This window comes from Kiritimatiellia bacterium (assembly GCA_018001225.1).
Classification (GTDB): Bacteria; Verrucomicrobiota; Kiritimatiellia; order CAIQIC01; family JAGNIJ01; genus JAGNIJ01.
In genome coordinates, this window is the sequence record JAGNIJ010000038.1 from 1 (window position 1) to 45,276 (window position 45,276).

The window sequence follows — 45,276 nt, forward strand, 5'->3', positions numbered from 1 at the left end:
GGTCCGCCGGGGCTGGACCCGGACCACGGCCTGGCGTTTCAGCGGCTTCGAAAGCGGCAAGTCCAAGCAAACCTACGAGTGCACCCTCCGGGCCGCGGGGGACGATCCCTGGACGGCCCATTGCGCCACGGGCGTGCGGTGGAAGGAAATGGAATTCGAGAATTTCCTGGATACGGGCGGGACCTTGACGTGGCCGTTCAAGTCGAAGACCGTCTTCGCCTGCACGTTCGAGGGCCAGGGCCGGTCCTGGAAGCTGGCGATGGGCCAGGAGCTGAACGACCTCGTGCTGAACGGCCTGCTGACCGACGGCTCGACCGTGGTCGCGGTGGAGGGCATCCGCGAGCTGGCGGGCTCTTCGATTCCCCTGGGCGAGCCTTCCGGCTTCCTTTTCCGCGGGCCCGACGGCCTGCTCGGCGCCGTGGAGGTCATCAACAACGGGACAGTCTGGATCGCCGGAGAGGCGGCGCCCGAAGTGCGGAACGCGCTGGCGTGCGCCTCGAGTTCCCTGCTGTTGTACCGGGCCCTGAAGTAGGCCCCGGGTAAGTCAGAGCGCTTGCCGGATCTTCTTCGGCGGCTTGATGGTTTCCAGCGGGATCGCCGACCGGATGAACCATTCCCCGTCCCGCTTGACCCACTCGAGCCGGAAGTCCGTCACGTCGCGCCCCCAATCGTCGCCGTAGACGTAGACGCCTTCCACCGCGAGGTCGGTCGTGGCGGACCGGCGGTCGCCGGCGACCCGGATGAGCTTGTCCCGGATGGCGACGTCAATCTCGTCCAGGGTCGCGCGGGCATGGAGCACGGCGACGGCCAGGTCCTGCCGGTTCGAGAGATTCGGCAGGTACGGACCGAGCCGGATATCCGGCGCCGCGGTGAAGGCCGCGGCGATTTCCTGGGCGCGGCGCAGCGAGGCCAGCGGCGATTCCCCAGCCTCCTTGTTGAACGTTTTCCGAAGATGCTCCATCCGCCGGCTGATCCGGCTCACGTCGCGGTTCCGCCAGGCCAGGACCCCGTACGCGACCGCCGCGGCGGCCAGCAGGCCGGTCCAGAACCGCCAACCGCGCGGAACGGTCTTCATCGCCAGACCCCGCCGGTGATCTTCTTGCGTTTCACGATCCCGAGGACATGGGCTTCGAGCTGGACGGAGCGATTGTCGCCCGCCACGAAAAACTCGTCGTCTTCCAGCGTGACTTGCGGCAGCGTCCAGTTCCCGCGCTCCGCCAGGTACGGCTCCGGCACCTCGCGGCCGTCCACGATCAGCCGCCCGTTGAAGAAATGGAGAGTCTCGCCGGGCAGGCCGAGCACCCGCTTGAGATAGAGGGCGCGCCGGCCGCCGGCGATGGAGATGACCACCACTTCGCCGCGCCTCGGAGCCCGGGCGGCGAAGGACAACAGGGTGGCCACATGCCAGGAGCCGTCGCGGAAGGTGGGCTCCATGCTGTTGCCCTGCACGCGGACGGGCAGCAGGACGTAGTTGAACAGCAGGATGCAGAAAAGGCCCAGCAGGATGGCGCGGCGCAGGGTGGTCTTCACGTTCTCCCCCACGGCCATGCGTTTCAACAGGCTGCCCGGTTGTTTCGGTTCCGTCATGGTTTGCGCTCCTTCCCCGCCCACTGGCGCCACGTGCGGCCCGTCTGCCGGAACGCGCGGGCCAGGTCCTGCAGCCCGGCTGGCCGGGAGGTCCGCTTCCAGCCTTTCGCATACCGGCGGAAAAACCGCTGCAACTCGTGAATCCATACAAGAATCCGCTGCCGCATCAAAGCCGGATTTTTTCCCGCGACGCGCAGGCCGACGCGCCGCGCCGTCAGACGCAGCGCTTCGCCGGCGAGCGCGAGTTCGTCCACATCCGCCGCGCGGAGACCGGCTGCGGGCCGAAGACCCGCCAGGCGCCGCGCCAGCCGGCGGCAAGCTGGCTCCCGCCGGGCGGCGCGGCGCGCGGTCCCGATGGGGACAGGCGGCTCCTCCGGTCCCTCCAAAAGGGCCGGCCAGCGGGCGCAGCCCGTGGCGCCGGCCTCCACGAAGAGGCGGCCGGCGCGGCCGGAAGGATCGCCCAGGACGTGCCGGGAGAAGGACCGGTCGAAGGACCGGCCCTCGTCGCCGGCCGGGTTCCATCCCATCGCGGCACCGAGCGCCATCCCGTGCAGGGAGCAGGCCGGCAGGTTGAAATGCCCCACGTCGCCCCAGTCCGTCACCAGCAGGCCGCGTGCGCCGAGGCGCCGGCCTGCCCGGGCATATCCCGCGATGTTCGCCCGTGCTTCCTCGACTTCGTTGAACACCACCTTGTAGCCCCGCGTCGAGGGGCAGACCCAGGTCTCGAGGCCTGCCTGGATGAACCGGTTGGCCTTCTCGAAATCCGTGTCGCGCTCGTAGCCCCAGTCCAGCGCGACGGCATCGCGCGGAAGGCGGCGGATCGCCTCCGGGTGCCGGTGCATCACGTCGCCCCAGAACATCAGCTGCTTGCCGTGCTCCCGGGCCACCGACCGGATGAACTTCAGGTGCAGCAGGTAGAGGGCGGCCAGGCCGTGGCGGCGCACGTAGGCCGCGTTGGCGCCCCGGCCGAGATCGTACGTTTCGTCCCCGCACATGTTGAAGCGCGGCGAGGAGAAGAGGGGCAGGAATTCGTCCAGCATGTTCCGGATCAGGCGGCGGCTTTCCGGGAGCCGGGGGTTCAGCGTCGCGCCGCGCAGCCGCTGGCGCCACGTCGCGCTGTCCCAGTCGCGGGCGGGCCATTCGATCTCGGCCAGCGCGCGGTACCGCGGCAGGCTTAACACTTTTCCCATGTGGCCGAAGCAGGCCAGGCAGGGGATCAGTTCGATGTGCCGTTCGCGGCCGTACCGGTCCAGTTCGCGGATTTCCCGCGCGGTCAGCGGATCGCCTCCCGCGCCGATGTCGGGGTCGAACGCGAAATCGAACGCGTGCTCGATGTACAGCTGCAGCACGTTCATTTTCAGCGCCGCCATGCGGTCGACCAGCGCCTCCAGGGTGCCCATGGTGGGGACCCGGCCGCGGCTGATGTCCAGCGAGTAACCCCGGTTTGGAAAAGCCGGCGCATCCTCGATCCGGAGCCGGGGCAGCCTTGCCCCGTACTGGTTCCGGAGTTGCCGCAGCGTGCGCTGCCCGTGGAGCAGGCCGGCCGCGTCGGGGGCCGCGATCCGGATGTCGCGGTCGATGGTCAGCGTATAGCTTTCGGGCGGTCCGGCGGCCGGCTCCAGCCGAAGGGTGGGGCGCCCGGTCCGCCATCCGCCGGAGAGGCGGAGGCGGCGCGGCGAGGGAAGTAATTGCGGTGTCATCGCGTGCGTCCTACTATACGAAGACGGGTCGAGGTATGAAAGAGCAAGTCCAGGGCGGCAGTCCGGCGCCGCGGCGGGTCCGCGTCCGCTACGAGGGGCGGGTGCAGGGCGTGGGATTCCGTTTCACCGCGGTGGACCTCGGCGCCCGGTTCAACATCACCGGCTTCGTGCGCAACGAGGTTGACGGGTCCGTCGAACTGGTGGCCGAGGGCGAGGAACCGGTGCTCCGGGCGTTCCTTGGCGCCATCCGCCTTTCACCCCTCCGGCGATACATCACCGGCGAGGAGGCGTCCTGGTCCGACGGGTCGGGCGAGTTCGGCGGGTTCGGGGTCAAGTTCTGACGAACGCCTCTTTACTTTGGGAACGAAGCCGCTATGCTATACAAAACCCGTGGCGGGAGCCCGGGCCGGTCCATGAAATACGCCCTATTAGGAGACATACACGCCAACCTAGAGGCGCTGACCGCCGTCCTGGCCGACGCCAAGGAGCAGGGCGTCACGCACTACGCCTGCGTCGGCGACGTGGTCGGCTACAATGCCAACCCGGTGGAGTGCGTCAACCTGGTGCGCGAACTCGCCCCCACCGTGGTCCGCGGCAACCACGACCACTACTGCTCCCACGACGATAACTTGAGCGGATTCCACCCCCTGGCGGCGGACGCGGTGGACTGGACGCGCAAGCTCCTGCCGGAGGAGATGCGGCTGTACCTGCGCAAGCTCAAGCTCGTGGCCATGATCGAGTCCTTCACGCTGGTCCACAGCACCCTGGACATGCCCGAGATGTGGGGCTACGTGTTTGACAAGCTGGAGGCCGAGGCGCATTTCCACTACCAGACCACGGCCGTCTGCTTCTTCGGACACACGCACGTCCCGCTGGCCTTCGAGAAGGCGGACGGGGTGCGGTGCGGCCTCTACACGCGCATCCAGGTCGCGCGCGGCAAGAAGTACTTCATCAACGTCGGGAGCGTGGGGCAACCGCGCGACGGCGATCCCCGGGCCGCCTACGCCATCTACGACCTGGTTCGGAACCAGATCGAGCTGCGCCGCGTGGCGTACGATTTCCGGATCACCCAGAAGAAGATCCTAGACGCCGGGCTGCCCGGCCGGGTGGCCGCCCGACTGGCGGTCGGGCGATGAAATCCATGAAACGGCGTCTCGGAGCGGCGCTCCTGTTCGGCGCGATCCTGGCCCGGTCCGCGGCGGGCCAGGTCGAGGTCGCGTGCCGCCTGGCGGCGTCCCGCACCCTGTTGTTCGAGCCCGTGCGGGCGGCGGTCCGGGTCACGAACAACACGGGCCATCCGCTCCGGTTCGGCGGGGAGAACCCGGACGTGCGCCTCGGCTTCAGCGTGGAACAGGCGCCGGGCGAGCCCGTGCTGCCGACGGGCCAGCCGATCCCCGAAGCGCCCCTGGTCCTCGCGCCGGGCGAAACCCGGGAAATGGAATTCAACCTGCTGGCCTCCTACCGCATCCACGCCACCGGGCCCTATACCATCCAGGCCCGCGTGAGCCAGGGCGACGTGGCCTTTGTCTCCCCGAAGGCTTTCCTGGACGTGCTGCCGGGCTTCGACGTGGGGCGGGTGGCCGTGGGGTTGGCCGGCGCGGCGAAGGACACGCGCCTTTACACGATCAAGACGATGACCCGCGACCGGACGGAACTGCTTTTCCTGCGCGTGGACGACGAGAAAAGCGGGCGCTGCCTGGGGGTGTTCGACCTCGGCCGGATCGTGCGCCAGTTCCAGCCCCGGATGGAAAGCGATTACAAGGGGCACATCCACGTGCTGCACCAGTCCAGTCCCTGGAAGTTCACCCATCCCGCGGTCCATCCCGACGCCATCCCGGGCGCCCCGCGGGTTTTCAACGCCTACGACCCCGGGGTGCGCTTTGAGAGGTCCCCGGGGGGCGTGGTGACGCTGCGCGGCATCCGGCCGCCCCAGGATCCATCACTGTTCCAGCCTCCGGCCACCCTCACCCCCGATCCCGCCGGCGGAAAAAAAAGGCGATGACGCGCCGCCCCTCGCGTGGTATATTTCCAACGTAGCCAAACGCCCGGTGCACCCGTGGTGAAATTGGCATACACGCAAGATTCAGGTTCTTGTGCCAGCGATGGCGTGGAGGTTCGACTCCTCTCGGGTGCACCAATCTCTATCTCCTGAACCCTGCGCGCGCACGGGCCCGCCGCCGTCAGTAGTCCACGATCTCCCAGTAGTTGCCCGAGTCGCTCATGTTCTCGATGATGTTCAGCGAGGTGACGTGCTGCTGAAGGCTGACGTCGGAGAGGATTTCGAACATGCGCTGGCGCGCCTCGGCGTCGGCGATGGCGTCCAACCCGGCGCCCGCGCCCGAGGGCGCGGCGGGGTAGACGGGTTGGGGCGGGGGCATCGCGGCCGCCATGCGATACTGTTGCCGGAACTGTTCCTGCTGGCCGGGGGTCAGGCGTTTCCAGTGGGCGTCCAGGATCGTCCAGAGCACGCTGCCCGCGCAGACCACCTGCTTTTGCGGCGGGGCCAGCCCCGGGAAGCTCCGCGCCAGGTCCTGTTCGAAGCCGCGTTGCAGTTCCGGGGTCAGGACGACCGGCTGGCCGTTGAGGCCGGACATGAAGGCCAGGAAGTTCAGCAGGCCGTCCGCGTCGCGGTCGGTCAGCAGGAGGCCCTGGTACGGATCCACCGCCAGGACCCGGATGTAGCGGTTGATCACCTGGACCATGAGAGGCTTGTCCGCCTCGGGCATCGGGAGCGTGGCCTGGTACAGCGCGCCGAAGAGCTGCTGGCGGGCGAGGCTGATCTGGCCGGGGTCCGTGAGGGCGTGCAACTGGCGAAGGGAGCCCTGGATGTCCGTCAGTTGCCGGATCACCTCGCCGGGCATCTGCCCGAATTCCTCGACCAGTTTAGCCTCCAGCTCCTTGAGCTCCGAGGCCTTGACCGGCTGCCCGATGATGAACTGGATCAGGTCCACGCCGGCGTCGAAGTGCTCCGAGGTCAGCGTCAAGCCTCCCTCGCTGGCCAGGACGCGCGGCTCCGCGGCGGCCCCGTTCCACGAGATCAACACCAGCGTGGCGGCCAGCGCGACGCTACGAAACCGAAAAACAGGCTTGTTCATTCTGCCCCCCTTGTTGCTGCCATAGGATACCCGCCTCCTTGGCGCAAGGAAAGCGCGATGGATAACCGTTCCGTCACGCCGGGGGTTGTAGGGGCGTCGCTTGCGACGCCCGAGGGCGCCGACAAGCGACGCCCCTACTTCGGCATTACCGCGATGGAGGCCAGTCCCTTGAGGAAATCCGGAGTCATCGTATATTCCGAGCCATCCAGTTCAGACGGGAGCGAGCGCATGAAAAGAGCGTGGCTGTTACTCGCGGCCGGGGGGTTGGACCTGACGGCCCGGGCGCAGTTCCTCTATGCCGCGTCGCCGCGCATGGTGCGCTGGGACACCTCCGTACCGGGTGTCTGGCAATACTACTACACGTCGCCGCCCGGGGTCTCGAACCTCGCGCAGAGTTCGACCAGTCTCTCCAACGTGTGGACGGGCAGCCCGTGGCTCACGGCCACCGGCCACGTCAACGCCCTGCCGCCCATTCCGATCTCGCCGCTTTCGCGCGCGTTCTTTCGCATGAGCCGCTTGCGGAAATAGGGGCGCGCCTTCACGGATTCCGGGATCGGCCGGCCAGGGCACAGGCCGCCAGGAACAGCGCCGCGTTGACCAGCACGATCATCGCCCCGGCGGGCGTATCGAGCAGCAGCGACAACGAGAGGCCGAGCACGACGGACAGCGTCCCGAGCGCGGCGGACAGCGCCAGGGTCCCTTTGAACCCACGCCGGAACTGGAGCGCGGTGACGGCCGGGAAGATCAGCAGGCTGGAAACCAGCATGGTGCCCACCACCCGGATGCCGAGCACCACCATCAGCGCCGTCAGCAGGGCCAGCAGGCGATTGATCCGCGAGGTCCGGATCCCCGCGACGCGCGCGGCGGTCTCGTCGAAGGTGACGGCGAACAGTTCCTGGTAGAACAGCGCGATCATGCCGATCACGCCGAAGGCCAGGCCGACGGCCAGGCGGGCCTCCGCGCGGCTGACGGAGAGAATGTCGCCGAACAGGAAGCTGAACAGGTCCACGTTGAACCCGCCGCCGAGGCTGGAGAGCAGCACGCCCGCCGCGATGCCGACGGCGGAGATCATGCCGATGGCCGAGTCGCCGTACAGCGCCGCGCGGTCGGGCAGGTACAGGATGACCAGCGAGGCCAGCGCGACGAGGGGCAGGGCGACGTAGAGCGGCGTCCAGCCGAGGAGCAGGGCCAGGCCGACGGCGCCGAACGCGAAATGCGAAAGCCCGTCGCCGATCATCGCGTACCGGCGCAGGACCAGGAAGACCCCGAGCAGCCCGCACCCGAGCGCGACAAAGACGCCCGCCACGAGCGCGCGCTGCACGAAGCCGAACTGCAGCAGTTCGATCACCGGGTTCACGGCGCGCCCCCCGCCCCGTCGTGCTGGTGGCAGATGGTGTGCTGCGCGAAGGAACCGAACCGGGCCGTCATCTCCGGCGAATCGCAGAACTCGGAGAAGCTGCCCGCGAACACCACCGTGCGGTCCAGGTACAGCAGGCGGGCGGCGTACCGGCCCGCCGTGGCGCTGTCGTGGGTGACGAGCACGACCGTCACGCCGTCCCGCCGGTTGAGTGCGGACAGCAGTTCGTAAAAGGCGTTCCGGCTGTCCGGGTCGAGCGCCAGGGTCGGTTCGTCGAGCAGGAGCAGGCGCGGCCGGTTGACCAGCGCCCGGGCCAGCAGCGCGCGCTGTCGCTGGCCGCCGGACAGTTCCCCGATGCGCCGGGACGCCAGCGCGGCGATGTCCAGCCGGTCGAGGGTCTCCGCGACCGCCTCGCGGTCCTGCGCGTCGAGCCAGCGCGGAAAGCGGTGGCCCGCGAGGCGCCCCATGCCGACCACCTCGCGCACGGTGGCCGGGAACCGGGGAAAGGCGATGCCGGCGAACTGGGAGAGGTATCCGAGTTTCGACCAGGCCCGCAACCGGCCGGCGGGCTCACCGAAAACGGTCGCGCGGCCCGCGGAGGGCGGCAGGAGCCCGAGCAGCGTCTTGAGCAGGGTCGTCTTACCCGCGCCGTTCGGGCCGACGACGGCCCAGAATTCGCCCTCCCGCGCCTGCCAGGTCGCCTTCTCCAGCGCCAGGCCGACCCCGTACCCCACGGACAGGTCCTGGACGTCGATCGCGTTCACGGGCACTCCAGGGCCGCGCGCAGCTTCGCCAGGTTCTCCCGCATGATGGAGAGATACGTCATGCCGCCGCGTTCATGCTGCTCCCGCGTCAGGTTGTGCGCCGTGTGCAGGACCTCCAGCCGGGCGCCCGTTTCCCCCGCGATCACCCGGCCGACGCGGGGATCGAGCAATTCCTCGTGGAACAGGATCTTCTGGCCGGACTCGCGCAGGAGGACGATCAGGGCGGCGATCTGCGAGGGCGTCGGCATGGCGTTGGGCGAGAATCCGGCGTACGGCGAAACATGCTCCAACCCGTACCGCCGGGCGAAATAGCCGAACGCGAAATGGCCGGCGTAGAGAATCCGGCGGTGCCGACAGGTCTGTAGCCCTGCCTGGATCTCCTCGTGGAGCTGTTGCAACTCCACCCGGTAGGCGGCGGCGCGGGCGAGGTAGGTCTCGCGCCCTTCGGGATCGGCCTGCGCAAGGCCTTCCGCGATGGCGGCCACGATGTCCTGCGCCAGGACCGGGTCGAGCCAGAGATGCGGATCGGTCGCATGGCCGTGTCCATCATGCGCTTCGTGCTCCTCGTGCCCGCACAGGCGGGGAATGCCGCGGCCCGCCTCGATCACCATGGGACGCGGTTCCGGCAGCCCGTCCAGCAGGTCTTCGGCCCAAGGCTCCAGGTCGTCGCCGAGATAGATGAACACGCCGGCGCGGTGCAGGGCGAGGACCTCGGACGGCTTGGGCGAATAGGTGTGGATCTCGACGCCCGGGGGAAGGAGTGGCTTTACCTCGACCCGGTCGCCGCCGACAGCGCGGGCCCAGTCGGCCAAAGGAAAGATGGTGGTGACGACGCGGACCGGTTCGGCCCCGGCGGCGCCCAGACCGAGCTGTGCCGCCGCCACGCCGATCAGGATCTGACAGCGCATGCGCATGAGGAACCGCAGGTGTTGTAGCCGCGACGCGCGATCACGGCAAGGCAAATGCCGGCCAAGGAGTGCGCCGGCAAGCCCCGATCTCGCAACGAATCGGGGCGCGACGGCGCTCAACACGGCGCCGCCTCGCCGTGCTCCAAGCCTGTGCGTCTACATGAACGGACGCAGGCTTTGCGGAATATCCTTCCGCCCCGGACCCCGATAGTCCTTCAGGAGGTTGGCTGCCACGGGGTCCGGGGGCAGGGCGCGGACGCGGGTCAGGAACTCGAACAGCGCGTCCGTCAATTCGGTTAACGGCAGCCCGAAGTCGCGGCCGAACCGCGAGAAGAGCCACCGGCTGAAACCGGCGAAGGCTTCAAACGGGCTGGCCGCGCCGGTCCAAAGGAGCGGCGCCGTCCGGGGAAAATGGCCGCGGTTGACCACGAGTTCCCAGGTGCGGGCGAAGCGCTTGATTCCGGTCAGCGTCGGCTCGTCCGTCGCGGACGTGGAAAGCACTTCGTAGGGCGGGCGCGGGTTGTAGCGCATGGACCCGGCTTCGTCATGCCGGGCGAGGGACGCGCCGTGCAGTTTCTTCAGGATGCCGAGTTGGATCTTGTGCGGCTCGAGGCGGACCAGCCGGTCGAACCCGGAGGCGAAACTCTGTAGCGTCTCGCCCGGCAAGCCCGCGATCAGGTCCGTGTGAAGGATGGCTCGGGTGTTTTGCCGCAGCCATCGGAGGTTGTTCTCCACAGCCCCCGGATCGAGCGGGCGGCGGATGCGAGCCGCCACTTCCGGATTGAAGGTCTGGATGCCGATTTCAAGCTGCAGCGAGCCCGCGGGAAACCGCGCCAGCAGGCCGCGCAACTCGTCCGGGAACCGGTCGGGCACCATCTCGAAATGGACGAACAGGTCCGGCCGCAGGCGGTCGAGGAAGAACGTCAGCACCTCGCGGCAGCGGTTAAAGTCCAGGTTGAAAGTGCGGTCCACGAACTTGATCGTGTGCGCGCCGCGCCCGAGCAGCCCGTCCAAGGCCTCCAGCAGCGGGGGCAGCGGAAAGTACCGGACGGGTGCATCGCCGGCGGAGAGGCAGTAATCGCAGTGATAGGGGCAGCCCCGGGACGACTCGACGTAGGTGATCCGGTGCGCGAGGTCCGCGTCCGAGTACAGGTCGTAGGGCAGGGCGAGCGTCGACGGGTCGGCCGGCCCGGTGCGGATGAACCGGCCGGCGGGCCGCCGGCTTTCCAGCAGGTCGGCGCACAGGCGGCGGAAGGGCTCCTCGCCCTCGCCCGCAATGACGTAGTCCGCGAGGCGCGTCAAACCGGTTTCATTCTCCGTGATCTCCGGCCCGCCGAGGACCAGCACGAGGTCGGGCTGGCGGCTCTTCAACTCGCGGGCCAGGCCTTCGAGCGCTTCCGCGTTCCAGATATGCGCACCGAGCCCGACGATCCGGGGATGCTCCGCGAGGAGGGCGTCCGCCGCGCGTCCCGGCACGGTCTTGAGGTCGAATTCCAGGATCCGGGAGCGGGATCGGAGCGGACCCAGGTTGGCTTGCAGGCATCGCAACCCGAACGCCGGGTGGATGTACCTGGCGTTCAGGGTGCTCAAGACGATATCGGTCATGCCCTCATTTTTCCCGCAGCCGGCGCGACAGCAGGACGATGTCGCGGAGCTGCTCGGCGTGGGGGGCGGCCATCCAGCGCTCCATGAAGTCCGGGGCCTGCACGACGTGGGCAATGGCCATCAGGGCCCGGAGATGGAAATTGCGCTCGTCCGTCGATCCGGCCAGCACGAACATGACGTGCACGGGCTCCTGCAGGTCGGAAAACACGGCGCCCTCCCGGCAGCGCACCAGGGCCATCTGGAACACCCCGGAGCCTTCGACGATGATGTGGGGGATCGCGACACCCGTGTGCACCACCGTGCTGGCCTCCCGCTCGCGGTTCAGCAGCAGTTCTTCCATTCTTTCCGGCGTCAGCCCGAGGGCGGGGCCCATGAGTTCGCCGAGCCGGTGGAACAGCTCGCGGGCCGTGATGCGGTCAGGAAGGTCCAGGATGCGGGCCGTGCGCACGAGGACGTCGAAGCGGTCCGTGACGACCTCGTCGCGCTCCAGGCTGATCTGGACGAGTTCGTCCTCCAGCCCGGAGCGCTGGATCTCCTTCGACATGGCGGATTTGACGAGATAGGCCGCGGCCGACTCGCGGTCGATACGGTGCTGGACGTAGAGCATGTACCAGACGCTCGCCGCGGCGATGAAGCCGAACGTCGTCGCCAGGGCCACGACGCCCATCTCCGCGATGATGAACCCGTAGACCACCAGCGTGGCCAGCGGCAGCCACGGCACCAGCGGCATGCGGTACGTCGGGCGGTATCCCTCGATGCGGCTGTGGCGCATGACGATGACGGAGACGTTGATGAAACCCAGGGAGAGGATCAGCATGGCCGAGGCCGTCTTGACCAGGTTCTCGATGGACAGGAAAGCGATCACCAGGGTGACCGTGAGGCCGGTCAGCAGGATGGCCACGTGCGGGGTCTTGAAACGGGGATGCGTGCGGGTGAGGAAGGCCGGCAGCAGGCCGTCGCGGCTCATGGCCATCGGGGAGCGCGACGCGGACAGGATGCCCGCGTTGCCCGTGGTGGCATAGGCGAGGAACGCGCCGAGGCCCACGACGATCGCGCCGGCCGCGCCGAGCGCGGCCGTGGCGCCGTCCTGCACGGGATGCAGCGACGCCGCCAGGCGTTCCCCCGACAGCAGGCCGACCGTGACGAACGCCACGCCCACGTACAGCACGTTCACGACGGCATAAGAAAGGAACATGCCCAGCGGCAGCGAGCGCTGCGGGGCCTTGACCTCCTCGGCCACGTCCACGACCTTGGTCAGCCCCCCGTAGGATACGAAGACCATGCCCGTGACGGCCATGAACTCCTTGAGGCCGCCGCCGAAGAACGGTCGGTACGCGGCGGGACGGAGCAGGGGCGTGGCGGCGCCGATGTACAGGGCCAGGACGGCGAGCAGGCCGATCACCATCAGGCCCTGCAGCCGGCCGGTGCCCTCCACGCTCACGAGATTGAGGCCCGTGAAGAAGACAGCGGCCGCGATGGCGGTGGCCTTCAGCACCCACGGGCCGGCGCCGGGCGCCAGGATTTCGGCCAGCGTCCCGATGCCGATCAGCGCGAAGGCCGCCTTCAGGCCGATGGCGCACCAGTTGATCAGGCCGGCCACGGTGCCGATGTACGCCCCGAGACTCCGCTCGACGACGAAGTAGCTGCCCGCGGACTTCGGCATGGCCGTCACCAGTTCCGCCTGGGCCAGCATGGTGGGGATGTTCAGCAGCCCGGCCACGGCGTAGGCGAGGATCATCGAGGGCCCGCTGTGGCGGAAGGCCAGGCCCGGCAGCACGAAGATGCCGGAGCTGATCATGGCCCCCGTGGCGATGGAGAAAACGGCCCAGAGCCCCAGCTTCTTTTCCAGCCGGGGCGTGGCCTTCGGACTCGCTGTGCGGGCATCCGTCATGGATCAAGGGGAAAGCCCTTCGCCGACGAACGCTGTTTGCCATGGATGGGCCTCTTCGTGAATCGCCAAGAGGATCGGCCGGCGGGTTTGGCTTGCGGCCGTCCCCGCGCCGTGCACAATACCGCTCCGTCATGAGCGCCTATCGGCGAGTGGCCCTGGTCAACGTGCGGCTCGAATCGCGCCAGCGGATTCCCGTGAACCTGCTGGTGCTGGCCGCCTGCGTCAAGGACCGGACCCGGGCCGTGGTGTTCGACCCCGATCCGGACCAGCGCGACCTGCGCGACATCGTGGAGTTCCAGCCCGACCTGGTCGGCATCAGCTTCATGACCCAGACGGCCGGCCGCGCGAAGGAGCTCTTCGATAGCCTTCGCGCCGCCCTGCCGGACGCGAAGATCATCCTCGGCGGCGTCGGCCCGACGGTGGAAAAAGAGGCGATGACCGGGCGTTTCCGGCCGGACGCGGTGGTCGTCGGCGAGGGGGAAAAGACCCTGCGCCGGATCGTGGACGGCGAGCCGTTTGACTCGATCCCCGGAGTGTACCTGCCGGGCCGGCCTTTCGCGCCGGGAGAGGTGATCTGGAACCTGGACGACATCCCGCTGCCCGCCTACGAGTGCATGCCGGATTTCGAGAAGTACCTCTGCCCGCCGGGCGGCATCCGGGGCCAGTGGTTCGATGCGGGCACGCCGATGATCATGACCGGCCGCGGGTGCCCGTACCAGTGCACCTTCTGCTCCTCGCACCTGATGTTCACGCGCAAGGTGCGCCGCCGGTCGGTGGAGAACGTCCTGCAGGAAATCCGCCGCCTGCGAAACGAGTACGGCATCGAGGCCGTGCACTTCCTGGACGACACCTTCAATGCGCCCCCGTCCTGGGCCCGGAATTTCAGCGAGGCCCTGCTTCGCGAGCCGTACCGCCTGACCTGGGGCTGCCAGGTGCGCGTGAACATGTTCGACCTCGACCTGGCCCGTCTGATGAAAAAGGCCGGGTGTGTCCAAGTGGACATCGGGGTGGAGTCCGGCTCGCCGAAGGTGCTCAAGGCCCTCAAGAAAGGCGAGACGCCCGAGCAGACCGCCGCCGCCTTCAAGGCCGCCCACGAGGCCGGCATCGCCCCGATGGCCACGTTTCTCGTCGGCTGCCCGGAGGAGACGATGGAGGACGTCGAACTCACCCGGCAACTCGTGAAGCGGATCAAGCCGTCGTTTTCCGAGTTCTACTTTCTCATCCCGTTTCCCGGCTCGGAGCTGTTCGAGCAGGCGACGGCAAACGGCTGGCTGAAGGACCGCTCCTACGAGGGGCGCGGCATGGTGGACCGCCCGGTGATGGAGATCCACTTCACCATGGAAGAGCAGGTCGCCATCCGGCGGGCCTACTTCAAGTTGGTCGGGTGGCGCAACCTGGCGGGTTTCGTGTCGCTCAACGTGCTGTGGGCCATGCTGAAGTCCCTGCGTCCCTCGATGGTCGCGGCGGCCTTGAAGGAATTCTGGAAGACGCGCAACCTGCGCGACGCCATGCAGGCCTACGTGCACGCCCTCCGCGCGCACTTCGCGCGAAAGGCCGCCCGCCGGTTTAATGAGTTGAAGAGGCCGCAGCCGTCCTTTAGAACTACGTCCGAATGAACGAGCCGCACAAGATCGCCGGCCGCGCGTTGTTCAAGCGTCTCCTGCTTTCCCTGGTCATGACCGCGCTGGTCCTGGCCGTGCTCGAAGGGGTCCTGCGCCTGGCCGGGTTCCGCCATGAACCCCGGCAAAAACTGCTCTGGAAGCCCACCGTGGCCGGTTTCATCGGCACGGAGGAGTTCTACATCCAGACCGATTTTGCGCCGCCCGGCTATCTCTGGGTGTCGCAGCCGAACACCCCGTTCACGGACCGCTACGGCTTCCGCCGCCCCGAGGTTCCCATCGAGAAGAAGCCCGGCCAGTTCCGCGTGGCGTTCCTTGGAGGATCGACCACGCAGGGCGGATACCGGCCGTACCCCGAGCGCGTGATCCGGCTGCTGAACGCCGCCACCGGCGGAGCCCGCTATGAAATGCTCAACGTCGGCTGCTCGTCGTATTCGACCCACCAGAGCCTGATCGCGCTGGAGCGCTGGGTGCTGCCGCGCCACCCGGACCTGGTGATCGTGTATCATGGGTGGAACGACCAGCTCGTCCAATCGGACGGGTTCAGCGATCACGAAAAAGACCGGCTGCTGCCGGCCGCGCCGTCCGGTGGATCCCCGTGGGCCCAGCGGCTCCAGGTCCTTCGGCTGGCGCAGGGCGTCGGGCGGCTGATCGAGGCCGTCGACCGGTCCTGGCCGCGCCCGCGGGTGCCGCTGGAGCGGTTCCGGCGCAATCTCGATGGGTTCGCCGGACAATGCAGGGCGCGTGACACGCGGCTGATGATCTTTGTCCGGCCGGAATCCCGCCGCTACCCGCTCCCGGCGTACGAGGCCGGCGCGCTTGACCATTTCGGTCGTGTTTACCAGACCACCAACACGCTGGACTTGTACAAGGCCATCCACGCGGACTACTCCGCCGCGCAGCGCCAACCGCGGGAGGGCGCCGAGGTTTTCGACGCCTGGGCCGTGGTTAACCGGCTGTACGAACGGCAGCAGGCCGGCGAGTTCGGACCCGGCGTGGAGGTATGGCAGAACGACAGCATTCATCTCCGCCCCTTGGGCGAGGAGCTGCTGGCCCAGGAACTCGCGCCGGCGATCGCGCCGGAGGCGGCAGAGGCCGTGAAAGCTTTTATACAAAGCGGCCGCTACTGGTCCTTCCTGGCCGGGGAGTTCCTCAACGAACGGCTGCCCCACGAGGCCGTTTACTGCGCGCGCCGGGCCCAAGAGGCCGATCCCGCGCTGGCCGCGGCGATGAACGAGCTGACCGGCCGCGCGACCAACGATTTCGAGTTCGTGGAATTGTTCGAGCAGGGGCGATGGGGCGGCACGGACACGGTCATCGAATCGAAGCTCGCGAAACTGGCAAAATGCCTCGAGATGCGGCCCGGGGACCATGGCGTGGTCGTTCAGATTTTCCGGACCTGTCTCTATTCCGGCCGCGCGGAGCTGGCGGCGGACGCGATGGCCGGCTATCAGCCGTCCACGGCGCCTCAACGTTACGAATGGCTGGGCATCCGGCTCCAGTCGCTGATGGCGGGGAACCGGCTCGAGGAGGCGGAAGCGGCGGCCGTCGAGATGCTGAAGATCAATCCGCGCGAGGCGCAAGTGCGCGGCGCGCTGCAACAGATACGCGCACGGAGGAATCCATGAACGGCCCGCCCGGCAACCGGCAGACCGATCGTTTCGATCGCTTCCTGTTCGTCGCGATTCTCCTCTTGGTCGCCGCGGCCATTTTCCGCTCGATCCTTGTGCCGGGGCGGTTCCTGTTCACCACCGACGACAACATCGGCGACCTCGCGCTTCGCAAAGCCCTTCTGCCCGGCGGGTATTCGGGCGGCTGGTACGACGGCATGCTGCTGGGCTTCAACATGGTGATCCCGCCCGGCTGGACCCACCTGCTGCTCTGGCTTTCGCCGTTGATGGTTTTCGTAAACTGGATTCACGGGCTGGACCTTGTGCTGGCGTCGTTGGCGCTGGCGGCGTTTCTCCGGCGCAGGGACATGAGCTGGCCCGCGTGCGCGGTCGCGGCGCTCGCGGCCTTCTGGGTCGGCAGCAATTTCACGCTGACCTACGCGGGGCATATCATGAAATTCGGGGTCCTGATGTGGGCGGCCCTCTATCTCTGGTGGGTGGACCGCGCCGTGGAAACCGGCCGGCCGGCCCTGGCCATCCTGGCCGGCGGAGCGCTGGGGGCCATGTTCCTGGAACAGGCGGACGTGGCGCTGTTCTTCGCCCTTGCGTTGGGCCCGTACGCCCTCTTCCGGCTCTGGCAGGCCGCGGGGACGCAGTGGAGAAAATGGGCGGTGGTGCTGGGTCCGCTGCTGCTTTCCGCCGGCTTGATCGCCTTTCATCCGCTGTGGGAAGGATACCGGGCCAACGTGCAGGGCGTGACTTCGATGAAGCAGGAAAACCCCGAGGAGAAATGGGCGTTTGTCACCCAGTGGAGTTGGCCGCCGGAGGAGAGCATCGATTTCTTTGCGCCCGGTTACATGGGCTGGCGCAGCGGCGAGCCGGCGGGCCCCTACTGGGGCCGCATGGGGCGGTCCGAGGGCTGGGAGCAGACCCGGCGCGGCTTCCAGAACTTCAAGCTGGAGAATCAGTACCTGGGCGCCATCCCGCTCGTCCTCGCCCTCGCGGCCCTACTCGGGACGCGGCAAAAGCCGGAGATCCTCTTCTGGGGAGCCGCCGCGCTGGTGACGCTGCTGCTTTCGTTCGGGAAGTACTTCCCCCTCTACGCCGTGTTCTACAAGCTGCCGATTATTAACAACATTCGAAATCCGAACAAATTCCTGCAGGTGTTCCAACTGGTCCTGGCCATCCTGGCGGCCTATGGATTCGAACGCATCGTGAAACCCGGCGAGGACCTGCGTCCGAAGTAGCCGCGCGCGTTAGCGCGTGGCCGGCCACCTACTCACGCAGGCGGCTACCTTTCCGGAGAGAAAGCCAGGGCGCGGACGGTCTCCACGTCGATCTCGTGTACGAAGAAACTCTCGTCGCCGCACAACACGCGCCGGTCGGGCGGAAAAGGCCCGATGGCCCGAATACCGGGGGCCTGTAAAGGCATGAGGGTGATCAGCAGCACCCGGTCGTAGGTTCCGGAATCCGCTTTCCGGATCAGCCTTCGGATGGCCTCCACGGGCGGAACTTTTTTGTCGTTCTCGTACCACTTCGCGTCGCAGATCAGGCCCTGGTAGAAACGCTCCTGCTCGATGCAGTAGAAGGGCGGGAGTTCGGGACGCATGTAGGGCTGTATGGACTGCGTGGCGTACGAGAGCACGGTGCCCACCAGCACGTTGGTCCCCTTCAGATAAGCATTCAGGAACTGCGCCGTTTCTCGCCCGCCGGAAAACGGATAGCGGTAATCCATCCCGAATGCCGTGGGTGTCCCGACGGCTTGCAGGACCAGGAACGCCGAGAAGATCACGGCCCGGAGGCGCGGATACAGCTTCATCCACCGGGAGTCCGTCCAGCGAGCCGGCACCGGGTAGTAGCGGCCGATCCACAGCGTGAAGACCAGGAGCAGCCACAGCATGCCGATGAAGCGCGTGTTGCTGCCGCGGAACACCAGCAGGTAGGAGATGGCCCCGCCGGTGACCAGGAAATAGGCGAGGGGCACGGGCTTGGCGTGGACGAGGTAGAGAAGGCCGGCCAGGTAAACAAGCGCCAGCAGGGTGGAGTGCTGGTCGCTCACCGTGTTGGCAGGCCAGAAGTAGAACTGGGACTGGACCACGGGCGAGATCAAACGGAGCAGGACGCCCCGGGCCGTCTGGAAGTAATCGATGTCGCCGCCGCCCGACAACACGTTGCGCACTTCGGCGAAGGGGATCAACTGGTACAACGTCGCAAGAAAAACAAGCCCGAGGACAAACAGCGGGGCGATGAAAGGCGCGTACTCGCGCCACCGGGTGCGATGGGCGAACGCCAGTTCCGTCACGTACAGCAGGACCAGCGTCCCGGCGAACAGGCCGCCGTACATGTGGGTCTGGGCCATGAGGGCGAGCGGAAGCAGGTAGAGCCAGGGCCGGCGGAAGCGCTGTCCGTAGAGCGTGGCGGCGAGGCAGAGAAAAAGCAGGATGGGCACATAATTGCGCGCCACGATGTTGTACTCGTAGAACACGAAGAACCCGAAGGGATACAGGATCTTTTCCGTGCGCGAGAACGGCCCGAACCGGATGAACAGGAACGCCCCCGCGATCGCCATCAGGGAATGGAAAACCTGCATGGTGTAGGGATGGGGCACCAGCTTGAGAAGAATGTACAAAGTCGTGTGCCATCCGCCGGGATCCGTCTGGTACCCGAGATCGTGCAGGACGGCGCCCAGGCTCGGGCCCCAGCGGGCGTACAGCCAATCCGCCGCTTCATCGCGCCAGAGTTCGTGACGCGGGATGAGGATGAATGTCATCGCCGCGTACACGGCCAGCGCGACGTAGGGCAGGGCGTCGAGCAGGCGCCGGGAGGAACTGGAAACGGGCTCGTTCACGGGAAATAGCTGGGTTTATGGATTCGGGAAGTCATCGCGCAACGGGCATGCGGCCCGCCGTTCAGCATTTCAGTGTGTGCCCTGCCACGCACGGGGCCAGACTCTACCAGCGCCCCCGCCGGCCTGCAAGCGGGGGGCGCGGCGATCTTGCGGTGTGGCCGCGCTGTCATTCCTAGCGTGAACGACGCATCTCCCAGGCATCCCGCGATCCTTCTTTGAAAGCACACCGTCGTTACCCTTAGGAGATCCTTCGCTGCGCTCAAGATGACATGAAGACAAGCCGGGATCCGTCATTCCGAGCGCCAGCGAGGAATCTCCTCCTTACCCAACACCCGCGGGCCCACGTGGGCGGCCTGCGTGCCACATCGTGCAAGGCTTGTGCACGATAGACAAGGGGATGACGCCAAGGTAGTCTCTGTTCAAACAGGCATGACGGGATGACGACATGGGGGGGGAAACACAGTCGTGATGAAAAACGGTCCAAGGGCGCCGCGCCGGTTCGGGTTCATCCTGGGCCTGGCTGCCCTGCTGGCCTTGTCGGCCGGCCTCCGTTTCTACAAGCTGGGCGTCACCGATACGCGCTCGGACGAGGTGGAGCTGATCCAGCAACTCCAGGGTGGGATCAAGCCGGTCGAGTATTTCAAGTGGTTCATCGAGGTGTTCCAGGCTGGTCGCCAGATGCCGCTCTCGCGCGTGGCGACCTGCATCTACATCCGGACCTTCGACCTGCCGGTGACCCTTTTCCACGTGCGCGCGCCGTTCGCCGCCTTGAGCGTGCTGACCCCGCTTTTTCTCGTTTTTCTAGGCCGGTGGTGGGTCGGCCCGCGCCTCGGCTGGATTCTCGGCGTTCTGGGCCTGGTCAATCCCTTCGCGCTGTTCTGGGGCCGGATCGGGCTGGCGTACGGGTTCGTCCTGCCCTTCGTCACGCTGACCGCGGCTTTTTTCGTGCCGCTGCTGAAGGCCGCCTCCGAGGGGCGGCCGCCGGCCCGCGCCCTGCTGGCCGGCGTCACGGCGGCCGCCGTCCTCGGTTCCTATTCCCACCTGTCGGCGTGGCCCTTCACCGGGCTGCTCTGGCTGACGCTGTTCTTCCTGACGCTCAAGAGGGCGTCCTGGAATTTCCGCGCCATCCCCCCGCGATGCTGGGTGGGATTCGCGGTGTGGGCGCTCTCGATCGCGCCATGGGCCCTGGCCTTCTTCACGGCCGTGAACACCAAGTGGGATATTCTCGACAAGATCTCCAACGATCCCGTGTACACCTTCGCCGCCATGCGCCGCCTGCCCTTCGTCCTGGGGTGGGGGAAGGGCGCCGTCGGGGCTTCTCTGACGCTGGGCCTCCCTGTGCTCGGCGTCATCCTGGCCTGGCGGAATCGCGAACTACGGCCGGGCTTGGCGTGGACGCTGCTGATCGGCGTGGTGCTGTTCGCCATGCTGGCTCTCATGATGACCTTGAGCGGCGGCATCTACACGCTTCGCTACTTCATTCCGCTGTGGCTGTTCCCCATCCTGCTCGCCGGGCTCGCCATCCACGAAGCGGCGGCCTGGGCGGGGCGGCGCTGGCGGCACCCCTCGGCGGTGCCCGCGGCCACGGCGGTGCTCCTCGCGGGCATGGCCGCGCACGCCGCCGCGCCGCTCTGGTGGACCGTCAACCTGACGGGCCATCCCACCCCCTACAGCCACGTCAGCCGGTGGCTCGACGCGAATCTTCCTCAAGGCGCCCCCGCGATCGTGGACCGCTGGTTTGAACCGAGCCACGAGATGCGGTTCCACGCGCCCACGAACACCTACGTGACCTTCACGGTTCCCAACGAGCCGCTCAAGAATTTCCTGGAACTCAAGTGGCGCGACACGGTGAAGCAGTTCGTGATGCGCTACCCGGATGCCGCGTACGTCGAGCTGATCAAGTGCTATTTCTACGTGCCCACGGTGGGCGGCTGGGACTGGCCGCGCGAATACTTTGCCCGGCATGCCATCATCACCAACGAGCCGGCCCTCAAGCTCCGGCAGCGCTGGCTGGGCATGACCGAGGATTACTACGCCGACAACACGAACCGCGTGGTGGTCGAGATCTTCTACAACACCACCGAGGACATGCTCGCCAAGGCCCGCGCCGCGGGCCGGCCGCTCTTTTTCGACTACGGGGAAGGCTGGCGCTATGTCAAAACGCAGGACTACCGGGACTGGCGGATGCTGGAAGGCTCGGCGGAACTCGGGATCTACAACCTGACCGATGCCGCGTCAGCGGCCCGGTTGACGGTCCGGGGCGTGGCCGTGCAGGGAACCAAACGCGTGCAGAGTTCCACGGGTTCCCAGGAGACTTTCCCGGCCAACCAGATGCACGAATGGACGCTGGAGTTCCCGTCGCTTCCCCCCGGCCGCACCGCCGTCCGGTTGTCCGACAGCCTCGGCCCCGCGGCCCGCGTCGTGTTGTTGGTGGAAGACGTGCGGCTGACCGCGCCTTGAGGCATCTGCGCGCGCCAGCACGCGGCCCTACCTGGTCAAGGCCCCTCGATCACACGGTAGTGCTTGTGCCCGGTGTCCCGGATGACGTCCATCACGTACAGGTAGGCCCCCGTGCCGGGCACAGGGCTCCCTACGTTCTCCCATACCGGGTTGACTAGGCTCATGGTGCCCTGTACCTGGTAGGTTTCCCCGAGGTACCCGAACCACACGATGTCCACGGCGGACACCCGGATCGAGATGTCGCGGTCCACGCCGTACTCGAAGGCCCCCATGTCCACCAGGCCGTTCACGATGCGGGGGTTGCCGATCAGATCCGTCGCCGTGGACATCCAGCCGAGGTTCTCGCCCAGGTCGATGCAGGGCGAGGCTTCCTGGAGGGCATAGGTTCCCGCCGGCACGAACAGCGGGTTCGTGTCCACGTTCCCTGTCAGCCAGTTCACGGGTCCCTTGCCGTACGTGACAATGCCGGCCTGCCCGCCCTCGATGTCGGAGTATGAGATCGTAATATCCATGCTGTACCAATCGGGATTGAACGTGATCTGCTCCTCCGTATTGTTCCACAAAATACAGTTCCGCAGAACGGGATGGCTGCTGTACGAAACGGATATGCCGCCGCCGTAACCGGCGGGGGCGACGTTTGCCGCGATCGTCAGGTTGTCCAGTTGAGGGCTGGAGCCGTCCAGGTAGAGGCCGCCTCCCTCGCCGGCCGTGTTGTTCGCCACCAGGAGATTTCGGACCTCGGAATTCGCGTGGTAAAAGAGGACGCCTCCCCCGCCATTGGCGCCGCCGTCATTGTGTTGAATCGCTAAGTTGGCAAGGAAAGGTCCTCCGCCCTCCAGTATAATGCCGCCGCCGCCGCCACCGGCATCGTTGCCGGATATGATACAGTCGATGAGCTCGGCGTAAGAGTTTTCGGTGCAGACCCCGCCGCCGTTGCCGTCAGAGGAGGCCCTGTTGCCGCTGATGACGCAGTCGTAGGCGCCGGCATTGGTGGCGCTGGCGATATACAGCCCACCTCCGCATACATCCTTTGGCCAGCTTCCCGTCGCCCGGCTCCGGGCCCCGCCGTTGGTCAGTGTGAAGCCGATCAGGGAGGCCTGACCCGACATGTACACGCAGCGGACCGGGTCCGTGGGCGAGATCTTGTCGCCCGCGATCACGGTGTTGGAGGCGCCGTTGAGGCTTTGCAGGGTGATGTTGTTGGTGATCACTACCCGGTTCAGCAGGACGCCGCCGGGTGTTGCACGCGAACCCGTGGAGTAGATCCCGTCGCCCACGATCACGCTGTCGCCGTTCTGCGAGGCATCCACGGCCACCTGGATGCTCGTGGCCGCGTCGGACCAGTTGGTGAAGGGGGGCACCGAGCCGCCCCCGGGGGAAACATATCGCGTGACCGCCAGTGAAAAAGTTCCTCCGAACGCAGACCAACAGAACGCCACAAGGATAGCATTCAAGGCCTTCGGCTTCATGAAGTACCTCCCCTTAAAGTGTCCTCCCGACAGGGCGGCGAGTAAAGAGCATTGGAGACGGGCCGCGGCCGGCGGGAAAGCCCGTTATTCCGCAGCTTTCCCCATCGCCTGCAGCCATTTGAGCAACGCGGGCATGTCGGGCTGGAATCCCTCTTCGATCCGGCAATCGCGGTGCTTCTCCGCCGCAAGGAAGACCTGCGTGCCCCAGCGCGGGATGCGCTTGGCCAGCCAAATTCCGAGCCGCGAGTTCTCGAACGGGAAGAGGTAGCTCCCCTCGCGGCGCCGCACGGCAAACCCGTGCTTTTCGAGGATGAGTTTCATCAGCCGCGCGGTGAAATCGCGGTAGTGCGGGCAGCGGTACCGCGCCGCGAACATCGGGGTGAGGTCGAGAATGAATTGCATGACGAAGGAAATCGGCTGGTTCACGTTCGGGATGCCCGCGACGAAGACCCCGCCGGACCGCAGCACCCGGTTGACTTCGTTGAGCAGGTGGTCCGTATGCACCACGTGTTCGATCACGTCCGTCGCGATGACCAGGTCGAAGGCCCCGTCGTCGAAGGGCAGGGGGGCCTCGTCCACATTGACGCAGTGGGTCTCGATCCCCTTGGCCTTCGCCTGTTCCAGCAGCACGGTGGATACGTCAATGCCGGCCTTGCGAATCCCGGCCGGGAGTTGCTCCAGGATCGAGCCGTTCGCGCAGCCGATGTCCAGCGCCGCGCCGGGCGCCTTCAATTCCTTCCACGCCGCCTGCACGAACTCCCGGATGCGCAGGATGCGGCGGTCCTTCTTCTCCGTAAGGTACGGATCGGACTGATCGAAGAACCGCGCCTGGTCATTTTGCATGGCGGTTTTTATAACCACGGATGGAAACGGATGCGCACGGATATCAAAGAGATCTTACTATCCGTGTCAATCCGTGCTTATCCTTGGTTCCCTTCCTTTCTCAAACGTGCCTCGATGTGACGATACATCCGGCGGAGGCCCTCTTCCAGCGACACCTTCGACGTCCAACCGCCGAGCAACTCGCGGGCCAGGGCGCAATCCGCCGCCTGGCCCCACAGCGCGGTCGGCACGGAGGGGTCGTACGTCGGCTCGATGTCCTTGCCCGACACCTTTACCACGAGCTCCGCGATCTCGGCGATCGTGGCCCGGCCCTCGTTCGCCAGGTTGAACGGCCCGACCACCTGGAGCCGCTCCTGTGCGTCCACGCTCAAGAGCAGCGCGTCGAGCACGTCGTCCACGAAGATGTAGGACCGCGTCTCCCGGCCCGTGCCGCGGATGCGGAACGGCTTTTCCTTCGGCCACAGCGCCGCGCGACGGCAGAAGACGGGGATCACCGAGCCCGTCGCGGGATCGGTGTCCTGGTGGTAGCCGTACGCCCCCATGATGCGCGCCAGCGAGACATTGAAGCCCGAGTGCTCGGCCGCGAGGCCCGCCAGCGCGACTTCGCCCACCAGCTTGCCCCAGCCGTACGTCAGCGCCGGCTGCGCGGGCAGGGCGTCGGATTCCTTCAACGGCTCGGAATCCGGCGTCTGCTGCCGGGCTTCCGGATAGACGTGGGCGCTGCCGGCATAGACGAAGGAGGGCACCCGCGCCTCGACGGCGGCGTGAAAGACGTTGCGGTCGATGGCCAGGTTGTTCAGCAGCACGGAACCGGGATGGTCCAGGTAGACCTGGATTCCGCCGACGCGGGCGGCGAAGTGGAAGAGGTACTGCATGCCCTCGGCCGCGCGGCGCGCGGCGGCGGGGTCGCGCAGGTCCATCTCGATGAACTCGATCCGGTCCCGTAGCCCCTCGAGATGCTCCAGCCGGCCGCGCTCGAGGTTGTCCACGGCCCGCACCCGCGCGCCTTCCTCCACGAGCCGCCGGGCGAGGTTCGCGCCCAGGAAGCCCGCGCCGCCCGTGATCAGCACCGGTTTGTCCCGCCAGTCCGTCTTCATGCCGCCTCCTTCTCGCCCGCGAAGTGGAGCAGGGCGCGGACCCAGAGGTCCGTGATGTGCCGGGGATCGAGCCGCTCGCGGCCCACCCGCGCCGCGCCCTCGCGGAGTCTTCCGCGCAGCGCGGAATCCTCGATCAGCCGCTCCACCTGCCGGCTGAATTCCTCGCCGGAGTCCGGCGCGAACAACAGGCCGCTGACGCCTTCCTGCGCGTGCTCGGCGATGCCGTCCAGGCGCACGGCGAGGATCGCGCAGCCGCAGGCCAGGCTGTGCAGCAGGTTGGCCGTGATCTGGAAGTGGTCCGAGAACCCGCCGTGCCGCATGACCAGCGAAATGTCCGCCGCGTTGAGCAGCGTGTTGAGCGCCTTCACGTCCGGCAGCCAGCCGAGGAAGCGTACCCGGTCCGCGATGCCGAGTTCCGCGGCGCGCTGCTCGAGGTACTTGCGCAGCGGACCGTCCCCGGCGATCCAGAGCCGCAGGCGCGGATGCTTGGGGAACACGGGCTTCAGGTACTCGAACGCGTGGTCGAGGTTCTTGTTGGGATGCAGGACGCCGTGATGGACGATCACCAGGTCGCCGTCCTCGAGGCCCCATTCCCGGCGGGCCGCGGCGCGGTCCATGGGGTGGAAGAATTCCGGTTCGCAGGCCTCGGGCACGACGAGCACGCGCTCCGGGGCGACGCCCTGTTGGGCCATGAAGCGCTTCATCGCCTCCGTCCGCGTGATCACGCCGTGCAGCCGGCGCCACGTGAACCGGTCGAGGGCCAGCAGGGCCTTCCGCGCCAGCCGCGAGAAGAAACCGTGGCCGAGATAGACGTCCCAGAAAATGTCCGCCCCGCTGATGACGATCGGCCGGCCCGATACGGCGCGCACGATCAGCGGTAAAAACGTGATGGATTCCTCGATGTACACGCACGCCGCGCGGTTCCGGCGCGCCCACCAGGCCACGCGGACGGCGAGCGGGAACCACAGCAGGGTCTTGATCCACTTGTCCAGGTTGTGGCCGCGCCGTACGCCGATGGGAAACTCGTGGAAATGGATGCCGGGCTCTCCGTGCAAGGGGTGAGGGGTCTCGGAGCGATAGGAAAAATGATGCACGTCCACCGTGCGCGCCAGCTCGCGCAGGGTCGCGGGGAAGATGTTGTTCATCGCCTCGTGATCGGCGATCGGGTACCGGAACATCGACACGACCTTCTTGCGCGCCGGCTCGTTCACGGGCATGCGCTGGTCCAGGTCTGGACCCCCTCGGGGCAGAATCCGAACGTAGCGAACCGGCCGCCCATCCCGTCCAACTTCTCGCGGATCGCCTGCTTGTTGTCGATGGGCGCGAAGAGCATGAGGTAGCCTCCGCCGCCCGCGCCCAGGATTTTACCGCCAAAGGCGCCGAGCCGGCGCGCCTCCTCGTAGAGCGCGTCGATGAACTCGTCGGTCACCAGCGGGTTCATCTTCTTCTTGGCCAGGTGGGCCTCGTGGAGGAGGTGGCCGAACTCGGTGATCTTGCCGCGCAGGAGGAGGTTCTTGGCCTCGTACGCCAGCGCCTTCAACCTTTCCACGCCGGCCCGGCTTTCGTTGCCGGGCTCGTTGAAGGCGGCGACCTGCTTGTCGATCAGGTTGGCGGAGAGCCGCGTGCGGCCGGTGAAGCACAGCATGCAGTGGCTCTCGACGTCGTTCAGGATGTCGGGGCGCAGGCGCAGCGGGGTGACCTCGACGTTGTCGGGATGGAACTCGATCAGGTTGAAGCCGCCGAAGCTGCACGCGTACTGGTCCTGCTTGCCGCCGCTGATCCGCATCTTCACGCGTTCGACGTCGTAGGCCTTCTCCGCCAGTTCGTAGGGGTCCATGTGCCCGCCGGTCAGCGCATGCAGCCCGGCAAGCAGGGCGGTGATCATCGAGGACGAGCTCCCCAGCCCGCTGCCGGGCGGGGCCTCGGTCTGGAGCGAGATGTCCAGGCCGCGCCCGACGTTCATTTCCGCGACGCAGGCCTTGGCCAGGTCCAGCACCCCGTCGTAGGGCGTCTCGCCCCCGGCGTCGTAGGCGACCTCGACGTTGAAGTCCAGAGAGCGGATGCGGACCTTGTCGTCGTCGCGCAGGCGGATGGAGACGTAGCTGTACTTGTTGATCGTGGCCACGAGCACCGCGCCGCCGATCGCCCGGTAGACCGCCTCGATGTCGCTGCCGCCGCCGGCGAAGCTCAATCGAAGCGGGGACTTGGCGCGCAGGTACGCGTTCATTTCCGCGCCTCGTCCTGGTGGCGCCGGTACCAGTCCACGGTCAGCTCCAGGCCGCGGCGCAGTCCGGTCTCCGCGCGCCAACCGAGCCGTTCGAGCGCCCGGCTCGAATCCATGAGGCGGCGCGCCTGGCCTTCCGGCTTGGACCGGTCCAACTCCACGCGCCCCTTGAAGCCGGTGATTTCCGTCAGCAGGTCCACGACCTCGCTGACCGCCGTGTCGCGCCCGGCCCCGAGGTTGATGACGTCGAAGCCCTCGATCTTCTCCGCCGCGCGCAGCAGGCCCTGCGCGACGTCGCCGGCATAGACGAAGTCGCGGGTCGCCCGGCCGCTGCCCCAGACGACGAGCGACTCGGCCTTGCGGTCTGCGGCCTCGACGAACTTGCGGACCAGCGCGGGGATGACGTGCGCGTCCTCGAGGTTGAAGTTGTCGTGCGGGCCGTAGATGTTGCCCGGGATACAGACGACAGCGTTGAAGCCGTATTGCCGGTGATACGCCTCGCCCTGGATGGTCAGCATGCGCTTCGCCAGGGAGTAGGGCGCGCTCTCGGGCTGCGGGATGCCGGTCCACAGGTCGTCTTCCTTCAGCGGCATCGGGGCGTTCAGCGGATAGCCGCACCCCGCGCCGGCGGCGACGAACCGCTTGGCCCCGCTCTTCCAGCTGTAATGCATGACGAAGGTGCCCATCGTCAGGTTCCGGTACAGGTACTCCGCCGGGCGCCGCTTGTTGGGCAGGATGCCCCCGACCAGGCCGGCGAGGTGGATGACCACGTCCGCCGGGTGCTCGCCGAACAGCCGCTCCACGTCGGCCTCGCGGGTCAGGTCGTAGTCGGCGTGGCGGACCGCGAACACGTCGCGCGCCCCCGCGCCCGCCAGTTGCTCCATCACGTGCGACCCGAGGAACCCCGTGCCGCCCGTCACCAGGACCCGCTTGTTGCTCCAGAAGGTGGTCGTCATGTGAACCTGCCCGCGCAAAGTTGAAACTGCTCGCGAATCTCCGGAATATCCGGGACGCGCGCCCTTTCGATCCATCCCCGGATATCCTCCCGGGAAAGGCCCGCGCGTTCCGCGATGAATCGCGCGTCGTCCAAGTCCTGGGGATCATACCGCATCAGCTTGGAGAGGAAAAGATCGCCGTCTCCCAGGCGATACAGGGAAAGCCGGCGCCAGGAACCCGGGATCGCCACGCGGTGTTGCCGCCATTCCGGGGTCAAGATGATCTGCGCTTCCTCGAAAAAATGACTGATGTAAAGTCCGCGCGGGGCCAGTTCCCGGTTCACCCGGGTCACGGCCTGCCAGAAATCCGTGCCGCGCGCCAATTCCTCCGCCTGCCCGGCCCACAGCACGCCGTCCACGTCAAGGCTGGAGGCAAACTCGGGGCGGGGCGACGAAAAGCCGAGCTGGAGGGCGGCGCGGTCGTAGAGCGTCAGTTCGACGGACGAATCGAGATAACCGTCCAGCAGGGCGAGGATGCGCGAGGCGTTGTTCATGCGATCAACCGCCAGGCCCGCGCGTTGCAACCCCGTTCGTCCGGCACGGGTACCGCCATTCGCGTCCAGTGAAGAATCGGTTCGCGAAGCGGGCGCGCCGGCGAAAGACGCTCATGTAAAGCCTTCCAAACCGGATGCCCGGCGTCCACGCGAATCGCCTGCCGGGCCATTTCTGACAGGACGGGTTCCACCCGTTCCCGGCGGGCGGAGAGACACAGGCGATCCGCATCCACGGCCTTCCGGGATATCAACTGCGCGGCGGCGCGGAGCATCTGGGGGCGATCCTCGTTTTGTAGATGGCAGATGGCCGCGACCAGGTCCTCATTGGACAGTTCGTCGACCCCGGGTGCTTCGAACCCGGGGTCGCGGGGAGGAACCCGCAGCACAAAGTCGGCCCCGCGCACATTGGCCACGTCCAACAGCCAGTCCTCCATGGTCGCGGCGCCCGACGAAGGGAACTGAAGCATCAGGTCCCGCAATCGAAAGTGCAGGGGGGAGATGGCGCAGGTCATCCCCAGCCGACGCGCGAGTGTGGGCTTAGACGTTGGCATAGCTGTTCCGCCGGATCACCTGGTAGCCCTTGATCAGCTCCGCGATGCCCTGCTGGAGGGAAACGCGGGGCCGGTACCCCGTGCGCTCGATCTTCTCGTTGCTCACGATGTAGTTGCGCTTGTCCGGGTCCTCGCCGACCGCCGACTCCACGATCGTGAAGGCGGGCACCTGCTTCTTGATCTCCAGGCACAACTCCATCTTCGACAGGTTGGCCTCGCTCAACCCCACGTTGTAGGCCTGGCCCTTCATGGCCTCGAAATGGTCCAGGGCGTGCAGGAACGCGCGGGCCACGTCGCGCACGTGGATGTAGTTGCGCTTGAAGTGCGCCTCGAAGAGCACCACGAAACGGTCGGTCACCGCGCGGTACGTGAAGTCGTTCACCAGCAGGTCCAGCCGCATCCGCGGGCTGATGCCGAACACCGTGGCCAGCCGCAGGGATACCGCCCGCCCGGAGGCGAGCAGCGCCTCCTCCAACTCGACTTTCAGTTTCCCGTAGAGCGAGACCGGCCGCAGCGGCGTTTCCTCGGTGCAGAACACGCCCTCCTGGCCGATCCCGTAGCCGCTGTTCGTCGTGGGCGATAGGATCATCTGGCCCGGCCCCGTGTGCTTCAGGAGCATCAGGATGGCGTCGAGGTTGATGGAGCGCGCCTCGATCGGTTTCTGGGCGCAGAGCGGGGCGCCGACGAGGCAGGCAAGGGGGATGATGACGTCGGCCTTCGCGGCCAGCGGCTGGATCACACGCTCATCCCTCACGTCGCCGCGGATAATGGTCAGCTTTTCGTTGAAGCAGCAATCCAGCAGGCTGGTTTGTCCGTAAAGGAAGTTGTCGACGACGGTTACGGAGCCGCCGCGGGCCAGCAGCTCGGGCACCAGGATGGATCCGAGGTACCCGGCGCCGCCGGTGACCAGCACGTGAGGAGGAGCTTTTGTCATGCGATTTACCCTACCGTTGCCCCCGGGGGGTGTCAACTTCCGCGCGGGGAGTGAACCCGATGGCCGTTGCTTGAAGAGACGGAATCGATGCTTGCGATGCAAGACCGCTTGCCCGGAACCGGGCCGCTTTCTATACTGCGACAACTCCATCAGGTGGGTAAGCTGGGGAGCACAGTATGTCGGACACATTCCGAAAGAACGCCGAGGGCCTGGACGTGCGCTACGTCGCGCACCTCGCCCGTCTTCACCTGGCCGACGAGGAAGTCGCCGTCTTCCAGCCGCAGCTCGAGCAGGTGCTGGGTTACGTCCGCGAGATGGAATCCCTCGACGTCGAGGGCGTGGAGCCGACCGCCCACGCCTTTCCGGTGCAGAACGTGTTCCGGAACGATGAGGTCCAGCCGGGTCTCGATCAGGAGACCGCCCTGAAGAACGCGCCCCAGGAACGGCAGGGGCAGTTCATCGTGCCGAAGATCATCGAATGAGGCTGCCGACATGGCCGGGCTTTCCAATCTGACCCTGCACGAGGCCGCGGACCGGCTGGCCCGCGGGGAGTGCTCCTCCGAGGAACTGGTCCGTGACCTGGTCTCCGCCATCGAGCGGCGCGACGGGAAGGTCGGCGCGTACGTCTGGGTCAACGTCGAGGACGCCCTGGCCCGAGCCCGCGAGGCGGACGCGGCCCGGCGCGGCGGCGACCCGCGTCCGCTGCTGGGCATCCCGCTGGCCGTCAAGGACGTGCTCAACGTCAAGGACCAGCCCTGCACCTGCGGCTCGCGCATCCTGAAGGGCTACGTTTCGCCGTACGATGCCACGGCCATCGCCCGGCTGCGCGGGCAGGGTATCGTCTTCATGGGCCGGACCAACATGGACGAGTTCGCCATGGGCTCCACCACGGAGAATTCCGCGCTGGGCGTCACGCACAATCCCTGGGATCTCCAACGAGTGCCCGGCGGTTCCAGCGGCGGCTCGGCCGCTGCCGTGGCGGCCGGCGAAGCTGTGGCCGCGCTGGGGACGGACACCGGCGGCTCGATCCGCCAACCGGCGTCGTTCTGCGGCTGTGTCGGGCTCAAGCCCTCCTACGGCCGCGTCTCGCGCTTCGGGCTGACGGCCTACGCCTCGTCCCTCGACCAGATCGGGCCGATGACGAAGGACGTTCGTGACGCGGCGCTCCTGCTCCAGGCCATGGCCGGGCGCGATCCACGGGATTCCAGCAGCGTTGATGTACCGGTCCCGGATTATGCCACCGCCTTGGTTTCCGATCTGAAGGGCATGAAGCTGGGCCTGCCCCGCGAGTACTTCGTCGCCGGGACGGATCCGGAGATCGAGCGCGCCGTGCGGGCCGCCGTGGAGCAGTGCCGCGCGCTGGGCGCGGAGATCGTCGAGATCAGCCTGCCGCATACATCCTACGCGATTGCGACATACTACGTGATCGCGACGGCCGAGGCGTCGGCCAACCTGGCGCGCTTCGACGGCGTCCGGTACGGTGCCCGGGTCGAGGGCGAGGACCCGATCGACATGTACGGCAAGACCCGCGCCGCGGGTTTCGGTCGCGAGGTGAAGCGGCGGATCATCCTCGGCACCTACGTGTTGAGCAGCGGCTACTACGACGCCTATTACCTGCGCGCGCAGAAGGTGCGAACGCTGATTCGCGGGGATTTCGAGAAGGCCTTCGCGGGCTGCGACGCCATCCTGACGCCCGTGGCGCCGACGCCGGCCTACCCGATCGGGGAGAAGGCGGACGATCCGCTCCAGATGTACCTGGGCGACATCTTCACCGTCACGGCCAACCTGGCCGGCATCTGCGGGCTGTCCGTGCCGTGCGGATTCACCGCGGCCGGCCTGCCCGTCGGCCTGCAAATCCTCGGCCCGGCGTTCAAGGAGGAGAACATCCTCCGCGTCGGGCACGCGTATGAGCAGGCCACCGACTGGCATCTGAAACGACCTCCATCCCTGAACCCTGAACCCTGAACCCATGCGTTACCTGCCCACCATCGGCCTCGAAATTCACGTCCAGCTCAAGACGCGGACGAAGATTTTCTGCGGCTGCCCGAACGAGCCCGGCAGCGAGCCGAACACGCACGTGTGCCCGGTCTGCCTCGGGTATCCCGGGACGCTGCCGAACGTCAACGGGGAGGCTATCCGGCTGACCGTGCTGACCGGCCTGATGATCGGCTGCCGGATCAACCCGTACAGCAAGTTCGACCGGAAGAATTATTTTTACCCGGACATGCCGAAGAACTACCAGATCTCGCAGTACGACAAGCCCTTGTGCCTCGGCGGCGGGGTGGAGATCGAGCTCGAGGGCCGGAAGAAGACCGTCGGCATCACGCGTATCCATTTGGAGGAGGACGTCGGCAAGAGCATGCACTTCGGCGCGTCCAGCGGCGTGGACTTCAACCGCGCCGGCGCGCCGCTGATGGAGATCGTGACGGAGCCCGACATCGAATCTCCCGAAGAGGCCCAGGCCTTTCTCCTCGCCCTGCGCCGGATCCTGCTCTACGGCGGCGTGAGCGACTGCAACCTGGAGCAGGGGAACCTGCGGTGCGACGTCAACTGCAGCGTGCGGCCCGAGGGCCAGGCCGAACTGGGCACCAAGATCGAGATCAAGAACATGAACACGTTCAAGGGCGTGTTCCATGCGCTGAAGTACGAGCTGCCCCGGCAGGAAGAGGTGCTGCGGTCCGGCGGCGCGATCCGGCAGGAGACCCGCCGGTGGGACGACGAGAAGGGCGTCACCGAGGCCATGCGGTCCAAGGAATACGCGCACGACTACAGGTATTTTCCCGAGCCCGACCTCATGCCCGTGGTCCTGCCCGCGGAGACGATCGAGCAATGGCGCGCCACGCTGCCCGAACTGCCCGCGAAGCGTCGCGAGCGGCTGGCGCAGGAGTACGGACTGCCGGACTACGACGCCGGCGTACTGGTGGCCGACAAGGCCGTCGCGGATTTCTTCGAAGAGACCGCGCGCGCGTCCGGGAATCCCAAGGCGGCTTCGAACTGGATCATGACGGACGTGCTGCGCTGCCTCGGGGAAAAGCAGACCGAGTTGAAGGATACGAAATTGACGCCGGGGTCGCTGGCCGGCCTGATCCGGCTGGTGGACCAGAAGGTGCTCAACGTGCCGACGGCCCGCGAGCTGTTCAACGAGCTGTTCGAGAAGGGCGGCGATCCCGCGGAGTTGGTCAAGGCGAAGGGCCTGGCCCAGGTCAGCGATACGGGCGCGCTGGAATCCTTCGCGGACGAGGCCATCGCCGAGAATCCCGGGCCGGTGGCGGACTACAGGGCCGGCAAGAAGCCCGCGCTGCAGTTCCTCGTCGGCCAGATCATGAAGAAGAGCCGCGGCAAGGCCAACCCCCGGATGGTGCAGGAACTGCTTCAGCGCAAGCTGGGCGGCTCGTGACGTCGGTTACGCCCGATGATCCCGTTGCCGCGCGAGCCAGGCGCCCCAGCGCAGGCGATTCCGGGCGAATACGCGGTAGAGGCGGTCGAAGACGGGGCGTATCAACGGCGCGCCGGTCCACGCCATGCGCCAGCCTACGCCGGCGGCGCGGTAGGCCGCCCGGACCGCGTCCATGGCGCGATGCACGCGGCCTTTCCCGTCGATGAAATGCAACTGCGCGTCCACGTCCGCGCGGGTCAGCCCGTAGGCGGCCGGATCGAACGACGGCTGGCTGATATCCACGAACCGCACGTGGCCGGCGGCGTCGGCCCGTTTCAGCAGGGCCGCCTCGTGCGAGCAGAAGGGGCAGGCGCCGTCGTAGAGCAGGGCGCCGCGCGGCGGGGTGGCGGTGGTGTCCGCGGGGCTCATGGGCATAGCATGCTCCATCGGGACGCGTCCTGCAAGGCGGCGGCCGTACTCCAAGGATCATTTTTGACACGACGCGCCGGACCGTGATAGTCTCCGCTCTGAACAAAGTCGTTGCGGTGCGCTATACTTCGGGCCGGGGACGATCCGCTTGACGGCGAACGACGAATATATCCTGGAGATCCTCGAGAGCGTCGGCCTGATCAACCGCGAGCAGGGCCGCACCGCCCGGGAGGCCGCCCAGGCCGAGGACAAGAGCGTCATCGAGACCCTCGCCGCCTCGGGCGCCGTCTCGAAGATGGACATCCTGAAGGCGCTGGCCAACCAGTTCGGGATGGAGACCATCACCCTCACCGGCCTGGAGATCCCGCAGGACGTGCTGGACATGGTGCCCGGCGAGGTCGCCCGGCGCTACAAGATCGTCCCGGTCTTCAAGAACGACAGCCTGCTGACGGTGGCCTTGAGCGACCCGCTGGACGTCGAGACGCTGGACAGCCTGCGCTACGTGCTGAAGTCCAACGTGGAGGGCGTGGTCGCGCCCGCCGAGGAAATCGAGACCGCTCTCAACCACTACTACGCCCACAGCGGCACGACGGTCGAGTCCATGCTGGAGGAGATCACCGAGGGCACCGTGGCCATGCCCACGGGCGGGCAGATCCTGGCGGGCGAGGGCGAGGTGACCGAGGCCGACGCGCCGATCATCAAGCTGGTCAGCCTGATCATCATGGAGGCGTTCCGCAACCGCGCGTCCGACATCCACCTGGAGCCGCTGGCCAAGAAATTCCGCGTCCGGTACCGCATCGACGGCGTGCTGCACGAGGTGGACAGCCCGCCCAAGCGCCTGCAGTCCGCGGTGATCAGCCGCCTGAAGATCATGGGGAACATGAGCATCGCGGAAAAGCGGCTGCCGCAGGACGGCCGCATCCAGATCAACGTGATGGGGCGGGACCTGGACCTGCGCGTATCGTCGATCCCGGCGAGCCACGGCGAGAGCATCGTCATGCGTATCCTGGACAAGCAGAGCCTGGCGCTCGGCCTGCCGCAGCTCGGGTTCTTCTCGGACGACCAGCAGACCTTCGAGCGCCTGATCGGCCTCTCCGACGGCATCCTGCTGGTCACGGGGCCGACGGGGTCGGGCAAGACGACGACGCTGTACGCCTGCCTGAACTACATCAACCGGCCCGACCGCAAGATCATCACGGTGGAAGACCCGGTGGAATACCAGATGTCCGGCATCAACCAGGTGCACGTCCGCACGGACATCGGGCTGACCTTCGCGGCGGCCTTGCGGTCGATCCTGCGCCAGGCGCCGAACATCATCATGATCGGCGAAATCCGCGACATGGAGACGGCGGAGATCGCCGTCAACGCGTCGCTGACGGGCCACCTGGTGTTCAGCACGCTGCACACCAACGACGCCCCGAGCGCGATCATCCGCATGATCGACATCGGCGTGAAGCCCTTTCTTGTCGCCTCCTCCACGCGCGCGATCATGGCCCAGCGGCTGGTCCGCAAGACGTGCGAGAAGTGCAAGGAGCCGTACCGGGCCGCGGACGCGGAACTCCGCCTGCTGGGGCCGGCGGCCGCGCAGCTGGCCCAGGCGCAGCTCTACCGCGGCAAGGGCTGCCCGGACTGCAATTTCACCGGCTACCGGGGGCGGCTGGGCATCTTCGAGATTTTCGTCATCAACGACGAGGTGCGCCACATGATCTTCGAGCGGGTCTCGGCGACCGAACTGCGCTCGAAGGCGCGCGGGCTCGGGATGCGCACGCTGCGGGAGGACGGACTGCGCAAGGTCGTGGCGGGCGTCACCACGCTGCCGGAGGTCCTGCGCGTGACGATGGGGGATGAAGGCTGATGGGCGCCAATTCCTCCCAGATCAGCATGAGCGACCTGTTGAGCCTCGTGGTCAGCGAGAACGCCTCCGACCTGCACCTGGCCGTCGGCGTGCCGCCGGTCCTGCGCCTGCACGGCGCGCTGCACCCCCTCGACGCGGACGTGCTCAAGCCGGAGGATACCGAGCGGCTGATGAAGAGCATTACGTCCGACGAGCACCAGCAGAAGGTGCGCGAGCAGGGCGGCACGGATTTCGGCTTCGGGTTCGGCGAACTCGCCCGGTTCCGCGTCAGCGTGTTCAAGCAGAAGGGCCACATCGGCCTGGTGCTGCGCCTGATCCCGTCCAGGCTGATGTCGCTGGAGGAGATCGGCCTGCCGGCCCAGGTCAAGGACCTGCTTTTCCGCCCCCGCGGGCTGATCCTGGTCACCGGGCCGACCGGCTCGGGCAAGACGACCACGCTGGCGAGCATGATCAACATCATCAACGAGGAGCGCGACTGCCACATCATCACGATCGAGGACCCGGTCGAGTACTACCACTCGCACAAGAAGAGCGTGATCACGCAGCGCGAGATCGGCGTGGACGTCCCGGCGTTCAAGGAAGCCCTGCGGCGCGGCCTGCGCCAGGACCCGGACGTGATCCTCGTGGGGGAAATGCGCGACCTCGAGACGATGGAGGCGGCGATCACCGCGGCGGAGACCGGGCACCTGGTCTTCGCCACGCTGCACACGACGGGCTCCGCGCGCACGGTGGACCGCATCGTGGACGCCTTCCCGACGAACCAGCAGGAGCAGATCCGCACCCAGCTTTCCTCCAGCATCGTGGCCGTGATCTCCCAGTTGCTGCTCGTGCGCAAGGACAAGCCCGGCCGGATCGCCGCGTTCGAGATCATGATCGCCACGCCGTCCATCCGCTCGCTGATCCGGGACAACAAGACCTTCCGGATCACGTCGGACATCCAGACCGGCGCGCGGTGGGGCATGATGACGCTGGACGCGCACCTGATGGCCCTGTACGAGCGGGGGCTGATCGGCTACGAGGACCTGATCACGAAATCGCAGGATCCCGAGGCGGTATACCAGAAGCTGGAGGCGTCGGGCCTCCGCCCCAAGAAGTAGGCATCCATGGCGAAGACGGACTATAGCGATGCGCTGCTGCAGGCCTTGAGCGAGGAGAAGATCATCACGCCGCAGCAGGCGGAAGAGGTCCTGGACGAGCACGAACGGACGGGCAAGCCGGTCCGCGAGGTGCTGATGGACATGGACATGGTCTCGGAGGATCGGCTGCTCGACGTGATCGCGGCGCAGTTGGGGACCGGGATCATCAACCTGCACGAGATGGAGATCACGCAGGATGTGGTCCGCACCGTCCCGGGCAGCATCGCGCGCATGTACAACGTGGTCCCCGTGGAGCTGGGGCCCAGCAGCGTGACCCTGGCGACCTACGAGCTGTTGAGCCCGGAGGTCGTGGACGAACTGCAGTTCGTCCTGACGCGCGACGTCTCCTTCGTGGTGGCCCGCGAGGAGGACATCAAGAGCTACGTCGGCCGTTACTACGGGGACGAGAGCGAGTCCGTGAGTGACATGCTCTCCGCCCTGGAATCCGAGCTGCAGGATGCGGGGGATATCCTCAAGACGGGCGCCCGGGGCGACGACATCGCTAACATCGAGGCGGCCGCCAGTTCCACGCCGGTCGTGCGGTTCGTGAACCTCGTGCTCTACCAGGCGGTGCAGGACCGCGCCTCGGACATCCACTTTGAGCCGTTCGAGAACGAGTTCAAGATCCGCTATCGCGTGGACGGCGCGCTCTACGAGATGGCGCCGCCGCCGAAGCACCTGGCCCTCCCCGTGACCTCCCGCCTGAAGGTCATCTCGGGGCTGAATATCGCCGAGCGGCGCATCCCGCAGGACGGCCGCATCCAGCTCACTGTCGCGGGCCGGCCCATCGACTTCCGCGTGTCCACCCTGCCGACGCAGTTCGGCGAGAGCGTGGTGCTCCGCGTGCTCGACCGCAGCACGGTCTCCCTCGACCTGGAGAACCTGGGCATGCCGGACGACGTGTTCCAGGCCTTCCTGGAGGATATCGACAAGCCCAACGGCATCATCATCGTCACCGGGCCGACCGGCTCGGGCAAGACGACCACGCTGTACTCCGCCCTGCGGCGCATCAACACCATCGAGTCCAAGCTGCTGACGGCCGAAGAGCCCGTGGAATACGACATCGAGGGGCTCATCCAGAACCCGATCAACGACGCCATCGGGCTGACCTTCGCGAGGATGCTGCGCGCCTTCCTGCGTCAGGATCCGGACATCATCATGGTCGGCGAGGTGCGCGACATCGAGACGGCGGAGATTTCCATCCAGGCCTCGCTGACGGGCCACCTGGTGTTCACCACGCTGCACACCAACGACGCCGCCGGCGCGATCACGCGGCTGATCGACATGGGCGTGGAGCCGTTCCTGATCGCCTCGACGCTCGAGGCCGTGCTGGGCCAGCGGCTCGTGCGGACCATCTGCCAGAACTGCAAGACGCCGTACCAGCCGGAGAAGGACATCCTGGACCAGCTGGGCTTGAGCCAGGAGTCCGCCGGCGGCCGGCCGTTCTACTACGGGGCGGGGTGCACCTACTGCAACCAGACGGGCTACAAGGGCCGGTGCGGCATCTACGAGTACCTGCGCGTGCGCGATCCCATCCGCGCGCTGATCAACGAGCGCAAGCCCACCCTGATCATCCGGGACAAGGCCATCGAGCTGGGCATGCGCACGCTGCGCGAGGACGGGATCCGGGCGATTTTCGACGGGCAGACGACCGTCGAGGAAGTATTGAAGTACACCTAGTATCATGTTCCGGAAGTACCATAGCACGGAGACCGCCCCCTGCCGGCTTGACCGGCAGGGGCGGGAGGTTGGGAACAGCCGCTCCGGGCGCGGCTGTGCTCCGCCTCGTTCACCGGCGGGACAAGCCCGCCGGGGTCCTGTTGCGCGTGCCGTTACTTTCGGGGCGGGACACTAGCCGGCGAGAGAGCAACCCGATCGCGGGGGGAGAGACGACCATGGCCAAGTTTTCATACACGGCGCTGGACGCCAAGGGCCGGGAGACCCAGGGCGAGATCGAGGCGGACAACCAGACTGCCGCCATCAGCAAGATCCGCGAAAAAGGGATGTTCCCGACCGCGGTGACCGACGCCGCCGCCAAGCCGGCCAAGAAAAAAGCCGTCAAGGCCAGCGGCGGGCTGATGAAGATGGAACTGCGGATGCCCGCGTTCCTCTCGCGCGTAAAGACCAAGCAGTTGATGGTGTGGACGCGCCAGCTTGCCACCCTGGTCAACGCCGGCCTGCCCCTGCTGCGCGGCCTGCGGGTGCTGGCCAAGCAGGAGAAGAATCCTTTGCTCAAGCGCACCGTGTCCGAGATGGCCGAATCCATCGAGTCGGGCAGCACCTTCGCGGAGGCGCTGGCGCAGCACCCGCGCATCTTCAACAAGCTGTTCGTCAACATGGTCAAGGCCGGCGAAGTCGGCGGCGTGCTGGATGTCGTCCTCCTGCGCCTGGCCGAGTTCATGGAAAAGGCCCAGAAGATCAAGAGCAAGGTCGTCAGTGCCATGGTGTACCCGGTGGTCGTGCTCATCATGGCCGGCAGCATCCTGACCTTCCTGATGATCTTCATCGTCCCGAAGTTCCAGGACATCTTCGCCGACCTGCTGGAAGGCGAGCAGTTGCCCGGCCTCACCCGGATGGTGCTGGCCGTCAGCCAGACCATGACCCGCCGGCTGCCGATCGTCGTCGGCGTCATCGTGCTCCTCGTGTTCCTCGCCAAGATCCTGGCGAAGGCTCGCGTGGGGCGGCTGTTCCTGGACAACCTCAAGCTCAAGATGCCGATCTTCGGCACCCTGGTCCGGAAGACCGCGATCGCGCGGTTCACCCGGACGCTGGGCACCCTGATGACCTCCGGCGTGCCGGTCCTCCAGGCCCTGAACATCGTCCGCGACACCGTCCAGAACGAGGTGATCAGCAAGGCGGTCGGCACGATCCACGACGCCGTCAAGGAAGGCGAAAACATGACCCGGCCGATCGAGGGCTGCGGGGTCTTCCCGCCGATGGTTGTCAGCATGGTGGAAGTCGGCGAGGAGACCGGCGGCCTGCCCGAGATGCTGATGAAGATCGCGGACAGCTACGACGACGACGTGGACAACACCGTCGTCGGCCTGACCTCGATCATCGAGCCGATCCTGATCATCTTCCTGGCCATCATCGTCGGCACGATCGTCATCGCGCTCTTCCTGCCCCTGATTTCGATCATCGGCAAGATGAGCTGACGCGGGTTCCGGGCGGCAGGTGGACATGTCCGGACGCGTCATCCAGCCGGTCCTGGCGATCGCGTTGGGAGGGATCCTGCTGCTGGTCTCGTGGATCGTGCCGGGCGCCTGGCAGGCGCGCCGGCGCCGCGCGCAGGAGCACACCCGCTCCGGGGCCCTGGTCCTGCGGCAGGCGGCCTACCGTTTCTATTCCGACTACGGGGTGTGGCCCGTGTCCCGGAAGGAGCATGCTGGCGACGCGCACTTCGGCGGCGGGCGGCGCAACGCGGAGGTGCTGAATGCGCTGCGCGCCCTCGACGGGCCCGGCAACGGGGACCACGAGGTCAACCCCCATCGCACCGTCTATTTCGATCCGCCGCCCGCCGCGCCCGGGCGGCCGGGACTGGATGCCTGGGGCAACTTTGTGGATGCGTGGGGCGTCCCGTATCACATCGTGGTCGACGTCAACCTGAACGGCGTCTGCGAAGCGGAGGACACGATCCACGGCGGCCAGATCGGGGCCGGCATCCTGGTGTGGTCCGGGGGGCTGGACCGGCGTCCCAATACCCCGGACGATATTCTGTCCTGGAAACCCTGACCGGCCGCGGGCTACCCCAGGTTGGACGTCAGCGCGTTCCGCAGTTCGCCGGGCAGGGGCCTCTTCTGCCATGTGCCGGCATCCACGGCCACCTGCACCGTTTTCACGGCGCCCACCTCGACGCCGGAGGACTTGAGCAGGCGGAACCGCAGCGAAAAGGAAGTCTGCCCCGCCCGGTCCAGGGTCAGTTCCACGGTCAACTCGTCGCCCAGGCGCGCGGGGGCGAGGTAGTCGGATTCCGCGTGGACAAGGGGAATCCGGTAATCCCGCTCCGCCATGATGACGCCCAGGCCCAGGCCGATCCCGTCCAGGAAGGCCTCGAACGTTTCGTGCGCGATGCGGAGCTGGCTGGTGAAGAAGATCACGCCGGCGGCGTCGGTGTCTTGCATGCGGATTCGGTAGGTTCGTGTATACATGGCGGGGCGGTCCTTTCGTCAACGCGCGCCGACGCCGGTCAGGATCCCGGCGAACAGGCCGAAGTAGAAGCACAGGAAGAAGACCGCGGACAGGATCCCCAGGACCAGCGCCCACGCGGTCGCCCGGGCATACCGGCCCAGCTGCTCGAAAAACGGGATCCACGCCGGATCGGAAACCGGCGCCGTGTCCAGCGCCGAGCGCGCACCCAGCAGCGCCGTTCCGGCCACGATCATCAGGACGCCCGAGACGGCGCCCACGATCGTGAGGCAGCCGCCGATCCCGGTCACGATACCCAGGATGCCCGCGATCGTCATCCAGTGCCGCAAACGGGAAAGCGAGGCGGCGGGCGCGGCCTCGGGCGACAGTTCCGGCACCGAGCCGGCGCGGACCCAGCCTGGTAGTCCCGCACGCCAGACGAGGTCGTCGGGAGACAGGCTCCCGTCGGCCAGCATGCCCTGCACGATCCGTGTGGGCAGCGGGCCGGAGCGATCGGCCGCCCCCGCGCGGGCATAATACCAGGATGCCGTGTTCATAAAAGGACCGCCCGCAATATAAACCATCCGTCGTCGCGCGCCATGTTTTTCATGGCGGTTTCCGCTATTGATAAGGTCCGGGCGCCGGGTATGTTCACGGGCAGCGGGCCGCCGGACGGCGGCCCGGGAGCGCCATGAGCCGCCCCAAATCCATAGGCCGCGTGGCCGTCGTAGCCGGGATCGTGCTGTTCTGGGCGGCCATGATGGCCTGGCTGCTGCGACACGAGGCCTTCCCGCAGCGGTTCGGGAAGGCCGCCGCCGGTTACCGGGTCCTGCTGGCCGAGGCCCCCGTCGAGGAGGACTCCTGGATGCGGATCGCCTTCCGGGATCGGACGATCGGCTACGCGCGCCGCCGACTGGAAACCCGCGAGCATGACCCCGCGGTCCACCTGCTCATCCAGTATGAGCTGTTCGTGAAAACGACGATCCTGGGTCTGCCGCAAGAGGTCCGCGCGACGGCCGAGGCCGCGTTGGACGCGTGGCAACAGCTTCAGCGGTTCACCCTTCACGTGCGCGCCGGGACGCTTGTTCTCCGGGCGGACGGCCAGCGTAGCGGCGCCTCCCGGTTCGACGTCGAATGGACGGGCTCGGCGGGATCGTCCCGCATGCAGGTGGACATCCCCGACGATACCGTGCTGTTCTCCCCCCTGCAGCAGATGCTGGTGAAGCGGCTGGCGCCGGGCGAAACGCTGCGGCTGCGATCGATCGATCCCTTTTCCATGAAGCCCGCCGACTGGCGGGTCGAGGCGGGCGTGTGGGAGCCCGTGACCGTGGACGGGAGGACGACGAACGCGCTGGCGCTCCGCGTGACGTCCGGCGTCATTTCATTACGCGCGTGGATGGACGCCGAGGGGCGGATCCTGCGCGAGGAATCCCCGCTGGGCTGGACGCTGGAGGCATGCGAGGCCTCGCAGGTGCTGGCCTGGGTGGGCGCGAGAGAGGCCGCCGTGCCCGAAGAGATCGCGCGCGAATGGGGCGGCCTGTTCGAAAGATTGAGGCCGGCGGCGCCGGCCCGGGAGTAATCCATGGAACCGATGATCCACATGAGCCGTGTTTCGAAATCGTTCGGCGCCGTCCGGGCCGTGCGCGACCTGACCCTCGACATCCCCCGCGGCCAGCTCTTCTGTTTCCTGGGCCCGAACGGCGCCGGCAAGACGACGACCATCAAGATGCTCTGCGGCCTGCTGCGTCCCGACGAGGGAGAGATCCGCATCGGCGGCCGCGACCTGCGGACCGATGCCGTCGCGGTCCGGCGCATCACCGGCTACATCCCCGATTTCCCGTTTCTCTACGAGCGCCTTACGGCCGCCGAGTTCTTCGAGTTCTCCGGGGACCTCTACGGCCTGCCGGCCCGGGAGGTCCGCGAGAAGAGGGCCCCCGCGTTCGTCCAGTTCGGCCTCGCGGATTACGCGCACACGCTCATCAAGGATCTCTCCCACGGCTACCGCCAGCGCCTGATCTACGCCGTGACGCTGCTCCACGCCCCCGAGGTGCTGTTCGTGGACGAGCCGTTCATCGGGCTCGACCCGTTCACCATCCGCCTGATCAAGAACCTGCTGCGCGACCAGGCCCGGGCCGGGATGACCGTCTTCCTCACCACGCACATCCTGGCCCTGATCGAGGACCTGGCCGACCGCATCGGGATCATCGCCGGCGGGCGCCTGGTCACGGCCGGCACACGGGAAGAACTGGCCGGGGCAAGCGCCGTGCGCGGGGGCAGCCTGGAGGACATCTTCTTCAGCCTGGCCGGCCCGGAGGGGGAGGGGCCGTATGCGTGAGCTGGCAGTCCTGCTGGGCAAAGATGGCCGCGCCGCCCGGCACGCGGGCCGGTTGTGGGCGGAGCAGTCCCGTTTCAAGCTGGTCTTCATTTTCCTGTTCGCCCTCGGCCTGCTGGGCGGGCTGTGGGGCCTGTTCCTGCACGGCTTCCGGTTCCTCGAATCGCTCGGCGGCATCGGCCTGATGCTGGTCTACCGCCTCTTCTACCTGTTTTTCTTCGGGCTGGGACTGATGCTGGCGCTGTCCTCCGTGATCACCACGTACACGACGTTTTTCCGCTCCGACGAAACCGGGTACCTGCTGCTGAAGCCCGTGCCGGTCGGCACGCTGACCCTCTACAAGGCCATCCAGTCGGCCTTCTACACGTCCTGGGCTTTCTTCTTCATGATCGTTCCCTTCATCGGGGCGTTCGCGATGCACGAGAAGTTGCCGCTCCGGTTCCTGGCGTGGCTGGCCCTCTATTCCGTTCCGTTCGTGCTGCTCTACTCGCTGCTCGGCACGCTCGTCTGTCTTCTCGCGCTGCCGCTGCTGCGCCGCTTCCGTGCCGCCCGGTGGGCGCTGCCCCTCGTCCTGCTTGCCGCGGGCGGCCTGTGGCTGGTGACGACGAGGCCGGCGCCGGGCGACGCCGGGGTGTTCCCCACGCTGACGCGGCTCGTCCCGGCAATGCAGTGGGCGTCCCACCCGCTCTGGCCGAGCTGGTGGATGGCGGAGGGCGGGCTGGCGCTGGCCCGCGGCCAGCTCGGACGGGTCGCCGGGCTGTGGGGTGTGCTGGTGTCCAACGTGTTGCTCGCGGGCCTGTTCGTCGAGGCGGCCGGCCGCCGGTTTCTCCTGTCCGACTGGCAGGGCGTGCACTTCGCCGCGTCCCGCCGCCGGCGCCGCGGTGTGTTGTGGCCCTCGATGGAACGTTGGCTGGCCTTCCTGCCGCGCGATCTGCGCACGATCATGGTCAAGGACGCGCGGATTTTCATCCGCGATCCCGCGCAGTGGTCGCAGGCCCTTCTGTTCTTCGGGCTGCTGGCGATCTACTTCTTCAACCTGCGCACGCTGCACTACCACGTCCTGCCCGCGGTCTGGCGCAACCTCATCGCGTTCCTCAACATCGTCAGCGTCTGCTCCATCATGGCCTCGCTGGGCTCGCGGTTCATCTATCCCCAGTTGAGCCTCGAGGGCCACAGCTTCTGGATCCTCGGCCTGGCCCCGACCTCGATGGGGCGCGTGCTGGCGGCCAAGTTCCTGGGCGCCGTCTTCAGCCTGGGCGTCGTGAGCCTGGCGCTCATGGCCCTGTCCACCCGCATGCTGGCGGTGCCGCGGTCCGTCCAGGCCGTCGCCCTCCTCGTGGCGGCGGCCACGACGCTGGTGGTGTCCGGCCTGTCCACGGGGCTGGGCGCGGTGTTCATGGACCTGAAGCAGCGAAACCCGTCGGCCATCGTGTCCGGGTTCGGGGGTACGCTGAACCTGGTGCTGAACCTGGGCTTCATGCTCGCGGGGATCCTTCCGCTCGGCCTGGTGTTCCACGCGCGCGCCCAGGCTGGCGGCGGGCTCGGGCCCGCGGCTCTCGCGGCGGCCCTGGCCTGGCTGCTCGTGGCCGCCAGCCTCCTGGCGGCGGGCGCCCTGTACGCCGGGTGGCGAAGCCTGCGCCGCCGGGAATTCGGATGAGGAGCCCTTTTTGCTTCACAACCGGCCCTGCGGGCGCTAGACTGACAATGGAGGCCGTGGACATGGAAGATATTAATTTCGATTGCCCCTTCTGCGGACAGAACCTGGATGCCGACGAGGATCTCGTGGGCACGAATATCCCGTGTCCGTCCTGCGGCAAGATATTCCGCGTCGTACAGCCCGTCCGGTCGCAGGTCGACGCCCAGCGCATCGCGCCGCCCCCGCCGCCCCCGGCGCCGCCCCCGAACCGCGAGGACATGATCGCCACCACGCGGATCGAGCTTCCCCCCGAGTACCTCTCGCCCGAGCGGAAGA

General features: G+C 67.2%; 43 protein-coding genes and 1 tRNA gene. 22 read left to right on the plus strand and 22 right to left on the minus strand.

Annotation, left to right across the window (positions count from 1 at the left end):
* Positions 1-532 (plus strand): hypothetical protein (locus tag KA248_12020; GenBank protein ID MBP7830633.1); only part of this gene is annotated, 532 nt, incomplete at its 5' end.
* A gap of 12 nt (positions 533-544) precedes the next feature.
* Here KA248_12020 and KA248_12025 read toward each other — a convergent pair.
* Genes KA248_12025 through KA248_12035 form a run of 3 tightly spaced genes read right to left on the minus strand, consistent with a single transcriptional unit; the run spans position 545 to position 3,287 of the window.
* Positions 545-1,075: a hypothetical protein gene (locus tag KA248_12025; GenBank protein ID MBP7830634.1), complete on the minus strand. Its 531-nt coding sequence runs from the start codon at positions 1,073-1,075 to the stop codon at positions 545-547.
* Positions 1,072-1,587, minus strand: coding sequence for a signal peptidase I (gene lepB / locus KA248_12030; GenBank protein ID MBP7830635.1), 516 nt, complete (start codon positions 1,585-1,587; stop codon positions 1,072-1,074). Before lepB ends, KA248_12025 begins: the two co-directional genes overlap by 4 nt.
* Positions 1,584-3,287, minus strand: a complete 1,704-nt coding sequence (locus tag KA248_12035) for a family 20 glycosylhydrolase (protein ID MBP7830636.1) — start codon at positions 3,285-3,287, stop codon at positions 1,584-1,586. The genes lepB and KA248_12035 overlap by 4 nt, the downstream gene beginning before the upstream one ends.
* A 35-nt stretch (positions 3,288-3,322) precedes the next feature.
* Between KA248_12035 and KA248_12040 the strand changes: the two genes are divergently transcribed.
* From KA248_12040 to KA248_12055, 4 genes are all read left to right on the plus strand, one after another.
* Positions 3,323-3,628 (plus strand): acylphosphatase, encoded by a 306-nt coding sequence (locus KA248_12040; protein MBP7830637.1) that lies wholly within the window; start codon positions 3,323-3,325, stop codon positions 3,626-3,628.
* A gap of 72 nt (positions 3,629-3,700) precedes the next feature.
* Positions 3,701-4,423: a metallophosphoesterase family protein gene (locus KA248_12045; GenBank protein ID MBP7830638.1), complete on the plus strand. Its 723-nt coding sequence runs from the start codon at positions 3,701-3,703 to the stop codon at positions 4,421-4,423.
* A gap of 5 nt (positions 4,424-4,428) precedes the next feature.
* Positions 4,429-5,289: a hypothetical protein gene (locus tag KA248_12050; protein MBP7830639.1), complete on the plus strand. Its 861-nt coding sequence runs from the start codon at positions 4,429-4,431 to the stop codon at positions 5,287-5,289.
* 48 nt (positions 5,290-5,337) lie between these two features.
* Positions 5,338-5,424: transfer RNA gene (locus tag KA248_12055), tRNA-Leu, on the plus strand.
* A 43-nt stretch (positions 5,425-5,467) separates the two neighbouring features.
* Here the strand turns inward: KA248_12055 and KA248_12060 are convergent.
* A complete protein-coding gene (locus tag KA248_12060; GenBank protein ID MBP7830640.1) occupies positions 5,468-6,382 on the minus strand; it encodes a hypothetical protein in 915 nt (304 codons plus the stop codon).
* A gap of 228 nt (positions 6,383-6,610) precedes the next feature.
* Here KA248_12060 and KA248_12065 point away from each other — a divergent pair, with 228 nt between their 5' ends.
* The gene (locus KA248_12065; GenBank protein ID MBP7830641.1) at positions 6,611-6,910 is read left to right on the plus strand and encodes a hypothetical protein; all 300 of its coding nucleotides are present in this window, start codon (positions 6,611-6,613) and stop codon (positions 6,908-6,910) included.
* A gap of 10 nt (positions 6,911-6,920) precedes the next feature.
* On the opposite strand, the gene KA248_12070 is transcribed toward KA248_12065, so the two are convergent.
* The 5 genes from KA248_12070 to KA248_12090 form a co-directional block, all read right to left on the minus strand.
* Complete coding sequence (locus KA248_12070) at positions 6,921-7,730, minus strand: metal ABC transporter permease (protein ID MBP7830642.1); 810 nt, start codon at positions 7,728-7,730, stop codon at positions 6,921-6,923.
* A gap of 5 nt (positions 7,731-7,735) precedes the next feature.
* The gene (locus tag KA248_12075) at positions 7,736-8,509 is read right to left on the minus strand and encodes a metal ABC transporter ATP-binding protein (GenBank protein ID MBP7830643.1); all 774 of its coding nucleotides are present in this window, start codon (positions 8,507-8,509) and stop codon (positions 7,736-7,738) included.
* On the minus strand, positions 8,500-9,417 hold the full coding sequence (locus KA248_12080) for a zinc ABC transporter substrate-binding protein (GenBank protein ID MBP7830644.1): 918 nt from the start codon (positions 9,415-9,417) through the stop codon (positions 8,500-8,502). Before KA248_12080 ends, KA248_12075 begins: the two co-directional genes overlap by 10 nt.
* 150 nt (positions 9,418-9,567) lie before the next feature.
* The gene (locus KA248_12085; GenBank protein MBP7830645.1) at positions 9,568-11,016 is read right to left on the minus strand and encodes a DUF4080 domain-containing protein; all 1,449 of its coding nucleotides are present in this window, start codon (positions 11,014-11,016) and stop codon (positions 9,568-9,570) included.
* A 4-nt stretch (positions 11,017-11,020) separates the two neighbouring features.
* A complete protein-coding gene (locus tag KA248_12090; protein ID MBP7830646.1) occupies positions 11,021-12,907 on the minus strand; it encodes an amino acid permease in 1,887 nt (628 codons plus the stop codon).
* A gap of 131 nt (positions 12,908-13,038) precedes the next feature.
* On the opposite strand from KA248_12090, the gene KA248_12095 reads away from it, so the two are divergent.
* From KA248_12095 to KA248_12105, 3 genes are read left to right on the plus strand one after another with little or no spacing between them, the layout of a single operon-like run.
* Entirely contained in the window at positions 13,039-14,523 is a 1,485-nt protein-coding gene (locus KA248_12095; protein ID MBP7830647.1) for a B12-binding domain-containing radical SAM protein, read from the plus strand.
* Positions 14,520-16,154: an SGNH/GDSL hydrolase family protein gene (locus tag KA248_12100; GenBank protein MBP7830648.1), complete on the plus strand. Its 1,635-nt coding sequence runs from the start codon at positions 14,520-14,522 to the stop codon at positions 16,152-16,154. The genes KA248_12095 and KA248_12100 overlap by 4 nt, the downstream gene beginning before the upstream one ends.
* Complete coding sequence (locus KA248_12105) at positions 16,151-17,383, plus strand: hypothetical protein (protein MBP7830649.1); 1,233 nt, start codon at positions 16,151-16,153, stop codon at positions 17,381-17,383. The genes KA248_12100 and KA248_12105 overlap by 4 nt, the downstream gene beginning before the upstream one ends.
* A 44-nt stretch (positions 17,384-17,427) precedes the next feature.
* Here the strand turns inward: KA248_12105 and KA248_12110 are convergent, their stop codons facing one another.
* Complete coding sequence (locus KA248_12110; protein MBP7830650.1) at positions 17,428-18,984, minus strand: hypothetical protein; 1,557 nt, start codon at positions 18,982-18,984, stop codon at positions 17,428-17,430.
* Positions 18,985-19,449: 465 nt separating this feature from the next.
* Here KA248_12110 and KA248_12115 point away from each other — a divergent pair, with 465 nt between their 5' ends.
* The gene (locus KA248_12115; GenBank protein ID MBP7830651.1) at positions 19,450-21,444 is read left to right on the plus strand and encodes a hypothetical protein; all 1,995 of its coding nucleotides are present in this window, start codon (positions 19,450-19,452) and stop codon (positions 21,442-21,444) included.
* A 35-nt stretch (positions 21,445-21,479) separates the two neighbouring features.
* On the opposite strand, the gene KA248_12120 is transcribed toward KA248_12115, so the two are convergent.
* The 9 genes from KA248_12120 to KA248_12160 all read right to left on the minus strand — a co-directional run bounded on the left by KA248_12120 (position 21,480) and on the right by KA248_12160 (position 30,051).
* Positions 21,480-22,913 (minus strand): right-handed parallel beta-helix repeat-containing protein, encoded by a 1,434-nt coding sequence (locus tag KA248_12120; protein ID MBP7830652.1) that lies wholly within the window; start codon positions 22,911-22,913, stop codon positions 21,480-21,482.
* A gap of 84 nt (positions 22,914-22,997) precedes the next feature.
* Positions 22,998-23,756 (minus strand): class I SAM-dependent methyltransferase, encoded by a 759-nt coding sequence (locus KA248_12125; protein ID MBP7830653.1) that lies wholly within the window; start codon positions 23,754-23,756, stop codon positions 22,998-23,000.
* Positions 23,757-23,833: 77 nt separating this feature from the next.
* Positions 23,834-24,853: an SDR family NAD(P)-dependent oxidoreductase gene (locus KA248_12130; GenBank protein MBP7830654.1), complete on the minus strand. Its 1,020-nt coding sequence runs from the start codon at positions 24,851-24,853 to the stop codon at positions 23,834-23,836.
* A complete protein-coding gene (locus tag KA248_12135; GenBank protein ID MBP7830655.1) occupies positions 24,850-26,070 on the minus strand; it encodes a glycosyltransferase in 1,221 nt (406 codons plus the stop codon). The genes KA248_12130 and KA248_12135 overlap by 4 nt, the downstream gene beginning before the upstream one ends.
* A complete protein-coding gene (locus KA248_12140) occupies positions 26,061-27,080 on the minus strand; it encodes a GHMP kinase (GenBank protein MBP7830656.1) in 1,020 nt (339 codons plus the stop codon). The genes KA248_12135 and KA248_12140 overlap by 10 nt, the downstream gene beginning before the upstream one ends.
* Positions 27,077-28,033 (minus strand): GDP-L-fucose synthase, encoded by a 957-nt coding sequence (locus KA248_12145; GenBank protein MBP7830657.1) that lies wholly within the window; start codon positions 28,031-28,033, stop codon positions 27,077-27,079. Before KA248_12145 ends, KA248_12140 begins: the two co-directional genes overlap by 4 nt.
* On the minus strand, positions 28,030-28,566 hold the full coding sequence (locus tag KA248_12150; GenBank protein MBP7830658.1) for a hypothetical protein: 537 nt from the start codon (positions 28,564-28,566) through the stop codon (positions 28,030-28,032). The genes KA248_12145 and KA248_12150 overlap by 4 nt, the downstream gene beginning before the upstream one ends.
* On the minus strand, positions 28,563-29,078 hold the full coding sequence (locus tag KA248_12155; protein MBP7830659.1) for a hypothetical protein: 516 nt from the start codon (positions 29,076-29,078) through the stop codon (positions 28,563-28,565). Before KA248_12155 ends, KA248_12150 begins: the two co-directional genes overlap by 4 nt.
* 25 nt (positions 29,079-29,103) lie before the next feature.
* Positions 29,104-30,051, minus strand: coding sequence for an NAD-dependent epimerase/dehydratase (locus KA248_12160; protein MBP7830660.1), 948 nt, complete (start codon positions 30,049-30,051; stop codon positions 29,104-29,106).
* A 176-nt stretch (positions 30,052-30,227) separates the two neighbouring features.
* Here KA248_12160 and gatC point away from each other — a divergent pair, with 176 nt between their 5' ends.
* The 3 genes from gatC to gatB are packed head-to-tail and all read left to right on the plus strand — an operon-like array spanning position 30,228 to position 33,448.
* The gene (gene gatC, locus KA248_12165; GenBank protein MBP7830661.1) at positions 30,228-30,533 is read left to right on the plus strand and encodes an Asp-tRNA(Asn)/Glu-tRNA(Gln) amidotransferase subunit GatC; all 306 of its coding nucleotides are present in this window, start codon (positions 30,228-30,230) and stop codon (positions 30,531-30,533) included.
* A gap of 10 nt (positions 30,534-30,543) precedes the next feature.
* Positions 30,544-32,016, plus strand: coding sequence for an Asp-tRNA(Asn)/Glu-tRNA(Gln) amidotransferase subunit GatA (gene gatA, locus KA248_12170; GenBank protein MBP7830662.1), 1,473 nt, complete (start codon positions 30,544-30,546; stop codon positions 32,014-32,016).
* A gap of 4 nt (positions 32,017-32,020) precedes the next feature.
* Complete coding sequence (gatB, locus tag KA248_12175) at positions 32,021-33,448, plus strand: Asp-tRNA(Asn)/Glu-tRNA(Gln) amidotransferase subunit GatB (GenBank protein MBP7830663.1); 1,428 nt, start codon at positions 32,021-32,023, stop codon at positions 33,446-33,448.
* A 6-nt stretch (positions 33,449-33,454) separates the two neighbouring features.
* Here the strand turns inward: gatB and KA248_12180 are convergent, their stop codons facing one another.
* The gene (locus tag KA248_12180) at positions 33,455-33,856 is read right to left on the minus strand and encodes a DUF393 domain-containing protein (protein ID MBP7830664.1); all 402 of its coding nucleotides are present in this window, start codon (positions 33,854-33,856) and stop codon (positions 33,455-33,457) included.
* Between the two features lie 148 nt (positions 33,857-34,004).
* Here KA248_12180 and gspE point away from each other — a divergent pair, with 148 nt between their 5' ends.
* The 5 genes from gspE to KA248_12205 all read left to right on the plus strand — a co-directional run bounded on the left by gspE (position 34,005) and on the right by KA248_12205 (position 40,579).
* On the plus strand, positions 34,005-35,711 hold the full coding sequence (gene gspE / locus KA248_12185; protein MBP7830665.1) for a type II secretion system ATPase GspE: 1,707 nt from the start codon (positions 34,005-34,007) through the stop codon (positions 35,709-35,711).
* A gap of 26 nt (positions 35,712-35,737) precedes the next feature.
* Positions 35,738-36,808: a type IV pilus twitching motility protein PilT gene (locus KA248_12190; GenBank protein MBP7830666.1), complete on the plus strand. Its 1,071-nt coding sequence runs from the start codon at positions 35,738-35,740 to the stop codon at positions 36,806-36,808.
* Positions 36,809-36,814: 6 nt separating this feature from the next.
* Positions 36,815-38,527: a type II/IV secretion system protein gene (locus KA248_12195; protein MBP7830667.1), complete on the plus strand. Its 1,713-nt coding sequence runs from the start codon at positions 36,815-36,817 to the stop codon at positions 38,525-38,527.
* A 215-nt stretch (positions 38,528-38,742) separates the two neighbouring features.
* Positions 38,743-40,002, plus strand: a complete 1,260-nt coding sequence (locus KA248_12200) for a type II secretion system F family protein (protein ID MBP7830668.1) — start codon at positions 38,743-38,745, stop codon at positions 40,000-40,002.
* A 25-nt stretch (positions 40,003-40,027) separates the two neighbouring features.
* On the plus strand, positions 40,028-40,579 hold the full coding sequence (locus KA248_12205) for a hypothetical protein (protein ID MBP7830669.1): 552 nt from the start codon (positions 40,028-40,030) through the stop codon (positions 40,577-40,579).
* Between the two features lie 11 nt (positions 40,580-40,590).
* Here KA248_12205 and KA248_12210 read toward each other — a convergent pair whose 3' ends face one another.
* Both KA248_12210 and KA248_12215 read right to left on the minus strand, forming a co-directional pair.
* The gene (locus KA248_12210) at positions 40,591-40,968 is read right to left on the minus strand and encodes an acyl-CoA thioesterase (protein MBP7830670.1); all 378 of its coding nucleotides are present in this window, start codon (positions 40,966-40,968) and stop codon (positions 40,591-40,593) included.
* A gap of 45 nt (positions 40,969-41,013) precedes the next feature.
* A complete protein-coding gene (locus tag KA248_12215) occupies positions 41,014-41,529 on the minus strand; it encodes a DUF4339 domain-containing protein (protein ID MBP7830671.1) in 516 nt (171 codons plus the stop codon).
* Positions 41,530-41,663: 134 nt separating this feature from the next.
* Here KA248_12215 and KA248_12220 point away from each other — a divergent pair, with 134 nt between their 5' ends.
* The 4 genes from KA248_12220 to KA248_12235 form a co-directional block, all read left to right on the plus strand.
* On the plus strand, positions 41,664-42,551 hold the full coding sequence (locus KA248_12220) for a hypothetical protein (protein MBP7830672.1): 888 nt from the start codon (positions 41,664-41,666) through the stop codon (positions 42,549-42,551).
* A gap of 12 nt (positions 42,552-42,563) precedes the next feature.
* Complete coding sequence (locus tag KA248_12225; protein ID MBP7830673.1) at positions 42,564-43,307, plus strand: ABC transporter ATP-binding protein; 744 nt, start codon at positions 42,564-42,566, stop codon at positions 43,305-43,307.
* Positions 43,300-44,961: a hypothetical protein gene (locus tag KA248_12230; GenBank protein ID MBP7830674.1), complete on the plus strand. Its 1,662-nt coding sequence runs from the start codon at positions 43,300-43,302 to the stop codon at positions 44,959-44,961. The genes KA248_12225 and KA248_12230 overlap by 8 nt, the downstream gene beginning before the upstream one ends.
* A 62-nt stretch (positions 44,962-45,023) precedes the next feature.
* The coding region (locus KA248_12235) for a hypothetical protein (protein ID MBP7830675.1) at positions 45,024-45,276 on the plus strand (253 nt) is incomplete at its 3' end.

Bases quoted from the DNA above. Each gene is read 5' to 3' on its own strand.
- KA248_12025 (MBP7830634.1), bottom strand. From the start codon at position 1,075: ATGAAGACCGTTCCGCGCGGTTGGCGGTTCTGGACCGGCCTGCTGGCC.
- lepB (MBP7830635.1), bottom strand. From the start codon at position 1,587: ATGACGGAACCGAAACAACCGGGCAGCCTGTTGAAACGCATGGCCGTG.
- KA248_12035 (MBP7830636.1), bottom strand. From the start codon at position 3,287: ATGACACCGCAATTACTTCCCTCGCCGCGCCGCCTCCGCCTCTCCGGC.
- KA248_12040 (MBP7830637.1), top strand. From the start codon at position 3,323: ATGAAAGAGCAAGTCCAGGGCGGCAGTCCGGCGCCGCGGCGGGTCCGC.
- KA248_12045 (MBP7830638.1), top strand. From the start codon at position 3,701: ATGAAATACGCCCTATTAGGAGACATACACGCCAACCTAGAGGCGCTG.
- KA248_12050 (MBP7830639.1), top strand. From the start codon at position 4,429: ATGAAACGGCGTCTCGGAGCGGCGCTCCTGTTCGGCGCGATCCTGGCC.
- KA248_12060 (MBP7830640.1), bottom strand. From the start codon at position 6,382: ATGAACAAGCCTGTTTTTCGGTTTCGTAGCGTCGCGCTGGCCGCCACG.
- KA248_12065 (MBP7830641.1), top strand. From the start codon at position 6,611: ATGAAAAGAGCGTGGCTGTTACTCGCGGCCGGGGGGTTGGACCTGACG.
- KA248_12080 (MBP7830644.1), bottom strand. From the start codon at position 9,417: ATGCGCATGCGCTGTCAGATCCTGATCGGCGTGGCGGCGGCACAGCTC.
- KA248_12085 (MBP7830645.1), bottom strand. From the start codon at position 11,016: ATGACCGATATCGTCTTGAGCACCCTGAACGCCAGGTACATCCACCCG.
- KA248_12090 (MBP7830646.1), bottom strand. From the start codon at position 12,907: ATGACGGATGCCCGCACAGCGAGTCCGAAGGCCACGCCCCGGCTGGAA.
- KA248_12095 (MBP7830647.1), top strand. From the start codon at position 13,039: ATGAGCGCCTATCGGCGAGTGGCCCTGGTCAACGTGCGGCTCGAATCG.
- KA248_12100 (MBP7830648.1), top strand. From the start codon at position 14,520: ATGAACGAGCCGCACAAGATCGCCGGCCGCGCGTTGTTCAAGCGTCTC.
- KA248_12105 (MBP7830649.1), top strand. From the start codon at position 16,151: ATGAACGGCCCGCCCGGCAACCGGCAGACCGATCGTTTCGATCGCTTC.
- KA248_12120 (MBP7830652.1), bottom strand. From the start codon at position 22,913: ATGAAGCCGAAGGCCTTGAATGCTATCCTTGTGGCGTTCTGTTGGTCT.
- KA248_12125 (MBP7830653.1), bottom strand. From the start codon at position 23,756: ATGCAAAATGACCAGGCGCGGTTCTTCGATCAGTCCGATCCGTACCTT.
- KA248_12130 (MBP7830654.1), bottom strand. From the start codon at position 24,853: ATGAAGACGGACTGGCGGGACAAACCGGTGCTGATCACGGGCGGCGCG.
- KA248_12135 (MBP7830655.1), bottom strand. From the start codon at position 26,070: ATGCCCGTGAACGAGCCGGCGCGCAAGAAGGTCGTGTCGATGTTCCGG.
- KA248_12140 (MBP7830656.1), bottom strand. From the start codon at position 27,080: ATGAACGCGTACCTGCGCGCCAAGTCCCCGCTTCGATTGAGCTTCGCC.
- KA248_12145 (MBP7830657.1), bottom strand. From the start codon at position 28,033: ATGACGACCACCTTCTGGAGCAACAAGCGGGTCCTGGTGACGGGCGGC.
- KA248_12150 (MBP7830658.1), bottom strand. From the start codon at position 28,566: ATGAACAACGCCTCGCGCATCCTCGCCCTGCTGGACGGTTATCTCGAT.
- KA248_12155 (MBP7830659.1), bottom strand. From the start codon at position 29,078: ATGACCTGCGCCATCTCCCCCCTGCACTTTCGATTGCGGGACCTGATG.
- KA248_12160 (MBP7830660.1), bottom strand. From the start codon at position 30,051: ATGACAAAAGCTCCTCCTCACGTGCTGGTCACCGGCGGCGCCGGGTAC.
- gatC (MBP7830661.1), top strand. From the start codon at position 30,228: ATGTCGGACACATTCCGAAAGAACGCCGAGGGCCTGGACGTGCGCTAC.
- gatA (MBP7830662.1), top strand. From the start codon at position 30,544: ATGGCCGGGCTTTCCAATCTGACCCTGCACGAGGCCGCGGACCGGCTG.
- gatB (MBP7830663.1), top strand. From the start codon at position 32,021: ATGCGTTACCTGCCCACCATCGGCCTCGAAATTCACGTCCAGCTCAAG.
- KA248_12180 (MBP7830664.1), bottom strand. From the start codon at position 33,856: ATGAGCCCCGCGGACACCACCGCCACCCCGCCGCGCGGCGCCCTGCTC.
- KA248_12190 (MBP7830666.1), top strand. From the start codon at position 35,738: ATGAGCGACCTGTTGAGCCTCGTGGTCAGCGAGAACGCCTCCGACCTG.
- KA248_12195 (MBP7830667.1), top strand. From the start codon at position 36,815: ATGGCGAAGACGGACTATAGCGATGCGCTGCTGCAGGCCTTGAGCGAG.
- KA248_12200 (MBP7830668.1), top strand. From the start codon at position 38,743: ATGGCCAAGTTTTCATACACGGCGCTGGACGCCAAGGGCCGGGAGACC.
- KA248_12205 (MBP7830669.1), top strand. From the start codon at position 40,028: ATGTCCGGACGCGTCATCCAGCCGGTCCTGGCGATCGCGTTGGGAGGG.
- KA248_12210 (MBP7830670.1), bottom strand. From the start codon at position 40,968: ATGCAAGACACCGACGCCGCCGGCGTGATCTTCTTCACCAGCCAGCTC.
- KA248_12215 (MBP7830671.1), bottom strand. From the start codon at position 41,529: ATGAACACGGCATCCTGGTATTATGCCCGCGCGGGGGCGGCCGATCGC.
- KA248_12220 (MBP7830672.1), top strand. From the start codon at position 41,664: ATGAGCCGCCCCAAATCCATAGGCCGCGTGGCCGTCGTAGCCGGGATC.
- KA248_12225 (MBP7830673.1), top strand. From the start codon at position 42,564: ATGATCCACATGAGCCGTGTTTCGAAATCGTTCGGCGCCGTCCGGGCC.
- KA248_12230 (MBP7830674.1), top strand. From the start codon at position 43,300: ATGCGTGAGCTGGCAGTCCTGCTGGGCAAAGATGGCCGCGCCGCCCGG.